At 51.9% G+C, this 57,671-nt stretch carries 52 protein-coding genes, 1 tRNA gene, 1 pseudogene and 1 riboswitch (1 of these 55 running past the window's edge); of the genes and pseudogenes, 8 read left to right on the top strand and 46 right to left on the bottom strand.

Annotated elements, in window-relative coordinates:
- Positions 1-78: 78 nt before the first annotated feature.
- Positions 79-288: pseudogene (locus tag ACTHRY_RS07185) on the bottom strand (OPT/YSL family transporter); the annotation flags it as partial.
- 248 nt (positions 289-536) lie between these two features.
- Between ACTHRY_RS07185 and ACTHRY_RS07190 the strand changes: the two are divergent.
- Entirely contained in the window at positions 537-1,541 is a 1,005-nt protein-coding gene (locus ACTHRY_RS07190) for a quinone-dependent dihydroorotate dehydrogenase (protein WP_049323641.1), read from the top strand.
- Between the two features lie 56 nt (positions 1,542-1,597).
- Here the strand turns inward: ACTHRY_RS07190 and rnhB are convergent, their stop codons facing one another.
- Positions 1,598-2,191, bottom strand: coding sequence for a ribonuclease HII (rnhB, locus tag ACTHRY_RS07195; protein ID WP_036493965.1), 594 nt, complete (start codon positions 2,189-2,191; stop codon positions 1,598-1,600).
- Between the two features lie 154 nt (positions 2,192-2,345).
- On the opposite strand from rnhB, the gene ACTHRY_RS07200 reads away from it, so the two are divergent.
- Positions 2,346-3,491 carry an FUSC family protein gene (locus tag ACTHRY_RS07200; protein ID WP_440374152.1) on the top strand — a complete coding sequence of 382 codons (1,146 nt, stop codon included), beginning with the start codon at positions 2,346-2,348 and terminating at the stop codon, positions 3,489-3,491.
- Between the two features lie 151 nt (positions 3,492-3,642).
- Here ACTHRY_RS07200 and ACTHRY_RS07205 read toward each other — a convergent pair.
- Positions 3,643-3,719: transfer RNA gene (locus tag ACTHRY_RS07205), tRNA-Met, on the bottom strand.
- 110 nt (positions 3,720-3,829) lie between these two features.
- Positions 3,830-3,929, top strand: a riboswitch (TPP riboswitch).
- A 93-nt stretch (positions 3,930-4,022) separates the two neighbouring features.
- On the opposite strand from ACTHRY_RS07205, the gene thiC reads away from it, so the two are divergent.
- A complete protein-coding gene (gene thiC, locus ACTHRY_RS07210; protein ID WP_101755721.1) occupies positions 4,023-5,912 on the top strand; it encodes a phosphomethylpyrimidine synthase ThiC in 1,890 nt (629 codons plus the stop codon).
- Positions 5,913-5,976: 64 nt separating this feature from the next.
- On the opposite strand, the gene ACTHRY_RS07215 is transcribed toward thiC, so the two are convergent.
- Genes ACTHRY_RS07215 through ACTHRY_RS07225 form a run of 3 tightly spaced genes read right to left on the bottom strand, consistent with a single transcriptional unit; the run spans position 5,977 to position 7,878 of the window.
- Positions 5,977-6,699, bottom strand: coding sequence for a hypothetical protein (locus tag ACTHRY_RS07215; protein WP_101755720.1), 723 nt, complete (start codon positions 6,697-6,699; stop codon positions 5,977-5,979).
- Entirely contained in the window at positions 6,699-7,076 is a 378-nt protein-coding gene (locus tag ACTHRY_RS07220; RefSeq protein WP_101755719.1) for a hypothetical protein, read from the bottom strand. The genes ACTHRY_RS07215 and ACTHRY_RS07220 overlap by 1 nt, the downstream gene beginning before the upstream one ends.
- Before the next feature lie 10 nt (positions 7,077-7,086).
- Complete coding sequence (locus ACTHRY_RS07225) at positions 7,087-7,878, bottom strand: M15 family metallopeptidase (protein ID WP_224783380.1); 792 nt, start codon at positions 7,876-7,878, stop codon at positions 7,087-7,089.
- 121 nt (positions 7,879-7,999) lie between these two features.
- On the opposite strand from ACTHRY_RS07225, the gene ACTHRY_RS07230 reads away from it, so the two are divergent.
- Complete coding sequence (locus ACTHRY_RS07230) at positions 8,000-8,413, top strand: helix-turn-helix domain-containing protein (protein WP_101755717.1); 414 nt, start codon at positions 8,000-8,002, stop codon at positions 8,411-8,413.
- 80 nt (positions 8,414-8,493) lie between these two features.
- Here ACTHRY_RS07230 and murJ read toward each other — a convergent pair whose 3' ends face one another.
- The 13 genes from murJ to frr all read right to left on the bottom strand — a co-directional run bounded on the left by murJ (position 8,494) and on the right by frr (position 22,637).
- Positions 8,494-10,032, bottom strand: a complete 1,539-nt coding sequence (murJ, locus tag ACTHRY_RS07235; RefSeq protein ID WP_101755716.1) for a murein biosynthesis integral membrane protein MurJ — start codon at positions 10,030-10,032, stop codon at positions 8,494-8,496.
- A 9-nt stretch (positions 10,033-10,041) separates the two neighbouring features.
- Entirely contained in the window at positions 10,042-11,217 is a 1,176-nt protein-coding gene (gene lpxB / locus ACTHRY_RS07240) for a lipid-A-disaccharide synthase (RefSeq protein WP_101755715.1), read from the bottom strand.
- A gap of 160 nt (positions 11,218-11,377) precedes the next feature.
- Positions 11,378-12,154 carry an acyl-ACP--UDP-N-acetylglucosamine O-acyltransferase gene (gene lpxA / locus ACTHRY_RS07245; RefSeq protein WP_070765542.1) on the bottom strand — a complete coding sequence of 259 codons (777 nt, stop codon included), beginning with the start codon at positions 12,152-12,154 and terminating at the stop codon, positions 11,378-11,380.
- Between the two features lie 75 nt (positions 12,155-12,229).
- On the bottom strand, positions 12,230-12,679 hold the full coding sequence (gene fabZ, locus ACTHRY_RS07250; protein ID WP_003681704.1) for a 3-hydroxyacyl-ACP dehydratase FabZ: 450 nt from the start codon (positions 12,677-12,679) through the stop codon (positions 12,230-12,232).
- Positions 12,680-12,752: 73 nt separating this feature from the next.
- Complete coding sequence (gene lpxD / locus ACTHRY_RS07255) at positions 12,753-13,793, bottom strand: UDP-3-O-(3-hydroxymyristoyl)glucosamine N-acyltransferase (RefSeq protein ID WP_440374153.1); 1,041 nt, start codon at positions 13,791-13,793, stop codon at positions 12,753-12,755.
- Between the two features lie 101 nt (positions 13,794-13,894).
- Positions 13,895-14,404 carry an OmpH family outer membrane protein gene (locus tag ACTHRY_RS07260; RefSeq protein ID WP_440374154.1) on the bottom strand — a complete coding sequence of 170 codons (510 nt, stop codon included), beginning with the start codon at positions 14,402-14,404 and terminating at the stop codon, positions 13,895-13,897.
- A 111-nt stretch (positions 14,405-14,515) separates the two neighbouring features.
- The gene (gene bamA / locus ACTHRY_RS07265) at positions 14,516-16,918 is read right to left on the bottom strand and encodes an outer membrane protein assembly factor BamA (protein ID WP_049323650.1); all 2,403 of its coding nucleotides are present in this window, start codon (positions 16,916-16,918) and stop codon (positions 14,516-14,518) included.
- A 3-nt stretch (positions 16,919-16,921) separates the two neighbouring features.
- Positions 16,922-18,262: an RIP metalloprotease RseP gene (rseP, locus tag ACTHRY_RS07270; protein ID WP_049323651.1), complete on the bottom strand. Its 1,341-nt coding sequence runs from the start codon at positions 18,260-18,262 to the stop codon at positions 16,922-16,924.
- A 131-nt stretch (positions 18,263-18,393) separates the two neighbouring features.
- Positions 18,394-19,575, bottom strand: a complete 1,182-nt coding sequence (ispC, locus tag ACTHRY_RS07275; RefSeq protein WP_440374155.1) for a 1-deoxy-D-xylulose-5-phosphate reductoisomerase — start codon at positions 19,573-19,575, stop codon at positions 18,394-18,396.
- 117 nt (positions 19,576-19,692) lie between these two features.
- The gene (locus ACTHRY_RS07280; RefSeq protein WP_049323652.1) at positions 19,693-20,442 is read right to left on the bottom strand and encodes an SIMPL domain-containing protein; all 750 of its coding nucleotides are present in this window, start codon (positions 20,440-20,442) and stop codon (positions 19,693-19,695) included.
- A gap of 33 nt (positions 20,443-20,475) precedes the next feature.
- Complete coding sequence (locus ACTHRY_RS07285; RefSeq protein ID WP_049323653.1) at positions 20,476-21,270, bottom strand: phosphatidate cytidylyltransferase; 795 nt, start codon at positions 21,268-21,270, stop codon at positions 20,476-20,478.
- A gap of 5 nt (positions 21,271-21,275) precedes the next feature.
- Positions 21,276-22,022 (bottom strand): isoprenyl transferase, encoded by a 747-nt coding sequence (locus tag ACTHRY_RS07290; RefSeq protein WP_049323655.1) that lies wholly within the window; start codon positions 22,020-22,022, stop codon positions 21,276-21,278.
- Positions 22,023-22,079: 57 nt separating this feature from the next.
- Positions 22,080-22,637 (bottom strand): ribosome recycling factor, encoded by a 558-nt coding sequence (gene frr / locus ACTHRY_RS07295; RefSeq protein WP_003747893.1) that lies wholly within the window; start codon positions 22,635-22,637, stop codon positions 22,080-22,082.
- 535 nt (positions 22,638-23,172) lie between these two features.
- Between frr and ACTHRY_RS07300 the strand changes: the two genes are divergently transcribed.
- Positions 23,173-23,778: a hypothetical protein gene (locus tag ACTHRY_RS07300; RefSeq protein ID WP_234398657.1), complete on the top strand. Its 606-nt coding sequence runs from the start codon at positions 23,173-23,175 to the stop codon at positions 23,776-23,778.
- Positions 23,779-23,934: 156 nt separating this feature from the next.
- Here ACTHRY_RS07300 and ACTHRY_RS07305 read toward each other — a convergent pair whose 3' ends face one another.
- The 21 genes from ACTHRY_RS07305 to truC all read right to left on the bottom strand — a co-directional run bounded on the left by ACTHRY_RS07305 (position 23,935) and on the right by truC (position 44,283).
- Positions 23,935-24,234, bottom strand: a complete 300-nt coding sequence (locus ACTHRY_RS07305; protein ID WP_049323657.1) for a DUF2818 family protein — start codon at positions 24,232-24,234, stop codon at positions 23,935-23,937.
- 220 nt (positions 24,235-24,454) lie between these two features.
- The gene (gene nuoN / locus ACTHRY_RS07310; RefSeq protein WP_049323658.1) at positions 24,455-25,897 is read right to left on the bottom strand and encodes an NADH-quinone oxidoreductase subunit NuoN; all 1,443 of its coding nucleotides are present in this window, start codon (positions 25,895-25,897) and stop codon (positions 24,455-24,457) included.
- 9 nt (positions 25,898-25,906) lie between these two features.
- Positions 25,907-27,403 (bottom strand): NADH-quinone oxidoreductase subunit M, encoded by a 1,497-nt coding sequence (locus ACTHRY_RS07315; RefSeq protein ID WP_049323659.1) that lies wholly within the window; start codon positions 27,401-27,403, stop codon positions 25,907-25,909.
- Between the two features lie 178 nt (positions 27,404-27,581).
- On the bottom strand, positions 27,582-27,902 hold the full coding sequence (locus ACTHRY_RS07320) for a cupin (RefSeq protein ID WP_049323660.1): 321 nt from the start codon (positions 27,900-27,902) through the stop codon (positions 27,582-27,584).
- Positions 27,903-27,978: 76 nt separating this feature from the next.
- Positions 27,979-28,284 (bottom strand): chorismate mutase, encoded by a 306-nt coding sequence (locus ACTHRY_RS07325; protein WP_003747884.1) that lies wholly within the window; start codon positions 28,282-28,284, stop codon positions 27,979-27,981.
- A 70-nt stretch (positions 28,285-28,354) separates the two neighbouring features.
- Positions 28,355-30,379, bottom strand: coding sequence for an NADH-quinone oxidoreductase subunit L (nuoL, locus tag ACTHRY_RS07330; protein WP_049323661.1), 2,025 nt, complete (start codon positions 30,377-30,379; stop codon positions 28,355-28,357).
- Positions 30,380-30,381: 2 nt separating this feature from the next.
- Positions 30,382-30,687, bottom strand: a complete 306-nt coding sequence (nuoK, locus tag ACTHRY_RS07335) for an NADH-quinone oxidoreductase subunit NuoK (RefSeq protein WP_003747881.1) — start codon at positions 30,685-30,687, stop codon at positions 30,382-30,384.
- Complete coding sequence (locus ACTHRY_RS07340) at positions 30,684-31,355, bottom strand: NADH-quinone oxidoreductase subunit J (RefSeq protein ID WP_049323662.1); 672 nt, start codon at positions 31,353-31,355, stop codon at positions 30,684-30,686. The genes nuoK and ACTHRY_RS07340 overlap by 4 nt, the downstream gene beginning before the upstream one ends.
- 11 nt (positions 31,356-31,366) lie before the next feature.
- Positions 31,367-31,846 (bottom strand): NADH-quinone oxidoreductase subunit NuoI, encoded by a 480-nt coding sequence (gene nuoI, locus ACTHRY_RS07345; protein WP_049323663.1) that lies wholly within the window; start codon positions 31,844-31,846, stop codon positions 31,367-31,369.
- 81 nt (positions 31,847-31,927) lie between these two features.
- Positions 31,928-33,004: an NADH-quinone oxidoreductase subunit NuoH gene (gene nuoH / locus ACTHRY_RS07350; RefSeq protein WP_002216340.1), complete on the bottom strand. Its 1,077-nt coding sequence runs from the start codon at positions 33,002-33,004 to the stop codon at positions 31,928-31,930.
- Positions 33,005-33,006: 2 nt separating this feature from the next.
- Positions 33,007-35,268 carry an NADH-quinone oxidoreductase subunit NuoG gene (nuoG, locus tag ACTHRY_RS07355; protein WP_049323664.1) on the bottom strand — a complete coding sequence of 754 codons (2,262 nt, stop codon included), beginning with the start codon at positions 35,266-35,268 and terminating at the stop codon, positions 33,007-33,009.
- Between the two features lie 65 nt (positions 35,269-35,333).
- Positions 35,334-35,753, bottom strand: coding sequence for an ACT domain-containing protein (locus ACTHRY_RS07360; protein ID WP_049323665.1), 420 nt, complete (start codon positions 35,751-35,753; stop codon positions 35,334-35,336).
- A gap of 121 nt (positions 35,754-35,874) precedes the next feature.
- Entirely contained in the window at positions 35,875-37,170 is a 1,296-nt protein-coding gene (nuoF, locus tag ACTHRY_RS07365; RefSeq protein ID WP_049323666.1) for an NADH-quinone oxidoreductase subunit NuoF, read from the bottom strand.
- A gap of 57 nt (positions 37,171-37,227) precedes the next feature.
- The gene (nuoE, locus tag ACTHRY_RS07370) at positions 37,228-37,701 is read right to left on the bottom strand and encodes an NADH-quinone oxidoreductase subunit NuoE (RefSeq protein ID WP_049323667.1); all 474 of its coding nucleotides are present in this window, start codon (positions 37,699-37,701) and stop codon (positions 37,228-37,230) included.
- A complete protein-coding gene (gene nuoD / locus ACTHRY_RS07375; protein WP_049323668.1) occupies positions 37,701-38,957 on the bottom strand; it encodes an NADH dehydrogenase (quinone) subunit D in 1,257 nt (418 codons plus the stop codon). The genes nuoE and nuoD overlap by 1 nt, the downstream gene beginning before the upstream one ends.
- A complete protein-coding gene (locus ACTHRY_RS07380) occupies positions 38,947-39,540 on the bottom strand; it encodes an NADH-quinone oxidoreductase subunit C (protein ID WP_049323669.1) in 594 nt (197 codons plus the stop codon). The genes nuoD and ACTHRY_RS07380 overlap by 11 nt, the downstream gene beginning before the upstream one ends.
- A gap of 12 nt (positions 39,541-39,552) precedes the next feature.
- Positions 39,553-40,035: a NuoB/complex I 20 kDa subunit family protein gene (locus tag ACTHRY_RS07385; RefSeq protein ID WP_002215610.1), complete on the bottom strand. Its 483-nt coding sequence runs from the start codon at positions 40,033-40,035 to the stop codon at positions 39,553-39,555.
- A complete protein-coding gene (locus ACTHRY_RS07390; protein WP_003747867.1) occupies positions 40,026-40,382 on the bottom strand; it encodes an NADH-quinone oxidoreductase subunit A in 357 nt (118 codons plus the stop codon). The genes ACTHRY_RS07385 and ACTHRY_RS07390 overlap by 10 nt, the downstream gene beginning before the upstream one ends.
- Positions 40,383-40,707: 325 nt before the next feature.
- Positions 40,708-42,165 carry an oligopeptide:H+ symporter gene (locus ACTHRY_RS07395; RefSeq protein WP_049323670.1) on the bottom strand — a complete coding sequence of 486 codons (1,458 nt, stop codon included), beginning with the start codon at positions 42,163-42,165 and terminating at the stop codon, positions 40,708-40,710.
- A 200-nt stretch (positions 42,166-42,365) separates the two neighbouring features.
- Complete coding sequence (gene prfB / locus ACTHRY_RS07400) at positions 42,366-43,469, bottom strand: peptide chain release factor 2 (RefSeq protein ID WP_049323671.1); 1,104 nt, start codon at positions 43,467-43,469, stop codon at positions 42,366-42,368.
- A gap of 97 nt (positions 43,470-43,566) precedes the next feature.
- Positions 43,567-44,283, bottom strand: a complete 717-nt coding sequence (gene truC / locus ACTHRY_RS07405) for a tRNA pseudouridine(65) synthase TruC (protein ID WP_049323673.1) — start codon at positions 44,281-44,283, stop codon at positions 43,567-43,569.
- A 140-nt stretch (positions 44,284-44,423) separates the two neighbouring features.
- Between truC and ACTHRY_RS07410 the strand changes: the two genes are divergently transcribed.
- Positions 44,424-45,152, top strand: coding sequence for a TIGR00730 family Rossman fold protein (locus ACTHRY_RS07410; protein ID WP_003747857.1), 729 nt, complete (start codon positions 44,424-44,426; stop codon positions 45,150-45,152).
- Between the two features lie 109 nt (positions 45,153-45,261).
- Here ACTHRY_RS07410 and ACTHRY_RS07415 read toward each other — a convergent pair whose 3' ends face one another.
- Positions 45,262-47,118 carry an ABC transporter ATP-binding protein gene (locus ACTHRY_RS07415; protein ID WP_049323675.1) on the bottom strand — a complete coding sequence of 619 codons (1,857 nt, stop codon included), beginning with the start codon at positions 47,116-47,118 and terminating at the stop codon, positions 45,262-45,264.
- Positions 47,119-47,345: 227 nt separating this feature from the next.
- A complete protein-coding gene (gene sstT / locus ACTHRY_RS07420; protein WP_049323676.1) occupies positions 47,346-48,569 on the bottom strand; it encodes a serine/threonine transporter SstT in 1,224 nt (407 codons plus the stop codon).
- Positions 48,570-49,018: 449 nt separating this feature from the next.
- Here sstT and ACTHRY_RS07425 point away from each other — a divergent pair, with 449 nt between their 5' ends.
- Complete coding sequence (locus ACTHRY_RS07425) at positions 49,019-50,860, top strand: autotransporter assembly complex protein TamA (protein ID WP_440374156.1); 1,842 nt, start codon at positions 49,019-49,021, stop codon at positions 50,858-50,860.
- A 79-nt stretch (positions 50,861-50,939) separates the two neighbouring features.
- Positions 50,940-55,088, top strand: a complete 4,149-nt coding sequence (locus ACTHRY_RS07430; RefSeq protein ID WP_440374157.1) for a translocation/assembly module TamB domain-containing protein — start codon at positions 50,940-50,942, stop codon at positions 55,086-55,088.
- 238 nt (positions 55,089-55,326) lie between these two features.
- Here the strand turns inward: ACTHRY_RS07430 and ACTHRY_RS07435 are convergent, their stop codons facing one another.
- From ACTHRY_RS07435 to ACTHRY_RS07450, 4 genes are all read right to left on the bottom strand, one after another.
- Positions 55,327-55,500 carry a hypothetical protein gene (locus ACTHRY_RS07435; RefSeq protein ID WP_049323681.1) on the bottom strand — a complete coding sequence of 58 codons (174 nt, stop codon included), beginning with the start codon at positions 55,498-55,500 and terminating at the stop codon, positions 55,327-55,329.
- Positions 55,501-55,512: 12 nt separating this feature from the next.
- Positions 55,513-56,091 carry a sigma-70 family RNA polymerase sigma factor gene (locus tag ACTHRY_RS07440; RefSeq protein WP_049349246.1) on the bottom strand — a complete coding sequence of 193 codons (579 nt, stop codon included), beginning with the start codon at positions 56,089-56,091 and terminating at the stop codon, positions 55,513-55,515.
- 142 nt (positions 56,092-56,233) lie between these two features.
- On the bottom strand, positions 56,234-56,920 hold the full coding sequence (locus tag ACTHRY_RS07445; RefSeq protein WP_440374158.1) for an HvfC family RiPP maturation protein: 687 nt from the start codon (positions 56,918-56,920) through the stop codon (positions 56,234-56,236).
- Positions 56,910-57,671: the 3' portion of an HvfB family MNIO-type RiPP peptide maturase gene (locus ACTHRY_RS07450; protein ID WP_049323685.1), read on the bottom strand. 81 nt of this gene lie beyond the right edge of the window; 762 of the gene's 843 nt are visible here — the last part of the coding sequence; its start codon lies beyond the right edge, outside the window; the stop codon is at positions 56,910-56,912. Before ACTHRY_RS07450 ends, ACTHRY_RS07445 begins: the two co-directional genes overlap by 11 nt.

The raw sequence follows: 57,671 nt of genomic DNA on the forward strand, positions 1-57,671 counted from the left end.
AACTTCGGCACACCGTCCCGGCAACTAAAAATTCTGCGGGATTGGTGTGGAATTTAGGGCTAATCTACGTCAGCCCCTATTATTTTCCAGAATATTACTGCCTTTAAAAAACTTCAAAACCGCCATCGAAATCACCGCAGCCGGAATCGAAGACGCAAAAGTCAAGCCCACCTTCAAGCCCAAATACACATTGGATGCCGTAAAAATCACCGTAATCAATGCGCCGAGAATTATCCCCCGCAGCGTCAGCTCACGGAAACTCGCATAAGGATCAACCGCCTGTTTCATAAAAATCTTCCTGTATCAGGTAAACAATCAAATCAAAACTTTTCAGACGGCCTTTTGATACATCCATCAGGCCGTCTGAAAAGCCTCTCTCTTACCATTTTAATGAACTATCCGACTACACGCAAAAACCCTATTTATTTTCATTTGACGCCAAACCATAAAATCATATCGATGCAGACGTTTGGGGCAGTTTGACGGTTTCAGGTAAAATAACGCCAAATTCATCAACCGTTCAGAAAGCCGCCGCCATGTATTCACTCGTCCGTCCTATCCTGTTCCGTTTCGATGCTGAAAAGGCCCATCATTTCACGCTCAACAGTTTGCGTACCGCCGAAAAACTCGGCCTGCTGCCCAAGGTGGACAGCCACACCCGGCCAACCGAGCTGATGGGTTTGCAGCTGCCCAATCCAGTCGGCTTGGCGGCAGGTTTGGACAAAAACGGCGAGTGCATCGATGCGTTTGCCGCTTTGGGTTTCGGCTTTGTCGAAATCGGCACGGTAACGCCCAAGCCGCAGCCGGGCAATCCGCAGCCGCGCCTTTTCCGCGTTCCCGAACACCAAGGCATCATCAACCGCATGGGTTTCAACAACCACGGCATCGATGCGATGATCCGCAACATTGAAAACAGCCGCTTTAAAGGCATTTTGGGCATCAACATCGGTAAAAATGCCGTTACACCGATTGAAAACGCGGCCGACGATTATCTGATTTGCCTGGAAAAAGCCTACGCCCACGCGAGCTACATCACGGTCAATATTTCCTCCCCCAATACGAAAAACCTGCGCGCCTTGCAAGGCGGCGACGAGTTGAGCGCATTGTTGGAAGCCTTGAAAAACAAACAGGCGCAACTGGCGGCCGCGCATGGCAAATATGTGCCGCTGGCGGTTAAAATCGCGCCGGATTTGGACGAAGCGCAAATCGACGACATCGCCCATGTGGTTAAATCCGTGGAAATGGACGGCATCATCGCCACCAACACGACCATCGACAAATCCAGCTTGGGCAGCCATCCGCTCGCAGGCGAACAAGGCGGTTTGAGCGGTTTGCCCGTGCGTGAGAAAAGCAATCAGGTGTTGAAACTTTTAGCAGAACGCATTGACGGCAAGCTGCCGATTATCGGCGTCGGCGGCATTATGAACGGCGAGGACGCGGCAGAAAAAATCCGCTTGGGCGCCAGTGCGGTTCAGGTGTACAGCGGTTTGATTTATCGCGGCCCTGAGTTGATTAAAGAGTGTTTGGCTGCGTTGAAATAATACTTTTCCAAAAACAAGGCCGTCTGAAATCTTTCAGACGGCCTTTTAATGTGCTTTCATTCTTCAAACAGATTGCCTTGTGCCAATAAGGTTTTGACCGGTGCGAAATCGCGGCGGTGTTCCGGCAAGACGCCGTATTGTTTCAATGCGGCCAAATGTTGCGCCGTGCCGTAACCTTTGTGGCGGTCAAACCCGTATTGCGGATAGCGTTTTGCCAATTCATACATTTCTGCGTCGCGCGCGGTTTTGGCCAAAACCGAAGCGGCGGAGATTTCGATGATTTTGCTGTCGCCTTTGACCACGGCTTCGGCAGGGACATTCAAATCTTTCGGCACGCGGTTGCCGTCTATCCACACTTTGTCGGGTACGACCGACAGCCCCTCGATGGCGCGCTTCATCGCGGCCATGGTTGCGTGCAAGATGTTCAGTTGCAGGATTTCGTCGGGGTCGGCAAAGGCAATGCTCCACGCAACCGCCTGTTCCTTAATCATCTGCGCCAACATATCGCGCTTTTTTTCGCTCAGTTTTTTTGAGTCGGTCAAACCCGGCAGGTCAAAATGTTCCGGCAAAATCACTGCCGCCGCAAATACGCTGCCGACCAAAGGGCCGCGCCCCGCTTCATCCACGCCTGCGCTTAAAACCGTCGCCATTTCTTCACCGCCTGTCTGATTCAAAGCCGCCATTATATCCGCTTGCGGCAGAGAAATTCTGCAATAGTTCAAACCGTTGGGGAACAGTTCAAATTTCATCTGCTTTACCAATCAGTTATAATTTACATCCCCACATACCCATACGTCTTACAACATGCCTACCCAATCCGAACGCCTCCATTTTTCCGAACGCTGGCTCAACGCCTACGAACGCTACCGCTATCGCCGCCATATCCACGCCTTCCGCCTCGGCTTGGCGATCGTGTTTTCCACCCTCTTGGCCAAAGTCTTCCACCTGCAACACGGCGAGTGGATCGGCATGACCGTCTTTGTCGTCCTCGGCATGCTGCAATTCCAAGGCGCGATTTACTCCAAAGCAGTCGAACGCATGCTCGGCACGGCCATCGGTTTGGGCGTCGGTTTGGCCGTTTTATGGTTGAACCAGCATTACTTGCAAGACGGCGTTTTCTTCTATCTGATTATCGGTGCCGCCAGCGCAGTGGCCGGTTGGTCTGCGGTCGGCAAAAACGGCTATGTCGCCATGCTTGCCGGCTTGACCATGTGCATGCTCATCGGCGACAGCAGCCACCACTGGCTCGACAGCGGCCTGATGCGTGCCATGAACGTTTTGATTGGTGCCGCCATCGCCATTGCCGCCGCCAAACTCCTGCCCCTGCGCTCCACACTCATGTGGCGCTTCATGCTTGCCGACAACCTCACCGACTGCGCCAAAATGATTGCCGAAATCAGCAACGGCAAGCGCATGACGCGCGAGCGTTTGGAACAAAACATGATTAAAATGCGCCAAATCAACGCCCGCATGGTCAAAAGCCGCAGCCATCTGGCCGCCACATCCGGCGAAAGCCACATCAGCAACAATATGATGGAAGCCATGCAGCATGCCCACCGCAAAATCGTCAACACCACCGAGCTGCTCCTGACCACCGCCGCCAAACTGCGCGCGCCCACGCTCAACGAAAGCGAAATCCGCCTGCTCGACCGCCATTTCAACCAACTCCAACGCGAACTGCGCCTGACCGTCCGCCTCATCAAAGGCCACTACGCCCGCCGCATCCGCATCGATACTTCGCTCAATGCCGAACTAAGCAAACCGGCCGCCCGCCTGCATTACGACTGGCAAGGCTTCCTCTGGCTCAGCACCAATATGCGTAACGAAATCGCCGCATTGGTGATCCTGTTGCAACGTTCGCGCAATAAATGGTTGGACAAAAAAGAATTGCAACGCCTGAAAGAACACCTGCGCAACGACAACAAGCCCAAATCGGAAGAGGCCGTCTGAAAAAAGCCTGTCGTATTTTTACCCAAACCCCGCCGCAAGACAGCAAAAGGCCGTCTGAAACCCAATGGTTCAGACGGCCTTTCCATCAATTCATCCGCAATAAATGCTGCATAAAGCAAAATCCCCTGCGATTGCAGGGGATTTTTATATTTGGTTGCGGGAGCAGGATTCGAACCTACGACCTTCGGGTTATGAGCCCGACGAGCTACCATGCTGCTCCATCCCGCGTCAGAAGTTGTAACTATACGGAAAGACGGAATCGCTGTCAAGCGTTTTTGACAGAAAATGCGAAAAACGCCGCTTTACAAAAAACCGTCCGCATGGTTTAATTTTCGTTAATAAAGAAACAGGGGTGCTGCTTTCAAACCGAGCGGCTGAGAAATACCCTTTACACCCGAACAGGATAATACCTGCGTGGGGAGTTTCGGCAAATGTGATTTTAAACGGTTGATTGAAGATATCCACAAGGCCGTCTGAAAAAAGCAATGCTCCTGTTTCCATTTCATAACCGAGAAACAGGAGCAATTTTTTATGACTACTGCTAAAAAAACCGGCGATGAGGCGCGCCGTCTTTCCGACTTGAGCGAAGACATCGGCATCCGCTTCCAATATCCCAATTCCGACCGCGTCTATATCCCAGGCAGCCGCGCCGACATCCGCGTGCCTTTGCGTGAAATCCGTCAAGACGACACCTACACGGCGCAAGGTACGGAAGCCAATCCGCCGATTCCGGTGTACGACACCAGCGGCGCATACGGCGATCCGGCAGCACACATCGATCTGAAACAAGGCCTGTCGCACGTCCGCACCGCATGGCTGGACGAACGCGGCGATACCGAAATCCTGCCTACCCTGTCGAGCGAATACGGCACCGAACGCGCGCACGATCCGAAAACCGCCCATCTGCGTTTCAACCAAATTACCCGCCCGCGCCGCGCGAAAAGCGGCAGCAACGTAACCCAGCTTCACTATGCGCGCCGCGGCATCATCACGCCCGAAATGGAGTTTGTCGCCATACGCGAACGCATGAAGCTGGACGAGCTTTTCAGACGGCCCGAATACGCCAAGCTCTTGAAGCAGCACGCAGGGCAAAGTTTCGGTGCGAACATCCCGACTCATCCCGACCAAATCACGCCCGAATTCGTGCGCCGAGAAATCGCCGCCGGACGCGCGATTATCCCTGCCAACATCAACCACCCCGAACTCGAACCGATGATTATCGGCCGCAACTTCCGCGTCAAAATCAACGGCAACTTGGGCAACTCCGCCGTTACCTCCAGCCTGACCGAAGAAGTCGAAAAAATGGTATGGTCGCTGCGTTGGGGCGCGGACACGATTATGGATTTGTCCACCGGCGCGCACATCCACGAAACGCGCGAATGGATTATCCGCAACGCACCCGTCCCCATCGGTACGGTGCCCATCTATCAGGCTTTGGAAAAAACCGGCGGCATCGCCGAAGACCTGACTTGGGATTTGGTACGCGATACCTTAATCGAGCAGGCGGAACAAGGCGTGGACTATTTCACCCTGCACGCAGGCGTGTTGCTGCGCTATGTGCCGATGACCGCCAACCGCCTCACCGGCATCGTATCGCGCGGCGGCTCCATCATGGCGAAATGGTGTCTCGCCCACCATCGGGAAAACTTCCTCTACACGCATTTCGACGAAATCTGCGAAATCATGAAAGCCTACGACGTATCGTTCAGCCTCGGCGACGGCCTGCGCCCCGGCTGCATTGCCGATGCCAACGACGAATCCCAATTCGCCGAATTGCACACCTTGGGCGAATTGACCGCCAAAGCGTGGGAACACGACGTCCAAGTCATGATCGAAGGCCCCGGCCATGTGCCGTTGCAACGCGTCAAAGAAAACATGACCGAAGAGCTGCAACACTGCTTTGAAGCACCTTTCTACACACTCGGCCCGCTCGTTACCGATATCGCCCCCGGCTACGACCACATCACCTCGGGCATAGGCGCAACCAATATCGGCTGGTACGGCACAGCCATGCTCTGCTACGTTACCCCGAAAGAGCATCTCGGCCTGCCCGATAAAGAAGACGTGCGCACCGGCATCATCACCTACAAACTCGCCGCCCATGCCGCCGACCTCGCCAAAGGCTGGCCGGGTGCACAATTACGCGACAACGCCCTGAGCAAGGCGCGTTTTGAGTTCCGCTGGCGCGACCAATTCCGCTTAAGCCTCGACCCCGAACGCGCCGAGAGCTTCCACGACGAAACCCTGCCTGCCGAAGGCGCGAAAATCGCCCACTTCTGCTCAATGTGCGGTCCCAAATTCTGCTCGATGAAAATCACACAGGAAGTGCGCGACTACGCCGACAAGCAAAAAGCCCAACGGCAGGGCATGGAGGAAAAATCGATTGAGTTCGTCAAAAAAGGAGCGAAGCTTTATAGTTAAAACATAAAACAAAAAAAGGCCGTCTGAAAATGTTTCAGACGGCCTTTTTTGGGGAGTTGTTTTCTTATTGCACTACACTCATTTCATCTGTAGGCCTTATTTCATCAGGACTGGATACGTTAGTCTCAGGTAATTGTACAGGATTCATCTCATCGAAGGACTGTTGTTGCCATTCTGACCTATGGTAAGCTGCCTCCTGATTCTCAATTTCTTCCTTAGCACGTTTTTCTTCTAAATTCTGGTTGATAATTATGTTTTTTGACAAAGCATAATTCAACATTGAACTAATACCAGCAACAGCATTGATACTATCTTCTATTTCAGAATAAATCTGTTTCCCATCATCGGTCGGCTGAAGATTATAAACAAGATCAATTTGATATTTATTGGCAGCGGTTGCTGATTTCTTATAATTAAAGCTCGTCAGAAATTTTTCTATGTTATCGTTCTGTCCACTTTCCTCTAATGCAACCTGTATATCGCTAAGAAGGTCAGTAGGTATGCTAAGCGTGAGCTTACTTTCACAAAAAACTTTATTACTGTTAGGATCATTTTTAGATGTGCGGATATCTTCAAAAGACATTCCGATTTTTGCAATTGTTGCACGGATTGAAGACAAAGTTAAGTTACTATTCTCTGAACGTAACTGCTTTTCTGTAGCTTCGGTAACTACATTTTTCAAGACAAGTAGTCCATTCTCATCACTACAAGCAATTTTATTTTTAGAGCCACAGCCTGATAGCAAGAACAGACCTACTGCACTGATATATAACAAACCTTTAATCATCAACGGGTGCTCACACTGACACGGTTGCGGTAAATATCAACGTAAATTACGGGATTGCCATCAACAATGCGACGGATAGTAGCCTGTCCAATACTACCCGAAGCTAACCAACGTTCTAAGCGCGAACGATTTTCGGCTGACGCAAATACGCAATCGCCTTCATCTTCGTTATCTCGCACACCAAATTTGTGGAAATTGGCACGTTCTTGGCGGATGATAGCAGCAACAACATCTTTACTGTATTGCGTAGCGATATAATTACCGCTGCTGTTAAATTTATCGTTCTGAGATATCCTCGCACGATAAGAACATAGATAATCTGATGAGAAAGCTTGTGTTGATAATAAAATACTTCCTAAAATTAACCATTTTTTCATAAGTTTTCCTTTAAAGTGAACGACATTGTTTGATTAATAATTCCGGCCTATATTCAAAATGCACAGAATCATAGTGATACCATTTCCCTCCCCAAATGAAGCCATGCTTTTCAAAGACTGCAACCATTCTCTTTAAGATAGCATCTTGGCGCAGAGCTTGTGGATAGGTACAGGCTTTACCCTCTTTACAGCCTGACCACTGCCAATATGTACCTAGGCCTTTAGGCAATGAGAAGTCAATGGCAATACCGAAAGCATGGGCACTACGCCGCTTAGTTCCACTAATGAAGCGATAGTTAAATGTCCCTGCAGTTTTGGCAGCATAACTTTTTAAGTTAAAATCAGCCGCCAACTCTCTACCAACTGTCTCCAGTTTTTCAGCTGCTCCATTTACTTTGTTAAACATAACTGTTCTTCCTGACGGAGCCCAATAGATAGGGACCAAATTTTTTCTTACCTCTGCCTCATTTTCGCCATACATTTCAGCAAAGAAAGCATCATCACGCAAACGCCCTGCATCTTCATTAGCTTTAGGAGTTGAAAAATCCAAAGGATAAATCTGTTCCAGTTGATCTAATAAACCTGCGCTATTCAATTTTTTAAAATAATCTGAATATTTCGATTTTGCCAATGCAAATGTTTGTCCGTTAACCGAAACGGTTGCGCCGATAGCTTTAACAGTTTGCGGATAGGCAGCCTGAAAACATTGAGCAGCAGCTTGTTGCACAATTTCCCGAGCATGGCTTTGCATGGTAATAGTTAAGAAAAACACAAAGGAAATAAAAGTTCTCCAACCCATCATTATGCTTAAGGTATCTATTTATAATGGCATAATTTTATGTAACCAACTGCTGGTAAGCCAGCAACCAAAAGTGATAAAATCCTACTGAAGTTTGGGTTGAAATTAATAAAAAGTGGTAACTATGAAGACATATGAAAAAATCCGGTTAATGCGAGAAATGAACCAATGGTCACAGGAAGAGGTTGCGGATAAATTAAATCTTTCCACCAACGGTTATGCAAAAATTGAACGCGGTGAAACTAGATTGAACTTACCACGCCTGGAGCAAATTGCTGAAATTTTTCATATTGACTTACTCGATTTGCTTCAATCCGAAAATAAAGGTTTTGTATGCCAAATTAATGAAGGCGACAACAACAGTGATATTTCTTTCTATGCAACACCTTCACAAGAGTTAACTGCAGAAATTGAAAAATTAAAGCTGACTATTAAACATCAACAAGAATTAATGTTGCACAAAGATCAACTGCTACAGCAAAAAATAGATGAAAATCTATTACTGAAAGAATTGATTGAAAATCTGCGTTCGAAATAAAATAAAAGGCCGTCTGAAAATGTTTCAGACGGCCTTTTTAGTGAATAGCCTTTAAGCCAAAGCAATAGCACTACGGCTGCCTATTTTTCCACCCTGCGGAAATGGTGCGGACGGAAACCGAGCGCGGCGAGGGAAACAAAGTAGAGGCCACCTCCCAAGGCAATCAGGACGCAGAGTTGGCCTGCTTTTTTAAAGCCACCGACGTGCACCCATTCAAACGGCAGATAATATTGCGCCAGCCACAAACCGCCGCCCATGACGACCAAAGAAATGACCATTTTAACCAAAAACGCTGCCCAACCTTTACCGGGGCGGTAGATGCCGTGTTTGCGCAAAAGGAAAAACAGCAAACCTGCATTCAGACACGCGCCCAAACCGATAGCAAGGGACAAGCCGACGTGTTTAAGCGGCGAAATGAAAGCGAGGTTCATCAACTGCGTGCAAATCAGCGTGAAAATAGCGACTTTAACGGGGGTTTTGATGTTTTGGCGGGCGTAGAAACCGGGAGCCAACACTTTAATCATAATCAGACCGATCAAGCCGAAGGAATAGGCAATCAGCGCGTGTTGGGTCATTTGCGCGTCGTGCAGCGTAAATTCACGGTACATGAACAAGGTCGTAACCAGAGGGAAAGACAACACGGCAAGGCCGACGGCGGCAGGCAGGGTCAGCAGCATACACAGGCGCAAACCCCAGTCGAGCAGGCCGGAAAACTGCTCGGTATCCTGACTGGCGGCGTGTTTGGACAAGGTGGGCAGCAAAATCGTACCGAGTGCCACGCCCAAAACGCCGGTCGGCAATTCCATCAGTCGGTCGGCGTAATACATCCATGACACGCTGCCGGACTGCAAAAACGAGGCAAAAATGGTGTTGATAACCAAGGAAATCTGCGCCACGCTCACGCCCAAAATAGCCGGCCCCATCTGTTTCATTACGCGGTTGACCGCTGCGTCTTTAAAGCTGAGTTTGGGCATTTTCAAGAAGCCCAGTTTCGCCAACCAAGGCAGTTGGAACACCAGCTGCAACACGCCGCCGACAAATACTGCCCACGCTAACGCCATAACAGGCGGATCGAAATACGGTACGAAGAACAGGGAAAAGACGATAAAGGAAATATTCAAAAAAGTCGGCGTAAAGGCGGGAATGCCGAATTTATGATAGGAGTTGAGTATTGAGCCGACAAAAGACGACAAGGAAATCAAAAAGATATAAGGAAACGTTACCCGAAGCAGGTCGATGGAGAGCTGAAACTTATCGGCATCTTTGGCAAAACCGGGCGCAGAAACATAAATCACCCACGGCGCGGCAAGTATGCCCAGTGCGGTAACAATGACCAACACAAACGACAACATACCGGCCACATGACGCACAAATGCCTGCGTGGCTTCGGGTGAGCGGGTTTCTTTGTATTCCGCCAAAATCGGTACGAAGGCTTGGGCAAATGCGCCCTCTGCAAACACGCGCCGTAGCAGGTTGGGCAGTTTGAACGCGACAAAAAACGCATCCGTCGCCATGCCTGCACCAAACGCACGGGCGATAATCGTATCGCGCACAAAACCTAAAATGCGCGACACCATCGTCAGGCTGCCAACCTTGGCCAATGCTCCCAATAAATTCATGTATTTTCCTTACTTGTCTTTCAGGCCGTCTGAAAATCCGGCTTCTTCCAATACTGCCGCCGCCGCCAATGCTGCCGTATCTTTTTTCAACAGCAGATGCAAGGCGTGGAAATCCTGTTCCAACACGGCCACGGCTTCAGGGTGGTCATACCAGTCTGCCACGGCCTGTGCCAGTTTTTCAGGGACGGCATCGTGTTGCAGCAGCTCGGGAACAGCGGTTTTACCCAACAAAATATTGGGCAAACCAACATGCGGCACTTTGATTTTGTTTTTCACATACGCATAAGTCAGCGGCGAAATTTTGTAGCTGATGACCATAGGCCGCTTGCACAAGGCCACTTCCAAAGTCGCCGTACCGCTGGTGACCAATACCACGTCGGCAGCGGTGCAAACCGTATCCGACTGCTTGTCGGTCAACGTAATGGGAAGGGCGGCAAATTCAGGTTGCGCCAAAATTTCACTAATGCGTTTGCGCGTTGCGACCGTCGCCACAGGCAGCAAAAACTGTGCCTTCGGATAACGTTTCAGCAGCAATAAGGCCGTCTGAAAAAACACCACCGCCATGTAATCAATTTCGCTCACGCGGCTGCCGGGCAAGATGGCAAACACGGGCACGTCCGCAGGTACGTCCAGCTTCTGCCGCGCCGCCGCCCTATCCGCTTCCACCGGTATGGTTTGCGCCATCGGATGGCCGACAAACTCGGCTCTGCCTCCGGCATCGATATAAAGCTGTGGCTCCATCGGAAACAGGCACAACACGCGGTTGACCTGATGCACGATTTTATTGACCCGTTCGCGCCGCCACGCCCAAACCGACGGGCTGACGTAATGAATGGTATGAATGCCTGCCTGCTTGAGTTTTTCTGCCACGCCGAGATTAAAGTCCGGCGCATCGATGCCGATAAACACATCCGGCTTGAGGCGGATTAAATCGTTCACCAGCCCTTTGCGGATTTTCAAAATCTGCGGTAGGCGTTTGATAACCTCAACAAAACCGCGCACCGCCAGCTTTTCCTGATCGTACAAACTCTCAAAACCCTCCGCCTTCATGCGCTCGCCGCCGATGCCGGTAAACCGCGCGTTCGGGCAACGCGCCTTAATGGCACGGATTAAGTGTGCGCCGAGCAAGTCGCCGGAAGCTTCGCCGACGCTGATGGCGATAAGGGGGGAAGAATTGGAATTCATATTGTTAAGGTTCGGAAGCTAAAAGATTTTGGGGCGGTCATTTGCCCACCCGTTTTCAGACGGCATCGGCAGCAAACGGACAAAAAACCTGCCCTACTGCACGGATTTTTGCAATCCAAAGGCCGTCTGAAAAAGTTTCAGACGGCCTTCAATCCATCCATCAACGGATAATACCGCGTGTGGATTGTGCAAAAAAGTCTTTAAATACCGCCAATTCGCTTTGGGTTTCGGCGCGTTTCAGAATCTCTGCCTTGGCTTCTTCAAACGGAATGCCGCGATGGTAAATGGTTTTATACACATCTTTGACAGAGGCAATCTGTTCGGCCGTGAAACCGTTGCGGCGCATACCTTCGCTGTTGAGGCCGGCAGGTTCGGCGCGGTAGCCTGCAGCCATAAAGTATGGCGGTACGTCTTTGTGTACGCCGGCGGCAAACGCGGTCATGGCGTAGTCACCGATTTGGCAGAATTGGAACACCAGCGTGTAGCCGCCCAAGACGACGTAGTCGCCGATGGTAACGTGACCTGCGAGTGAGGCGTTGTTAGCGAAGATAGTATGGTTGCCGACCACGCAGTCATGGGCAAGGTGGCAGTAGGCCATAATCCAGTTGTCGTCGCCGATACGGGTTTCGCCGATGCCGGTAACCGTACCGAGGTTGAACGTCGTAAATTCGCGGATGGTGTTGCCGTTGCCGATAATCAGCTTGGTCGGCTCGTCGCGGTATTTTTTGTCCTGCGGAATTTCGCCGAGGCTGGCAAATTGGAAAATGCGGTTGTTTTCACCGATGGTCGTATGGCCGTTGATGACGACGTGCGGACCGATTTCGGTATTCGCACCGATTTGGACATTGGGACCGATGATGCTGTACGGGCCGACTTTGACGCTGGAGTCGAGTTCGGCTTTGGGGTCGATGACGGCGGTCGGATGGATAAGGGTCATGCTGTTTCCTTGCTGTCTGATACAGGTATTGCCTGCAAGATGCCGTCTGAAGCTTTCAGACGGCCTGTCCCATTCTTACACCACGCGTTTGGCGCACATAATCACGGCTTCAACGGCAACTTGACCGTCGACTTTGGCAACGGCGTTGAATTTGCCGATACCGCGTTTGTTGGTCAACAGCTCGACTTCAAAAACCAGTTGGTCGCCGGGGATGACTTGGCGTTTGAAACGGGCGTCGTCGATACCGGCGAAGAAGAAGAATTCGTTTTCTTTGCGGCCGCCCTCGCTGAGGATGGCGAGTGTGCCGCACGCTTGCGCCATGGCTTCGATGATCAGCACGCCGGGCATCACGGGCAGGTCGGGAAAGTGGCCTTGGAACTGCGGCTCGTTCATGGTGACATTTTTAATCGCAGTCAGGGTTTTCATCGGTTCGAACGCAGTAATGCGGTCGAGTTGCAAAAACGGATAACGGTGTGGGATAAGTTTTTGAATGTCTTTGGCTTCGATCGGGAGTTGTACGTCCATGATGTTCGTCTTTCCTTGTTTGTATTGGGTTTAAACGTATTCGGATGCGGGGTGCGGACTGTTTGCGCCGCATTTAGGCTTCGTCGCTGTCGGCAAGCTGTTTTTCCAGCGTTTTGAGGCGTTTGTTCATTTCGCTCAAACGGTGGATATAAACGGCATTGCGCGCCCAGTCTTTGTAGCCCGACATCGGGAAAATACCGGCCAAATGCTGGCCGCTTTCGGTAATACTGTGGGTAACGGATGTACCGCCGCCGATGGTGGTTTTATCGGCGATTTCGATGTGTCCGACCGTGCCGACGCCGCCGCCGATAATGCAATAATTGCCGATGGTGACGCTGCCGGAAATACCGGTTTTGGCGGCGATAACGGTGTGCGCACCGATTTTGCAGTTGTGGCCGATTTGGACTTGGTTGTCGATTTTGGTGCCGTTGCCGACGGTCGTATCGCTCATTGCGCCGCGGTCGATATTGGTGTTCGAACCGATTTCCACATCATCGCCCAGCGTGACTGCGCCGGTTTGCGGAATTTTAAACCATGAATCGCCGGCAAAGGCCAAGCCAAAACCGTCTGCGCCGATGACGGCGCCGCTGTGGATTTCGACACGGTTGCCCAACGTGCAGCCGTAATAGATGACGGAATTGGGATGCAACACGACTTCATCGCCCAACGTGCAATCGTGTTGGACAACGGCATTGGCCAAAATACGGCAGCCTTCGCCCAATACGGCATTCGCGCCGATATAGGCATTTGCGCCGATTTCGCAGCTTGCCGGCACTTTGGCGCTTGCCTCGACAACGGCGGTCGGATGTACGCCGCCTTGAGCTTTGACAATCGGCGAGAACAATCGTGCCACTTTGGCAAAATAAAGATAAGGGTCGGCAGCCACAATCAGGTTGCGGCCTGCAAATTCGTCTGCGGCTTTCGGCGACACAATCACTGCGCCTGCCCGGCTGTCGTGCACTTCGGCTTTGTATTTCGGGTTGGCCAAAAAGCTGATGTGTTCCGCCTGCGCCTGATCCAACGGACGGACGGCGGTAATGGCGATGTCTTCGCCTTTCCATTCGCCGCCGAGTTGGGAAACGATTTGGGACAGGGTGTATGCTTGTGAAGTCATGATAATCTGCCGTCAAGATGTCAGGCCGTCTGAAAGCTGCCGGTTTGGGTTTCAGACGGCCTTAGGTTTGTCTGTATGGTTGCATTCGCTGCCGAGCAGGGTCAGTGTGCGTTTAGGGCTTTGATAACGCTGTTGGTAATGTCGTAGCGGCCGTTGACGTAAATCACGTCCTGCAAGATGAAGTCGTAACCTTCGCGTTTGGCCAAATCGACGATGACGCGGTTGGCATTTTGCTGGAGCGCGGCGAATTCTTCATTGCGGCGCAGGTTGTAGTCTTCTGCCAACTCGGCCTGCTGCTTGCGGAATTTTTGTACCAGATTGCGCCATTTTTGGGTTTCCGCTTCCCTTTGGCTGTCGCTGAGCTTGTCGCTGCTCAGTTTTCGCTCCAAAACCTCGCCTTCCTGCTGCAGCTTTTGCAAGGCGGTTTGACGGCTTTTGAACTCTTTTTCCAAAGTCGTCTGAATGCTTTGCGCCTGCTTGGATTCCTGATAAACGCGCTCGGTATTGATAAAACCGATTTTCTGTACGCCATCCGCCGCCGCTTGCGGCAACAGCACGAAACCCGGCAGGGCTACGGCGAGGACACGGAGGGTGCCGGCTATTTTACTCATGATAAAAATCCTTGCTTGAAAACAGACGGGCGGTTTGCAATAAGCCTGCCGCCAATCTGCCATGAGGCCGTCTGAAACGGACAAACCCGGTTTCAGACGGCCTAAACATCATCAGAATGTTGTACCGAGTTGGAATTGGAAGCGTTGGATTTCGTCGCCTTCTTTTTTCTTAATCGGATAAGCATAACTGAACTTCATCGGACCCAGCGGAGAGAGCCAAGTCACGGCAGCACCGGCAGAGTAACGCAATTCGTTTTTGAATGTCGATTTGTGCGTTTTGCCTACGCCGTACACGTTTTGGAGCGCGCCATTAGTGTAATAAGTATTGCTGCTACTGTCGTTGTAAGTTTTGTCGTCCCACACGCTGCCCGCATCGGCAAACAAGCTCAGACGGACGGTACGCGAGTCTTTAATGCCCGGCATCGGGAAGAGCAACTCTGCGGAAACGTTGGCTTTTTTGTTACCGCCGTAGCTGATTTTCTCGCCGTATTCGTCATAGACTTTCGGACCCAGCGTACCGCTTTCAAAGCCGCGAACAGAGCCTAAGCCGCCGCCGTAGAAGTTTTCAAAGAACGGCATGGTTTTGGTTTTACCGTAGCCGTTGCCATAACCGACTTCGCCACCCAGCATCAATGTGAAATCTTTGCTTAACGGGAAGAACCAAGTTTGGTTGTGGGTCAGGGTGTAGTATTGCAGGTCGCTGCCCGGCAGTGCGATTTCGCCGTTTACGCCGGTCAGGTAACCGCGGGTCGGCCACAAGGCATTGTCGGTTTTGTTACGGCCCCAGCCGATGGTGCCTTTGTACAACCAGCCTTTGAAGTTACCCACGCCGTTGCCGTTGCCTTTACCGTATTGGTTGATAAAGTCGGCATAGCGTTTAGGCGCACCTTTGTAGGTGTTCACGGTCAGACGCTCTGCGGCCAGGCCGAAGTTCACACGGTCATATTCGGTAACCGGAATACCGATACGCAAACCGCCGCCGAAAGTCGTGGTTTTATACTGTTTCGCGCTGGAAGAAGCTTTACGCGGGTCGTAAGTCTTGCCGTAAATGTCGTAACCCAAACTTACGCCGTCCGGTGTGAAGTATGGGTCGGTAAACGACAACGAGCCGTTTACTGTGGTTTTACTGCGGGACGCACGCAGAGCAACGGATTTACCCGTACCAAACAGGTTGTCTTGAGCCACGCCGGCAGACATTACCAAACCGGTATCCTGAACCCAACCTGCGCTCAAGTCGAGCGAGCCGGTTGAACGTTCGGTCAGGCTCATGTTCAGATCAACTTGGTCAGGGGTATTGGCCACAGGAACCGCATCAAATTGAACGTTGTCGAAGTAGCCCAACAACTCAACGCGCTCTTTGGAACGTTGCAGTTTGGCAGAATCGTAAGGCGCCGATTCCATTTGGCGCAACTCGCGGCGGATGACTTCGTCACGGGTTTTGTTGTTGCCGGTAATGTTGATTTCGTTCACATAGATTTTGCGGCCCGGTTGAACGGTCAGCACGAAATCAACAGTATGCGTTTCGGCATTTGGAATCGGTTGGACATTGATTTCGCTGAATGCGTAACCTGCCTGACCCATGCGGTTTTGGATGGCTTCGAGCGAATTGGACATTTGCGCGCGCTCGTACCATTTGCCCGGCTTCATGGTCAGCAGTTTTTCCAAATCTTCTTTCGGCACTTCCAGCGTATCGCCTTCGATGCGTACATTGCCCCAGCGGAAGCGGTCGCCTTCGCTGACGGTTACTTTAATGGTCTGCTTGGTTTTGTCTTCGTTGGTTTGGATGTCGGTATCCAAAATGCGGAAGTTGAAGTAGCCGTTGTTTTGGTAGTAATTGGTGATTTTTTCCATGTCCTGAGCAAATTTTTGCTCATTGAACTGGTTGCTCTTGGTGATCCAAGTCCACATGCCGCCTTCGCTCAGGGACATTTGTTTCAGCAGGCGGCGGTCGGAATAAACTTCGTTGCCTTCAAAGGAAATATCGGTAATCTTGGTAGATTTTCCCTCTTCGATGGCAATATCGATAGACACGCGGTTGCGGGCGAGTTTGGTGACGGTCGGCGTGATTTTGACCGACTGTTTGCCGCGGCTCAAATACTCTTCTTTCAAACCGGCGACGGCTTGGTTCAGCGTTGCTTGGTTGAAGTATTGGGATTGCGCCAAACCGAAGGCTTCAAGGTTTTTCTTGATGGCATCGTTTTGCAACATTTTTGCGCCGGTAATATTGAGCGAGCTGATGGTCGGACGCTCAATCACGGTCAGCAGGACTTGATTGTCCATGGTTTCGACGCGTACGTCGTCAAAGAAACCGGTTGCGTAGAGTTTTTTAATGATTTCTTCACTGCGCGCATCATTGAAATTATCACCGACTTTAACGGGCAGGTAGTTGAAGACGGTACTCGGCTCGGTGCGTTGCAGGCCTTCGACGCGGATGTCCTGAATGGTAAAGTCAGCCAATGCCAGGGGAGACAGGCTCAATACCATTAAAGCGGAAGCAATCTGGTTCAGTTTCATAAATTATCCAAACAAACGGTTGATGTCATTAAAGAAAGCCACAGCCATCATCAAAAGCATGGCTGCCAGTCCGAAGCGCAGGCCGACTGCCTGTATGCGCTCGCTCAAAGGCTTTCCGCGTATCCATTCGGCGGTATAGAAAACCAGATGTCCGCCGTCTAAAACGGGTACGGGCAAAAGGTTCAACACGCCTAAGCTGATGCTGACCAAGGCCAGAAATTCGAGGTAGCTCTGCAATCCGAGTTTGGCGGACTGTCCGGCGACATCGGCAATGGTCAGGGGGCCGGAAATATGGTTCAAAGAGGCATTGCCTGTAACCAGTTTTCCGAAAAATTTGAGGGTCGTCCACGAATAGTTGACGGTTTTGTTCCAACCCAATTCAAAGGCTTGGGCAACGGAAGGCGTATAACGGTAGCGGATGGTTTTATCCCACTCTTTATCCGCTTGGGCGGCAAGCCCGGCCCTACCCACCAGCACGCCTGCCGACTGCTCGACGCTGTCCGGCCGGATAGCGGTCGCCAGTATTTTGCCGTCGCGCTCGTAAGTCAGTTCGATTCGTTGGCCGGGACTGGCGCGGAAGAGTTCCGTCCATGCCTGCCAGCTCTCGATGGGCTTCCCATCGGCGGTCAGCAGCTTGTCGTTTTCCTTCAAGCCTGCTTTTTCGGCCGGACTATCAGCCAAGACTTTGCCGATGTGGTTAGTAATTCTAAAAGGCAAAAGGCCGATGTTGCCTTGGTTTTTCGCAACTTTACCTGCTTCAGGCGTGCCGGCGGCATCAATTATGCGGACGGCTTGGGCATTTGAGGCCGTCTGAACAGCGACTTTTACAGGACCGGCTTCAAGGTTCAACACCATCTCGGTTTGCGCATCGCTCCAGTCTTTTACGGCGATTCCGTTGACCGATACAATCTTGTCGCCTGCCTGAAAACCTGCTTTGGCGGCAATACTGCTAGGCTCGACCATGCCGACATAGGGGCGCAACTCGGTTACGCCGAAGGAAAAGCTCAAACCGTAAAGCAAAACGGCCAAAATCAAATTGGTCAAAGGGCCGGCGGCGACAATGGCGATGCGCTTGGCCGGATGCTGCTTGTCAAAGGCGTAGGGCACATCTGCCTCTGCCACCTCGCCTTCGCGCGTATCGACCATTTTAACGTAACCGCCCAACGGAATCGGGGCGAGACACCACTCGGTATCGCCGCGTTTTCGGGTGAAAAAGGGCTTACCGAAGCCGACGGAAAAGCGCACGACTTTAACGCCGCACCAGCGGGCAACAATATAGTGTCCGAACTCATGCAGGCTGACCAAAATCAGAATGGCGACGATAAAGGCTAAAAAGGTTTGCAAAAAAATCCCCTGAGTGGAATGTGATAATCAACGGATAAGGCCGTCTGAAAACCGATTATAAAGGCAGTTGTTCCATTTTGTCTGCCTAAATGCCAAGCGGTTGGCGTTTCAGACGGCCTGTCATTGAAACTTTAATATTTACCGATAAAGGCTTCTGCCTGTCTGCGTGTTTGCGCGTCTTGCGCCAGCAGGCTTTCAATATCATGATGGCCGTCTGAAAAATCTTGGGCAAGGCAGTGGGCAACAACTTGGGCAATATCGGTAAACTTGATGCGTTTATCTAAAAAAGCGGCCACGGCAACTTCGTTTGCAGCGTTCAACACGCAAGGCGCGACGCCGCCTGCATTCATGGCCTGATAGGCAAGTTTCAGACATGGGAAACGGTCAAAGTCAGGCTTCTGGAAGGTCAACGCGGACAATTCGCCGAAATCCAACTCGCCCACGCCGGAATCGATGCGTTCGGGCAGGCCCAAACAATAAGCAATCGGCGTACGCATATCGGGATTACCCAACTGCGCCAATACCGAACCATCGCGATAACGCACCATGCTGTGTATCACGGATTGCGGATGGATGACGACTTCCAGTTTTTCCGGCGGACAGTTAAACAGCCAATGCGCCTCAATCAACTCCAAGCCCTTATTCATCATTGACGCGGAATCGACGGAAATTTTGCGCCCCATGCTCCAATTCGGATGCTTGACCGCCTGCTCGGGCGTAATGCTGTCAAATGTACTTAAATCGGTGTTAAGGAACGGGCCGCCCGATGCGGTCAGGATAATCGAATTGATACCGTGCTCATTCAGACGGCCTGTGTAATCCCTTGGCAATACTTGGAAGATGGCGTTGTGTTCGCTGTCAATCGGCAAGACGGCGGCGCCGTTTTGACGGGCGGTTTCCATGAACAATGCGCCGGCAACCACCAGCGTTTCTTTGTTGGCCAGATAAATGGTTTTGCCCTTTTGAGCGGCGGTCAAAGCCGAGGGCAAACCGGCCGCGCCGACAATGGCACACATCACGCCGCTGACTTCATCGGCCGAAGCCACATCAATCAGGGCTTGAGCACCATATAAAACCTGCGTATTGATGCCTTCTTGTTTGAGTTTCTTTTCCAGCTCGGCCGCATGGCCGGCATCGCCGACAACGGCATATTCCGGACGGAACTGTTTGCATTGCGCCGCCAGCTTGTCCACCTGCCTATGCCCTGCCAGCGCGAACACGCGGAATTTTTCGGGATGGCGGGAAACAACGTCCAAAGTGCTTTCGCCTATGCTGCCGGTACTGCCTAATATGGTCAGAACTTGTTGTGTCATGGTGTGTTCTTTGTGTGCTGTGCAAACGGTATTCATTGTGTTTGAAATAGATTTCTTTGCCGTTTCCAATTTTCAGACGGCCTTTTGCCTCCCGGCTAAACAGGCCGTCTGAAAGAATTACTCAATGCCGTATTCGATGGTAACAACCAGTCGGACTTGTTTGCCGACGGTGCTTTTATCGTAAGAACCGCCGTACTCGTCGTCCTCGCTGCTGCCGGTGTCGGCATAGATGTTGAACGAGCCTTGCGAAGCAGAACGCATGGCGCCCACTTTGCCGCCGCCGGTTTTAGCAAATTCGGCCGCGCGTTTCTGCGCATCCTCAGTCGCCTGCGTAATCAAATCGCGTTTGATGGTTTCCAAATTGCCCAGTAAATATTGCGGATTGTCGAAGCGGATGAATTCGTTTTGCGCACGGAAGTTCAAAATGGCGCGCTGGGCGGCTTGAATTTTGTCAAGTTTTTTGGTGTTGACCACAATATTGAGGTCGCCATCGTAGCCGTTGGGCGTGCGGGTTACGTTGCCCAGTTCGTCGCGGGTTTCATTGAAAACGCGCGACACTTCGGGCAGGCCCACTTTCATTTCAGCCGCCGCAAAGCCTTGCTCGCCCAAAAATTTAGACAGCTTCTTGCGTCTTGCCATCAGCAAATCCAAAACTTCCTGGTAGCTCTCGCCGTGTGCGTTCACGCCCGTATTCCACGTCGCGCTGTCGGATTGGAAGTTTTTCTCCGCCAAACCTTTTACGGTGATTGTCCCCGGCTGGCGCAGATTCTTAAACTGCACGCCCAAAATAAACGCCGCAGCCATCAATCCCAGTGCCAACAATACGCCCAAGATCGATAAAGATGAAATCTGTTTTTGTTCGGACATAATCAGCTCCCCCAACCATGTGAGACAGGCGGTTTAAAACAAATATACAAAGGCGGCATAAATGCTGATAACGGCAATCAGGCTGTCCACACGGTCGAACACGCCGCCGTGTCCCGGCAGCAGATTGCTGCTGTCTTTGATACCGGCCGCACGTTTGAGCCAGCTTTCCAACAAATCGCCGCACACGCTGACAACGGTCAGAATCAAGCCGATCAAAATAGTTTTTAGCCAACCGGCTTCAAAAGCCAGCCAACCGGCTTTCCATACGATGGTCATGTACACGGCAACGCATAATGCACCGCCGATCGCACCTTCCCAGCTTTTACCCGGGCTGATGGTCGGCGCAATTTTGCGCTTGCCAAACGACTTGCCGCAGAAATACGCGCCAATATCGGCCACCCATACCAAGCCCATAATCGCCAATAAAGACAGCGCGTCTTCAGGCTGAGGGCGCAGGTAAACCAGTGCGAACCAAAACGGCATCACCAACAACCAACCGACCGTGTAAGCCTGCCAGCCGCCGTTTAGCTTCCATTTCGCTTTCAGCCACCAAGGCATGACAATCAGCCAAAACGCCAATACGACACACCAAACCAAATTGGGCAGCTGCCAACCGCCGGCATAGGCAATCACACCGAACACCAGCGTTGACGCCAAATAATGATTGATTTTCAGCTTGTCCAAGCCGCTCATGCGGGCATATTCCCACAAAACCAACATAGCAATCAGGCCGCAAAACGCCGCCCACAGCCACATAGGTGCATAAAACAGCATGACCAGCATCAGTGGCAAGAGCCACAGCGCCGTTAAAATCCGTTGTTTCAACATAATTCTCAACCCCGTTGCTGCTCAACCGGCAGCTGTTCGGAAGTCCGCCCGAAGCGGCGCTCCCGTTTTTGGAACGAAGCAATCGCCTCGTTCAGCGATTTCTCATTAAAATCAGGCCACAGCGTATCCGTAAAATACAATTCCGCATACGCCATCTGCCACAGCAGGAAATTACTGATGCGCGTCTCGCCGCCGGTGCGGATAAACAAATCCGGCTCGGGTGCATCGCCCAACATCAAATAGCGCGACAACGCCTCTTCCGTAATCTCTGTTGCACCCTCGGCAATCAACTGATTTGCCGCCTGCAAAATATCCCAGCGGCCGCCATAATCGGCGGCAATGCTCAAAGTCAAACCGGTATTGTTTGCCGTCAACGCCTCGGCCGCCTCAATCCCCTTCAGGATTTCAGCATTAAACCGCTCACGGCTGCCGATGACTTTCAAGCGCATATTGTTATCGTGCAAACGGCGCACCTGCTTTTGCAAAGCCTGCAAAAACAGCCCCATCAGAAAAGAAACCTCTTCCTCGGGGCGTCGCCAGTTTTCAGTCGAAAAAGCAAACACGGTCAAATACCGCACACCCAGCTCAGCACAATGCTTCACCATGTTCTCCAGCGCATCCAAGCCGCGCTTATGCCCCATCACACGGGGAAGAAAACGCTTCTTTGCCCAACGTCCGTTGCCGTCCATAATCACGGCAATATGTCGGGGGATGGCAGAGTGTTCCAAAATCGTCTGCGTACTGCTTTTCATGTCTGCCTTTCAGGGAGCAAACCGTCCAAAGGCCGTCTGAACGGTTTGCACACAGGATTAAATCGCCATCAAATCTTCTTCTTTGGCCGCCAAGAGCTTGTCCGCCTCAGCAATGTATTTGTCGGTCAATTTCTGAACCGCTTCCTCGCCACGGCGGGCTTCATCTTCAGAAATTTCTTTGTCTTTCAACAATTTTTTGATGTGGTCGTTTGCATCACGGCGCACATTGCGGATAGACACACGGCCCTCTTCCGCCTCGCCGCGTACCACTTTGATCAAATCTTTACGGCGTTCCTCAGTCAGCATAGGCATAGGGACACGGATCAAATCGCCGACAGAAGCAGGGTTCAGGCCCAAGTTGGAGTCACGGATCGCTTTCTCGACTTTTGAAGCCATATTGCTCTCGAAAGGTTTCACACCAATCGTACGCGCATCCAAAAGCGTTACGTTCGCTACTTGACTCACAGGCACCATGCTGCCCCAGTATTCCACTTCCACTTGGTCAAGCAGGCCGGTATGCGCACGGCCGGTACGCACCTTAGCCAAGTTTTCTTTCAATACTTCCAGAGAACGCTGCATTTTGCCTTCAGCTGTCTTTTGAATATCATTAATCATCTTATACTTTCAATTTCATAGGAATAAAACAGGATTAACCGAGAATAGTACCGTTAAACCGCCCTCACGACAAGGCTTTACGCCCCAACAGCCTTGTTTTCTAACCGATATTTAACATCAAACAAAATAAAGGCCGTCTGAAAATCTTTCAGACGGCCTTTATTGTTTCAAGCAACTACATCAACTCAGCCTTTTGGCTTGATTTATTTGCCGACTGACCCAAGCTGAAATCTCCCTATCATTTTCAATCGGCATCTAATCTTAATAACTCAAAAGCTAACAGCTTGTACTCTTGGTAATTAAAGTTAACTCTCCCTCAATATCTATCTACCATCACTATCGGAAACCTTCTCTCTAAAGTAATGAAGTTCACAAGGTAGATCCAATATAATAACCTGTTTTCCTATGCAAATTTTCACATTGATTTGCAAAATTTGTATAAAAACTGTATTACGTTATAATTGGTTTTATTCGAATCCGTTATTTAATTCACCTGAAAACGAACAGATAAATGCAAATTAACTGGAGAATATCTATGAACAAACTACTCATTCTATGCTCAACATTAGCGCTTTCTGCCTGTGTTGTACCACATCCTTATACCTCAACCGAATATCAAAAATATAAACAAAGTGATTTGAAAGTACCAAACCAACCTTATCCTATACGTTTAGAGGGAGAGTTCGAGCGTAATGGTAAGCCTTTCCCTAAAGTAAATCCGGCTCTAACAAAAGCTGCCAAAATTGCACTAAACGGAACAAAGATTGTAACAGTAGACCCGCAAGCCCAAAACAGCCTGAAAATCCATGCCAACAATATCGCCGATATTGGTGGTGCAGTAGGTAACGGTATAAAAACAGGTCTGACTTTCGGATTAGCAGGCAGTACAGTTCAGGATTACTATCAATTCTACTGTAGCTACTCAGATGGCAAAAAAGAATTAAACCGTTCCGAATTTAATCACGCTATTGTGACTACTATTGGTTTAACCTCCACACCAAAAGAGCTGACTCCCCATAGCAATCTGGATCAGGCATTTATCTCTGTAACTAAAGATATTGTTGTTAATTGCTTAGGCGACTTGCAAAACAAAGGTTTCTTGTTACCTGAAGCGGCCAATACCAATGCCGGCAGCAACTGAAATTTCTGAAGATGTTGCCAAAGCTGCCATTATGAAACTGAATATGGCAACTCCAGGTCAATGTTCCAAAGCTCATCCCTAAAACAATCCTTACTTGATATAAAAAGGCCGTCTGAAAATCTTTCAGACGGCCTTTTCCCTATTCAAATCCGATTCCTACTCTCTATTTCGCTCATTCCAAAAGTAACGCCATACAAAGCATGGGAAGGCAAAAATCAGGTAGAGGCAGACAACGGTCGCGTAAAACTCCCAATCTTGGGCATGCACGGCACCGGCGCGTGATTCGAGGATATAGGCGAGGATCGCGGTAAGAAGGAAGCCCGCCAGCAATTCGATCAAGTGATGGCCGATGTGTTTGCGTTTCAGGGCGATGATGCCGAAAAATTTGGTGGTAATAAAGGGGGTGTTGGCAAAGATAAGTGCCAACAGCAAAAGAATGTACATGGATGCGGTCATGGTGGTCTTTCTGTTTTCAGACGGCCTGTGTGTGATTTTAACATGTTGAACGGGCATTCTTGCCCATCATTATCCGTGGAATATTCAATCTCTTGATGACATCCGCCTAATATTTGTCCGAAGGCTTGAGGCCGTCTGAACTTTGGGTATATTTCACCCGGATGCGAATCCTAACAAAAACGGCGGCTTTGGAACGGCCGCCGTCGGTTTTGTTTAAAGCTTACAGGGTATTTTCCAATGCTTTGGCACACCAGTCGATAACGGTTTGCGGCATGATACCCCACAGGAGCAGCAGGAAGGCATTGACCGTCAGGACAAATTTGGCGGCATAGTTGCTGCCGACCGGCTGGTCATGGTCAGGCGCATCGAAGTAGATGACTTTGACCACGCGCAGGTAGTAGAACGCACCAATCAGCGACATGATGACGGCAAATACGGACAACCAAACATGGCCTTGTTTCAAGAGCGCCATAATCACGCCGAATTTAGCGTAGAAGCCCATCAGCGGCGGAATACCCGCCATGGAGAACATGGACAGCAGCATCAAGAAGGCAAACCATGCATGGCGTTGGTTAAGGCCTGCGAGGTCTTTGATGTTTTCACATTCAATGTCTTTGGTGGACAATACCATCAAAACGCCGAAGCTGACAGCCGCCATCAAAGCATAGGTAATGGCGTAATACAGGCCTGCGGTAAAGCCGACTGCGCCTGCCATAAACGCCAACAGGATAAAGCCCATGTGCGATACGGTGGAGTAGGCAAGCATACGTTTGATATTGGTTTGCATGATGGCGGCAAGGTTACCGACCACCAAAGAAGCAACGGCAAGAATGGCCAACATCGGCGCCCAGTCTGAATGTATGGTACCCATACCGGTAACAAGGATACGGAATGCAAAGACAACAGCGGCAATTTTCGGAGCCGTACCCACAAAGGCGGTAACAGAGGTCGGCGCGCCATCGTACACATCGGGTACCCACATATGGAATGGAACCGCACCCAATTTAAATGCAATGGCAACTACAATAAACACCATACCCAATTTCAACAACCATTCATTGGCCTGCTCATTGAAAGCAGAAGCCAAGACGGAAGCAAAATCGAGGGAACCGGTGGCGCCGTAAACCATGGAAATACCATAGAGCAGCAAGCCGGAAGCCAACGCGCCCAATACGAAATATTTTAGCGCAGCCTCGGCAGAGCGGCCGGAATCGCGGCGCAGGGCAATCATGGCGTACAGCGACAAAGACAACAATTCCAAACCGATATACGCAGTCAGGAAATGTGCCGCGCTGACCATGACGCTCATGCCCAACAGGGCAAACAGCGACAGGGTGTAAAACTCGCCTTTAAAAATTTGGCGGTCTTGGTTGTACGGTTTACTGTAAATAAACAGACCGAAAGTCAGCGCATACAGCACCAGTTTTGCCAAACGGGACATGCCGTCTGCAATATACATACCGTGAAAGGCATCGACACTGCCCTGTTCCCATACCGCCAATTGGGTAACGGCCACGATGATGACTGTTCCCAAACTCATCAGATGGGTCAGATAGCGGTTTTTATCGCAAATCCACAAGTCTGCCAGCAATACGACACCCAATAGCGCAAGCAGCACGATTTCGGGCATGGCGGGCATTAAATTCAAATCAGACCAGTTCATTTACACACCTCAAATCTTGCTTTGTGCCACATGGGCAATCAAATCGTTTGCCGCTTGATGCACCACTTCGATAAACGCTTGCGGATACAGACCCATGCCCAAAACAGCAACCGCCAAAATCGCCAAAATCGCAAATTCGCGGCAATTGATGTCTTTCATTTCGGCAACGTGCGGATTGTGGATCGCACCAAAAATAACGCGTTTGTACATCCACAGGGTATAAGACGCACCGTAAATCAAGGTCATGGCAGCCAACGCGCCTACCCAAAAATTCACTTTAACCGCGCCCATAATCACCATAAACTCGCCCACGAAGCCGGAAGTTGCAGGCAGACCGGCATTGGCCATACCGAACAACATCATAAACGCCGCAAACTTAGGCATCACATTGACCACGCCGCCATAGTCGGCAATATTGCGGGTATGCAGGCGGTCGTACATCACGCCGATACACATAAACATCGCGGCAGACACAAAACCGTGGGAAATCATTTGAACGATTGCGCCTTTCAATGCCCAGTCATTCAGTTGGCCGTTTACAAACAGGAACATGCCCAAAGTGACAAAACCCATGTGGCTGATGGAAGAGTATGCCACCAGTTTTTTCATATCGGTTTGCACCAAAGCCACCATACCGATGTAAATCACGGCAATCAGGCTCAATACGATGATCACGGGGGCAAAATAGCGTGCCGCATCCGGCATAATCGGCAGGATAAAGCGCAAGAAACCATACGCACCCAGCTTCAGCGTAATGGCCGCCAACACCATCGAACCGCCAGTTGGCGCTTCAACGTGGGCATCCGGCAACCAAGTGTGCACAGGGAACATCGGCACTTTTACGGCGAATGACAGGAAGAATGCTACAAACAAAAGCTGTTGCACGCCCAACGGAATCTGTTTGATGTTTTGGAAATCGACAATAGAGAAGCTGCCTGTTTGATAGTACAGGTAAACCATGGCAACCAGCATCAAAAGCGAACCCATCAGCGTATAGAGGAACAGCTTGACCGACGCATAGACGCGACGCGGGCCGCCCCATACACCGATAATCAGGTACAGCGGAATCAGCATACCCTCGAAGAACACATAAAACAGAATCGCATCCTGCGCGGCAAACGCGCCGTTAATCAAACCCGACATAATCAGGAAAGCGGCCATATACTGCGCCGGACGTTTCTGAATGACTTCCCAACCGGCCAATACCACCAACAGCGTAATAAACGCATTCAAGATGATAAAGAGCACTGAAATACCGTCCACGCCCAATGCGTAGTTGATTTTCAGCAGCGGAATCCACTCGTGGAACTCGGTAAACTGATAGCCGCCGCTCAAACGGTCGAAACCGGTAAACAGGGGCAGCGTTACCAAGAAACCGGCAAGCGCACCCATGAAGGCAAGCACACGCGCCAGCGGCGCACGGCTGTCCTTACCGGTCGCCAAAACCAGCACACCTGCGGCGATGGGTATCCATATTGCCAAGCTGAGTAGGTAGTTGGAAAACATAGTGGTTAACCTGTGGTTAAAATAAAAAATATAGTTGTATGGGTTGGTTTCCAGACGACATTTCAGGAGGCCGTCTGAAAAAGATTGTGTATTTTGTGTACGGCAAAATCAAGAAAAATGTATATCTGCCGTCATTCTCTTATTCTGTTGCTGTCTCAAACCTTCTTTTCAGACGGCCTCAAACACTGTCCTCTTTCTCAATCACCAGAATCCGCGCCTCGCCGCACGGATGGGCGACGTGTTCCGTGCCGATTCCTGCGTAAAAGATATCCCCGCTTTTCAAACGAACGATGTGTTCTTCGCCGTTTTCTCGGTAGTGCATCTCAACTTCGCCATCCATCACGGCAAACACTTCCTCGCCGTCGTTGATGTGCCATGTGTAGGGCTGGTTCGTCCAGTGCAGGCGCACGGTGGTGCCGTTCATATTGGCGATGTCGAGTGCACCCCATGCGCGGAAAGCGGTAAATTCGGCGGAGCGGATGGTTTGTGTGTCCGACATGTCTTTTTCTCGCCTCTATATTTCAGACGGCCTCTTCCCTATTTTTCTTGTCAAAACCGTTATCCGAAGATTTTGACTACGCCCCGTCGGTACGGTTGGTGTCCATCTCAAGTTTAATGAACGCATCAATCATGCTGCGCCAAACTGCTTCTGCTACTTCGGGCGACAAACCGGCCTTTTCGGCATAAGCGCGGCGAGAGGCAATCACTTGAGCCACCCGTTCGGGCGCGGAAACCGCCTGCACATCGTTTTTAGGTTTCAGACGACCAGCCTGCCGTACCAATTTCTGCCGACGGGCGAGTAATTCGATTAATCCCTTATCCAAACCGTCGATGGCTTCGCGGACTTCGTCCAGGGTTTGCGGTAATTTATCTTCAATCATTGTTGCTCAAATTTTCTTTTTCAGACGGCCCTATACACAAACTATAGACAGGCCGTCTGAAATCCCTCTTTTATCGGAACAATCCCCAGAAGGTCATGCCGAGCAGTACCAATACGCCGAATACCATAGCGGCGGCATAGGTATAGATGAAGCCGGTTTGGACTTTGCGTACCTGCGCGGCAATCGCGCCGACCAGTTTGGCGGAGCCGTTGACGATACCATTGTCGATAATGGCGGTATCACCGACTTTCCAGAAGAAAGTACCCAATGCACGCGTGCCTTTGGCGAAAACATTGAAATACAGGGCGTCGAGGTAGTATTTGTTTTCAAACAAAACGTAAACCGGACGGAACGCCTGTGCAATTTTCGCAGGCAGGTGCGGCAGTTTGACGTACAAGAGCCATGCGCTCAACACGCCTGCGATAGCAAGGTAGAGTACAGGCGAATGCAGGCTGTGTGACACCATTGCCAATGCGCCGTGGAACTCTTCCTTCATGATGTGCATGGTTGGATGCGCGTCGGTATTGACGAAAATCACGTCTTTGAAGAAATCGCCGTAAAGCATAGGCTCGATGGCAACATAGCCGATGATGACGGACGGAATGGCCAGCAAAATCAAAGGCAGAGTAACAACCAGCGGGCTTTCGTGCGGATTGTCGTTTTTACCCAAACCGTGATGCTCTTCGCCATGATGATCTTCATGATGTTCAGGCAGGCTGCGCCATTTTTCTTCGCCGTGGAATACCATAAAGTATTGGCGGAATGCGTAAAACGCGGTAACAAACACACTGGCGAGGACGGCAAAATAAGCAAAGCCGCTGCCCGGCAGGGTGCTGTATTTCGCTGCTTCGATAATCGAATCTTTGGAATAGAAGCCGGAGAAGAACGGCGTACCGATCAGCGACAAGTTACCGATCAGCATGGTCAGCCAAGTAATCGGCATGTATTTTTTCAGATTGCCCATGTGGCGCATATCTTGGTCATGGTGCATACCGATAATCGCGCTACCTGCGGCCAAGAACAACAAGGCTTTAAAGAAAGCGTGGGTCATCACATGGAACATCGCCACGGAATAGGCAGACGCACCCAGAGCCACGGTCATATAGCCCAGTTGCGACAAGGTGGAATACGCAACCACACGTTTGATGTCGTTTTGAATCACGCCCAAGAAACCCATAAACAGGGCAGTAATCGCACCGATTACCATGATGACTGACAGCGCAGTGCTGCTCATCTCATAAATCGGCGACATACGCGATACCATGAACAGACCGGCGGTAACCATGGTTGCGGCGTGAATCAATGCAGAAATCGGGGTCGGGCCTTCCATCGAATCAGGCAGCCAAACGTGCAGCGGGAATTGCGCCGATTTACCCATCGCACCCACAAACAATAGCAAACAGGTTACGGTAATCAAAGACCATTCCACACCGGGGAACAGTTGGATAGTGGCCGTCTGAACATTAGGCAGATAAGCGAATACATCTTGATAGCGCAGGCTGCCGCCGAAATAGGCAAGCACCAAGCCGATACCGAGCAAAAAGCCGAAGTCGCCGACACGGTTGATCAAAAAGGCTTTCAGGTTGGCAAATATTGCGCTCGGACGTTTGAAATAGAAACCAATCAAAAGGTACGACACCAAACCCACAGCCTCCCAGCCGAAGAAGAGCTGGATGAAGTTATTGCTCATAATCAGCATCAACATGCTGAAAGTAAACAAAGAAATATAGCTGAAGAAGCGTTGGTAGCCGACTTTTTCATCGTGCATATAGCCGATGGTGTAGATATGTACCATCAACGACACACCGGTAACCACGACCATCATCATCGCCGTCATCGTATCGACCAAGAAGCCGACGGAGAAATCCAAACCGCCCATTGTCAGCCAGGTATAAACGTTCTCGTCAAACTTGGTACGGCTGCCATTGAGGAATCCCCACAGCACATAAGCCGACAGCACGGCAGACACCGCCACACCGAGTATTGTTACGGTATGCGCACCGGCACGTCCGATTTTATTGCCGAACAAACCCGCAATCAGCGAGCCTGCCAAAGGCACAAGGGCAATTACCAAATATAAAGTCATGTCGTTCATGATTACCCTTTCAACTCATCCAAATCGGCAACGTTGATTGTTTTTCTGTTACGGTACACCAGCACCATAATCGCTAAACCGATGGCGGATTCAGCAGCGGCAACGGTCAGTACGAAGAATACGAAAATCTGTCCGGCAGTATCGCCCAAATATTGGGAGAAGGCGATAAAGTTGAAGTTCACCGCTAAGAGCATCAGCTCGATGGACATCAGCAATACCAGCACGTTTTTGCGGTTCATAAAGATACCCATTGCGCTGATACCGAACAGGAGCGCACCCAATACCAGATAATGCGTCAAGGTAATCATGCTTTGCCCTCCCCTTCCGGCTTGAGGCCGTCTGAAACTTCGCTCTCTTCAACAAATTCTTTTTGCGGTTTCACAGCTTCCATTTTTACCAAGCGCATACGGCCTTGATCAGCGCGTACTTTGACTTGGTCGGCAGGATCCATACGTTTCGGATTGAAAGTTTTGCGGTGAACCAGCGCAATCGCCGCCACCATACCCAACAGCAGCAATACCGCCGCCAACTCAAACGGCAGCAGATAATCGGTATAAATACGGCTGCCCAAATCGCGGATATTGTTGTAATCGGCCGGAATGTCTTTCATCAGACCAAATGCGGCCAGGTCGGTTTTCGGGTTGACCAAAATCAGGATCAGGGCAACCGCCAACAATGTGCCGACCACACCGGCAACAGGCGCATGACGCCAGAAACCGGCGCGCATGGCTTCGATGTCGATGTTCAACATCATCACGACGAACAGGAACAACACCATCACGGCGCCGACGTAAACCACCACCAGCGTTACGCCCAAGAATTCGGCCTGCATCAGCATCCAAATCATCGCGCTCACGCAGAAGGTCAGCACCAAATGCAAAGCGGCGTGCACAGGGTTTTTAGCGGTAACGGTACGAACCGCACCGTACAAAACGATGGCGGCAAGGATATAGAACAGAATCGCGGAAAAAGTCATTCGTCTGCTCCTTAACGATACGGCGCGTCAGCGGCTTTGCGTTTGGCGATTTCGGGTTCGTATTTGTCGCCAATGGCCAAAAGAATCGGCTTGGTCATGTGCAAGTCGCCTTTTTTCTCGCCGTGGTATTCAAAAATATGGGTTTCCACAATCGCATCGGTCGGGCAGGCCTCTTCGCAGAAACCGCAGAAGATGCACTTGGTCAGGTCGATGTCGTAACGCTTGGTGCGGCGGGTGCCGTCTTCGCGTTCTTCCGATTCGATGTTAATCGCCATTGCCGGACAAACTGCCTCACACAATTTACACGCAATACAGCGCTCTTCGCCGTTCGGATAACGGCGTTGCGCGTGCAGGCCGCGGAAACGCACGGATTGCGGCGTTTTCTCTTCGGGGAAATAAATTGTGTCTTTGCGGGCAAAAAAGTTTTTGAACGTTACGCCCAAGCCTTTTACCAATTCGCCAAGCAGAAAGGTTTTTACTAAGTTAGCCATATTTATGTTCCCTCAAATCAGGGATTTCGTTAGGTATTCAAAATCGCTTTGTTCAGACGGTCTCAAGATGCCGTCTGAAACTTATTTCCACAAATTCAGCGGTGAAATCATCCACACGCCCAAAATCACGATGTAGGCGAAGCCGATGGGAATCAGCACTTTCCAGCCCAAACGCATGATTTGGTCGTAACGGTAGCGTGGGAAAGTTGCACGGATCCACAGGTACCAGTACAACACTGCCGCCATTTTCACGAACATCCAGAATGCGGAAGGCGTACCGATAAAGCCCCAGCTTTGCGGGAACGGAGACAACCAGCCGCCGAGGAACATCAGCGATGTCAGCGCGGCAATCAGGATCATGAAAATGTATTCAGCAAGGAAGAACAGCGCGAATGCGAAGCCGGAGTATTCAACGTGGTGGCCGGCAACGATTTCAGACTCACCCTCTGCCACGTCAAACGGCGCGCGGTTGGTTTCGGCAACGGCGGAAATCAGATAGACGATGAAGATGGGGAAGAGCGGCAGCCAGTTCCAAGAGAATACCGAACCGCCGGCAATACCTTTGGCTTGCGCGGCAACGATGTCGGAGAAGTTCATGCTGCCCGATACCATCACAACGCACACCAGCGCGGCACTCATGGCAATCTCGTAGGAAATGCTTTGCGCGGAAGCACGCATTGCACCCAAGAACGAATATTTGGAGTTGGAAGCCCAGCCCGCGATAATCACGCCGTAAACCGACAGCGAGGTAATCATCAGGATGTACAAAAGGCCGATATTGATATTGGTCAGCACCCATTCTTCATTGAACGGAATCACTGCCCACGCCGCAAAAGACGGGGCGAGCGACATAATCGGGCCGATGTAGAACAGGGCTTTATTTGACAGCTTCGGACGAGTTACCTCTTTAAACAAGAGTTTGAACACGTCGGCAAACGGCTGAATCAGACCCCACGGGCCGGTTACGTTCGGGCCGACGCGAAGCTGCATAAAGCCGATGACTTTACGTTCGAAATACGTCAGGTAGGCAACGGTCAGAATCAGCGGAATCAGGATAATCACGATTTTGACGATGACGGATACCACCAAGCCTACGGTGATGCCCAAATCGCCCAGACCGAGCGTTGCGGCAAAGAGGTTTTGGAACCATTCTTGCATGATCAAGCTCCCGCCAGTTCAATAGTGTCCATCAACGCACCCAGCGCGGCATTTTCGGTATGCAGCGGCAGATGCACCACGTTTTCAGGCAAACCGGCATCGGCTTTGACAGCAACCGATACGCTTGCGCCGTTTTGTTTGGCGACAGCGGTTTGTCCGTCTTGCAGGCCCAAGCGTGCCAATGTGTTTGGATTTACACGCGCGGCAGGCACGGCGGCATGACTGGTTTCTTGCAACGGTGCGGAACGGCGCACGATAGAATCAGTGTGATAAATACCGACGCCGCCGACACGAACGAGGCGGTCTGAGGCCGTCTGAACGCCCTCCCCTGCCCATGTGCTGCGGTTGTCCAGTTTGGACGGCAGGCTTTCCGCATCCAGCGCATCTTTCAGAATCGAAGCGGTATCGTGGTATTCAAAACCTTTCAGGTCAAACAGGTTGCCCAATACGCGCAACACTTTCCACAACGGACGCGAATCGCCGAAGCCTTGTACCACGCCGTGGAAGGATTGCAGACGGCCTTCCATATTGATGAAGCTGCCTGAGGTTTCGGTAAACGGTGCAATCGGCAACAACACGTCGCACACGTCCAGCAGCGTTTCGCTGACAAACGGTGTAAACGCCATCACGCTTTTCGCCTGTTTCAACGCGGCTACGGCTTTTGCGCCGTCAACCGTATCGATTTCAGGCTCGACATTGAGCAGCAAGATTGCCTGTTTCGGCGCGTTTGCCATTTCGACAACGCTCTCGCCGGAGTTTACATTCAAGACATCCGCACCAACGCTGTTGGCGGCTTGCGGCAAAATGCCCAGCACTGCACCGGTCGCGTCTGCCAGCTCTTGCGCGGCGGCATAAATAGCGGCGTAATCAGGATGGTTTTGCACTTCCGCGCCCAAAATCACCGCTGCTTTTTCAGCGTTTTTCAGGCTGGCGGTAACGGCATGTTCCGCATTGGCAGACAGGTTTTTCAGACGGCCTGCCCACTCATCGGGATGTGCGGCTTCTTGGGACAGAAGCGGCATAAACAACTCTTCTTTACTGCTGGCCAATACGCTCAAGGCCATACGGTCTTTGGCAGCACGGCGCAAGCGGGCGGTCAGGAGCGGCTGTTCTTTGCGCAAGTTCGCACCGACTACCAATACGGCATTGTTGTCAGCCAAAGATTCAATGCTTTGTCCCAACCATTGCGCACCTTTAAGGCCGTCTGAAAGACGTTTGTCTTGTTGGCGCAAACGGGTTGCAAAGTTTTTAACACCCAAGCCGTCGGCAAGTTTCTTAGCCAGATACAGCTCTTCAACCGTATTCATCGGATTGGCCCAAACACCGACTTGGTTTTGATTGCCGTCTTTGGCGATACATTCAATCGCGCTGCGGACATATCCCAACGCGGTTTTCCAATCCACGTCCATCCACTCGCCGCCCTGTTTGATTTTCGGGTTTTTCAGACGGCTTTCGTGATACAGGCCTTCGTAGGCGAAACGGTCGCGGTCGGACAGCCAGCATTCGTTGATGGCTTCGTTTTCCAACGGCAACACGCGGCGGACAGTATGATCTTTGGTTTGTACAATCAGGTTGCTACCCAAAGCATCATGGGCGGAAACGGATTTGCGGCGGTTCAATTCCCAAGTACGCGCGTTAAAACGGAACGGTTTGCTGGTCAATGCTCCGACAGGACACAAATCGATGACGTTGCCCGACAATTCGGTTTCCACTGCTTTGCCGATAAAAGGCATGATTTCGGAATGTTCGCCGCGGTTGGCCATGGCGATTTCTTGCACGCCGGCGATTTCTTCAGTGAAACGAACGCAACGGGTACAGTGGATACAACGGCTCATTTCCTCGGCGGAAACCAAAGGACCCATGTCCTTGCCGACGACAGAACGTTTTTCTTCGGTATAACGGCTGGTGGTTTTGCCGTAGCCCATCGCCAAATCCTGCAACTGACATTCGCCGCCTTGGTCGCAGGTCGGACAATCAAGCGGATGGTTGATGAGCAGGAACTCCATCACGCCTTCTTGCGCCTCTCGGGCTTTTGCCGAATGCGTACGCACGATCATGCCGTCTGTAACCGGTGTGGCACAGGCGGGCAGAGGTTTGGGGGCTTTTTCCACGTCCACCAGACACATACGGCAGTTGGCGGCGATAGAAAGTTTTTTGTGGTAACAGAAATGCGGGATATAAGTACCGAGCTTGTGCGCGGCTTCAATCACCGTCGCGCCCTGCTCCACAGATACCTGTTTGCCGTCGATTTCAATTTGTAACATGGTTCGTTCCTAGTTACGGGTATTTAATAAATAATCTTTTTTGGAGGTCGTCTGAAAAATGGGTTTCAGACGGCCTCAGCCGCTTTTTGCTGCAAACCGCGCAATACGTTCATCGCTTGCTCCGCTTTATCGTGTGGTACGAAAATATGGTCGTGGCAGTTGCCCGCTACGACATTGCAACTGATGCCCGCCTGACCCAATGCGGTGGCGAAGGCGGCAGTCAAGCCGACGGCAGCGAGGTCGGAATGTACGGTCAGGGTAATCCACGCGGCGCGGAAATCGGCAGGCAGGCCGTGTTTCAACGCAACGTCTTCGCCTACCACCACCGACAGACCTTCGGCTTCGACGATGGAAGCGAGAATATCGGCGGCGCCGATTCGGGCGGCACTATCGGCGTTCAAGGTAGCGAAACAATACACACCATCGTGCAGCTCTGGCTGCATGGTGCTGATGAGGATGTCGAGGTCACGGATGGGGCGGGTCATGGTTTAGTCTTTTTTCTTTTGGGGATTGAGGCCGTCTGAAAAATTCAGGCTTTCAGACGGCCTTTGCGCTTTGCAGCCTATGTAGGTTGGGTTGCAAACCCAACACCATCAGTTTGCCGTATCAGCACCACTTATTCGGTTTCATCGGTCCGCCGTGTTCGATGTAATGCACAAACTCATCACGGAAATGCTTGGTAAAGCTGCGGACGGGGAAGACGGCGGCATCGGCGAGGGCGCAGATGGTGCGGCCTGCCATTTGGTTGCCGACGGAATCCAGCAAATCCAAGTCTTCCATGCGGCCTTTGCCTTCTACGATGCGGTGGACGATGCGGTAGAGCCAGCCCGTACCTTCTCGGCAAGGCGTACATTGACCGCAAGACTCGTCGTAGTAGAAGTAGCTCAGACGCTCAAGCGCTTTCACCATGCACACGTCTTCGTCCATCACGATAATCGCGCCGGAACCGAGCATCGAGCCTGCCTTGGAAATGGAGTCATAGTCCATATTGGTCTGCATCATGATATCGGCAGGCAATACGGGCGCGGACGAACCGCCGGGAATAACGGCTTTGAGTTTTTTACCGCCGCGCATACCGCCCGCCATTTTCAGGACTTCGGCAAACGGCGTACCCAATGGCACTTCATAGTTGCCCGGACGCTCGACATGGCCGGAAATACAGAACAATTTGGTACCGCCTGCATTCGGAATACCTTTATCGGCAAATGCCTGTCCGCCGTCACGGATAATGAAGGGGACGGAGGAGAACGTTTCGGTATTATTAATGGTGGTCGGTTTGCCGTACAGGCCGAACGAAGCAGGGAATGGCGGTTTAAAGCGCGGCTGGCCTTTTTTGCCTTCCAACGATTCGAGCAATGCGGTTTCTTCGCCGCAAATATATGCGCCGTAGCCGTGGTGGGCAAAGAGTTCAAATTCAAAATCCGAACCCAAAATATTTTTACCCAAAAAACCTGCGGCACGCGCCTGCTCCAAAGCGGCTTCAAAGCGTTGGTAGCCTTCGAAAATTTCGCCGTGGATGTAGTTGTAGCCGGCTTTCGCACCCATCGCATAACCGGCAATAATCATGCCTTCAATCAGGGCATGAGGATTGAACATGATGATGTCACGGTCTTTAAATGTACCCGGCTCGCCTTCGTCGGTGTTGCAAACCACATATTTTTCGCCCGGGAAGGAACGGGGCATAAAGCTCCATTTCAAACCGGTCGGGAAGCCCGCACCGCCACGACCGCGCAAGCCGGAGGCTTTGACTTCGTCAATCACATCGCTTTGCGAGATGTTTTCGGACAGGATTTTACGCAGGGCGGTATAACCGCCACGTTTGACGTATTCGTCCAATGTCCAGCAATCGGGATTGGCGGTATCCACTTGGTCAAAAATCACGCCTGATTGGTAAATAGCCATTTTTGGTGTGCCTGTTCGTTTTCGTATCGGTTGCAGCCGTTGTTTTCAGACGGCCTTTTATTTCAGTTCGGCAAGTTTCTTGTCAATCGCTTCTTCGGTCATAAAGCTGCACATGCTGTGGTTGTTGACCAGCATGACCGGTGCGTCGCCACATGCGCCCATGCATTCGCCTTCGACAAGGGTAAATTTGCCGTCGGGCGTGGTTTCGCCGTAGCCGATACCGAGTTTTTTCTTCAGGTATTCGCCGGTATCCATACCGCCGCGCAGGGCGCAGGGCAGGTTGGTACAAACGGTCAGTTTGTATTTGCCGATAGGCTCAAGGTCGTACATATTGTAGAAAGTAGCGACTTCGTAGGCTTGCGCAGGCGAGATGCCGATATAGTCTGCGACAAAAGCGATGGTCTCGGGAGCAAGCCAGCCTTTTTCGGTTTGGGCAATACGCAATGCGCCCATAATGGCGGAGCGGCGTTGGTCGGCAGGATATTTTGCCAACTCAATATCAATTTGTTTTAAGGATTCTGCGGATAACATTATCGGTCAACCTCCCCGAATACGATGTCCTGCGTACCGATGATGGCAACGACGTCGGCCAGCATGTGACCTTTTGCCATTTCGTCCATGCCTTGCAGGTGGGCGAAGCCGGGTGCGCGGATTTTCAGGCGGTAGGGTTTGTTTGCGCCGTCTGAAATGATGTAAACGCCGAACTCACCTTTTGGATGTTCGACAGCGGTGTAAGTCTCGCCCTCAGGAACGTGCATACCCTCGGTGAAGAGTTTGAAATGGTGAATCAGGTCTTCCATACCTGTTTTCATTTCGGTACGTTTAGGCGGGGCGAATTTGTGGTTTGTGGTGATGACCGGGCCGGGATTCACGCGAAGCCAGTCAACGCATTGTTTGATGATGCGAACGGATTGACGCATTTCTTCCATGCGACAGAGGTAGCGGTCGTAGCAGTCGCCGTTGACACCGACGGGGATGTCGAAATCCATTTTGTCGTACACTTCGTAAGGCTGTGTCTTACGCACGTCCCATTCCACGCCGGAACCGCGCAACATCACGCCGGTAAAGCCTTTTTGCATGGCGCGCTCAGGAGTGACAACGCCGATGCCGACGGTACGCTGTTTCCAAATACGGTTGTCGGTCAGGAGGGTTTCGAGTGTGTCGATGTTTTTCGGGAAACGTTCGCAGAAGGCGTCGATAAAGTCGAGCATGGTGCCTTCGCGGGATTCGTTGAGCTGCTTCAATACTTTGGCGTTGCGGAATTTGCTGCTCTCGTATTTAGGCATGAAATCGGGCAGGTCGCGGTAAACGCCGCCGGGACGGAAGTAGGCTGCGTGCATACGCGCGCCGGACACGGCTTCGTACAAGTCCATCAGCTCTTCGCGATCGCGGAAGGCGTAAAGGATGGCGGTCATCGCGCCGATGTCGAATGCGTGCGAACCGATGCCCATCAAGTGATTGAGGATGCGCGTTACTTCGGCAAACATGACGCGGATGTATTGGGCGCGGATAGGCACATCAATTCCGGCAAGTTTTTCTACCGCCAAGCAATACGCCTGCTCGTTGACCATCATGGAAACGTAGTCCAATCGGTCCATATAAGGCAGGGCTTGCAGGTAGGTTTTGGTTTCCGCCAGTTTTTCGGTGCCTCGGTGCAAGAGGCCGATATGCGGGTCAGCACGGACGATTTGTTCGCCGTCCAACTCCAAAATCATACGCAATACGCCGTGCGCCGCAGGGTGTTGCGGACCGAAGTTGATGGTGTAGTTTCTTAATTTATTGGCCACCGTAATTCTCCTCACGGACGATACGCGGCGTGATCTCGCGCGGCTCAATGGTAACAGGTTGATAAATCACGCGTTTTTGCTCTTCGTCGTAACGCATTTCGACATAGCCGGAAATCGGGAAGTCTTTGCGGAACGGATGTCCGACAAAGCCGTAATCAGTCAGGATGCGGCGCAGGTCGGGATGGTTGTTGAACATGATGCCGTACATATCGAAGGCTTCGCGCTCATACCAATCCGCGCTGTTGTAAATATTGACTACGGATTCGACCACGGGGAAGTCGTCGTCTGAAACCCAGACGCGTACGCGGATGCGTTGATTATTTTTAACGGAAAGCAACTGGCTGACGACAGCAAAGCGTTTGCCCTGCCATGCTTCGTTTTTGTAAGTGCTGTAATCGACGCCGCACAAGTCAACCAGAAGCTCGAAATGCAAATCTTCATGGTCGCGCAATGCGGTCATGACTGAAATATAGTGTTCGGGCAGACACTCGACGGTAATCTCGCCCAAAGCTGAAATGACTTTGCTTGCCTGCTCGCCGAGCACGCCGACGACGGTCTCGTATAAGTTTTGAATGCTTGCCATATCGTCCTCTCCTTACTCGTCACGCGCGATGGTGGAAGTGCGCTTGATTTTTTGCTGGAGCTGAATCAGGCCGTAAATCAGGGCTTCCGCAGTCGGCGGACAACCCGGCACATAAACGTCTACCGGCACGACACGGTCGGCACCGCGCACAACGGAATAAGAATAGTGATAATAGCCGCCGCCGTTGGCACACGAGCCCATAGACAATACCCAGCGCGGCTCGGCGAGCTGGTCGTACACGCGGCGCAGTGCGGGCGCCATTTTGTTGGTGAGCGTACCCGCCACAATCATCAGGTCGGCCTGACGGGGGGACGGACGGAAAATGATACCGAAACGGTCCAGGTCATAACGCGCCATACCTGCGTGCATCATTTCCACGGCGCAACAGGCCAAACCGAAAGTAACCGGCCAAAGCGAACCGGTACGCATATAGTTCAGCACCGTATCCGCGCTGGTGGTGATGAAACCTTTTTTCAAAACGCCTTCTATTCCCATTCCAGCGCACCTTTTTTCCATTCGTAAACAAAGCCTACCGTCAAAACGACGATAAACACCAGCATAGACCAGAAGCCGTATGTACCCAATTCTTTAAATACCACTGCCCACGGCAGCATAAACGCAACCTCCAAATCGAATAGGATAAAGAGGATGGCGACGAGGTAATAACGTACGTCGAACTTCATCCTTGCGTTTTCAAAGGCTTCGAAACCGCATTCGTAAGGCGCATCTTTTTCGGCGTAGTGGTGTTTCGGACCCAAAATAGTGCCGAGCAGGATAAACAGCACACCGGCCGCAAGGCCGACGAGGATGAATACGAGGACGGGAAAATAACTAGCCAACATGGTCGTACCTAACTGGTTGACAGACAAATCTTAAAAATAGATTACCATTTTATCGAATTTCAAAAGCCATTTAAAGGTAAATATCAGCAAATCAGCAAAAAAACCTCAATAAATTCAATAAAGTTATGAGAACAATTCTTATTTGTATTTAATATTTCCAAATTTTAATTTCGGTTTAATCATGTATCATTTCATTCGGATTCTCCACCTATCCGATTTATGCCCCGAATCCGCCCTCTTTCCAATTCCCAATAAAACATGAGGCCGTCTGAAATAGATTATTTTCAGACGGCCTGCGTACATCACATCCATTTAAATGGAAAAATTAATCGACACCTTTGAGCATGCGGTTCAATACCGGGGCGAGTACCAACAGGATACCGCAGGTTACCGCGCCGATGGTGGCCAGCATCCAGTAGAAATCCAATGGCGACTGAGCATTGTAGTAGTCTTTAAACAACACTCCGCCCAAGGTAAAGCCGATGGACAATGCCAAGAAATTCAAAGCAACCATTTGTGTTTTAAACATGCTCGGTGCGATTTTGGTAGAAAACGACAGCGAAATCGGCGACAGCATCAGCTCGCCTATCGTAATCGCCAGCAACACCAGCATAAACACGATAATCGGCATCGGGGTTCCGGATGAAATATACGGAATAAAACTCAAATAAGAGACGCCGGTTACCAACATGGCCAGTGCAAACTTCAACGGCGTTTTAGGTTGGCGTTTGCCCATTTTCGTCCACACCGCCGCCATCACGCCGGAAAAGAGGACCACCCACATGGCCTGTATCGAATCTTTCCATGAAACAGGCACGGTAAAGCCGAAGAAAGTACGGTCCACCGTTTCGTCAAAATAGACCGTCGCAACGGTGTACACCTGAAACCAAACCGCCCAGAACATACAAATGGTCAAAAACAGCGGAATATAGGCCACAATATAGCGTTTATTAGCCGCTTCAACGTGGCTGCTGCCCAACAGTCGCGCGAAATAAGCGACGACGGTAACGATAACCACGCCCAAGAGCCAGCGGGAGAAGTTTTCAAGGGTGAGTGCGCCGGAAGCAATCACGCTGCCCAACACCAAAATCAGCAACACACCGACAGCCATGGCGGTATGCACCTTTTCAGGGCGCAACGGATTGGGAACCGGCGTATGCGGCAGGTTTTTACGGCCGCGCGAATACCACAGCAGGCCGAATGCCATACCGACGGCCGCCGCGCCGAAACCGTAATGGAAACCCATCCTGTCTTGCAAAATACCGGTCAACAACGGGCCTAAGAAGCCGCCGATATTGATAGAAATATAGAAAATAGAGAAACCGGCATCACGCAATTCGCGCAGGTCTTCCCGTTCATACAAAGAACCGACCATCGAACCGGCAGACGATTTCACGCCGCCGCTGCCCAGCGCGATAAACACCAAGCCCAGCAGCAATCCCATCAAACCCGGCACAATCGCCAATAAAATATGGCCGGTCATCACGACGATGCCGGCGATAAACAGGGTACGCTCCGCACCCCAAATGCGGTCGGCCAACCACGCACCGAGAATGGTGGACAGGTAAACGCTGCCACCGTACGCGCCGACAATGCCGCCGGCCAAGGCTTTATCCATACCCAAACCGCCTTGATTCGCGGTGTAATACAGATAAATCAGCAGGATGCCCTGCATACCGTAGAAGGAAAAACGCTCCCACAGCTCAATATGGAATAGGGTGGATAATTGCAAAGGATGGCCGAAGAAAGTTTTCTCGGCAGAAGACAGCTTTTGACCGGACATTTAATAAGTTCTCCTAATTATATTGGACAGGATCAGACTTCAGACGGCCTATTGCACCTACCAATCATTTTTATAGAAACTATATATTACCGCCAATCTTTGCATTTGCAAAACATGTTTTAATATTTGCAAAATATTGTTTCTTTCAAACTGAAAAATGCCGTCTGAAATCTTTCAGACGGCATTTTATGTTTTATGGTTTATACGCCTTGTTTCAGACTGGCTTCGATGAAGCCGTCCAAGTCGCCGTCCAATACGGCTTTGGTATTGCCGACTTCGTAGCCTGTGCGCAAGTCTTTAATGCGTGAGGAGTCCAAGACGTACGAACGGATTTGGCTGCCCCAACCCACATCGGACTTGCCGTCTTCCAATGCCTGTTTCTCTTCGTTGCGTTTGCGCATTTCCAATTCGTACAGTTTGGATTTCAACATTTCCATCGCGGCGGCTTTGTTGGCGTGTTGCGAGCGGTCGTTTTGACACTGCACCACAATTCCCGTCGGCTCGTGGGTAATACGCACGGCGGAGTCGGTTTTGTTAATGTGCTGACCGCCGGCACCGGATGCGCGGTAAGTGTCGATGCGCAAGTCGGCCGGGTTGATTTCGATTTCGATGGAATCGTCGATTTCGGGGTACACGAACACGGATGAAAAAGACGTGTGTCGTTTGTTGTTGGAGTCAAACGGCGAGTAGCGCACCAAGCGGTGAACGCCGGTTTCGGTACGCAGCAAGCCGTAGGCGTATTCGCCTTCCACGCGGATGGTGGCGCGGTTGATGCCCGCGATTTCGCCGTCGTCTTCTTCGAGGATTTCGATTTTGAAGCCTTTGCGCTCGGCGTAGCGGCTGTACATGCGGAACAGCATGCCCGCCCAGTCTTCGGCTTCGGTACCGCCCGCGCCTGCGGTGATGTCGATAAAGCAGTTGTTCGGGTCGGCAGGATGGTTGAACATTCGTTTGAATTCGAGGTCGGCCATTTGTTTTTCCAAACCGGCCACATCTTCCTGCACGGCGGCGAAACCTTCTTCGTCGTTTTCTTCAACGGCCATTTCGATCAGCATGCGGTTGTCTTCGATGCCTGAGGCGATGTTGTCGAGGGTCAACACGATGCCTTCGAGGATTTTGCGCTCTTTGCCGATTTCTTGGGCGCGTTTGGGGTCGTTCCAGAGTTCCGGGTCTTCGGAGAGGCCGATGACTTCTTCCAATCGGTCTTTCTTGCCCTGATAGTCCATATAGACGCGGATGTCTTCGCTGCGCTTCTCCAAGTCGTTTAGGGTGTTGTTAAGCTGGTTGATTACTTCGGCTTCCATGATTCTTGTGTTCTTTCAAAATTTTAGGGGCGTATTGTAAGGGATTTGCCTGTTTTTTTCCATGACCGGGTCGTCTGAAAATGTGCGGTTTGGATTTTCAGACGGCCTCGGTTTTGAATTTTTCCAACCAAATCCGCCAGTCGTTGTCTATCGGCGCTTGTACGGTTATCCGGCTGCCGTCTTCTATGCTTTGAAAACTGAGGCTTCGCGCGTGCAACATCAGGCGTTGCGTGCCGATATGTTCGGCAACGGCATGATTTTGGCGCAAATCGCCGTAGTTGGTGTCGCCGACGATGGGGTGGAAAATGTGTTTCATATGGCGGCGGAGTTGGTGTTTGCGGCCGGTGTGCGGCGTAAGTTTGGCCCACGAATAACGCGAAGTCGGATAACGCAGGGCGGATTGGAACGGCAACTCGGTTTGCGCCAGACAGCGGTAGGCGGTTTGCGCTTCCTGCAATGTGGCTTCGGTCTGCGCTTCGGCGATTTTGTCGGGCATATATTTGAGGGCGTAATCAATCAGGCCGTCTGAAGGCAGATGGCCGCGAACGATCGCCCAATAGGTTTTTTCGATGGTTTTGTTTTCAAACTGCTGCGTCAATAATCGTGCGGCTTCCGTATCGAGTGCAAACAGCAAGACGCCGGAAGTCGGGCGGTCGAGGCGGTGGACGGGATAGACGTGCTGCCCGATTTGGTCGCGCAGGGTCTGCACGGCAAAACGGGTTTCATGTTTGTCTAACCAGCTTCGGTGCACCAGCATTCCGGCAGGTTTGTTGACGGCGATGGTGCGGCTGTCGCGGTGGATAATATCGAGCATGGCGGAGCAGTTGAATAAAAGCAGATATTGTAACGGGCTTTTGAAAATGTGGCAGGTACACTTGCCGCCGAAACCCGACTTTCAGACGGCCCGCCCCTTTCGGGTTACAATACGGCACACAAAAAAACGAAGGAAAAGCCGTGAGCCTACTCAAAAAACTGCCCAAACCCATGCTGCCCGACGAAACACGCCGCGATATTCAGGCGCGTGAGTCGTATCATGTATTGAAGATTATTTCCGAATTTGTCGAAGCCGGCGAAGAATTACGCGCCATTCAGCCGGCCGTCAGCATTTACGGCAGCGCGCGCACGCCCGAAAACCATCCCGACTACGCGTTCACATTGCGCTTGGCACGCAAACTGTCGGATGCCGGATTTTCCGTGATTTCCGGCGGCGGACCGGGCATTATGGAAGCAGCCAACAAAGGCGCGTTTGCAGGCGCAAGTCCGGCAGTGGGGCTGAATATCGTGTTGCCGCACGAGCAAAAAGCCAATCCGTATCAAGATTTGTCGATTAAATTCCAACACTTCTTCCCACGCAAAGTCATGTTCGTCAAACACGCCGTGGCGTATGTCGTCATGCCCGGCGGTTTCGGCACATTGGACGAATTGTTTGAAAGCCTGACTTTGGTGCAAACCGGCAAAACGCCCGACCGCCCGATTATCTTAGTAGGCAAAGCATTTTGGGCGGGACTGTTGGACTGGATACGCGAGCAGTTGCTGGGCAGAAACCTGATTTTGGAAGAGGACTTGAACCTGATCCGCGTCATCGACGACGAAGACGAAATCATCGAAGAAATCTTCGCCCATTACGAAAACCGCTTGGAAGACTTGTCCGAACACCAAAATGCTTGGTCGCTGGGGCTGTAAAAAACTAAGGTTTCAACTGAAAAAGCAGTTATCCCGCCTGCCCTTTGCTTCATGAATAAAGGCCGTCTGAAAATGTTTTCAGACGGCCTTTTATCTTCTTTCAAAGCGTTTAATTGTTTTCCCACTCGACATGCTCACTCAAGAAACCGCCGCTTTGGTGCGCCCAAAGTTTGGCGTACAGGCCTTGTTTCGCGAGCAACTCGGTGTGGCTGCCTTCTTCGATGATGCGGCCTTTGTCCAAGACGATGAGGCGGTCCATCGCGGCGATGGTGGAGAGGCGGTGGGCGATGGCAATCACGGTTTTGCCTTCCATCATTTTGTCGAGGCTTTCTTGGATGGCGGCTTCGACTTCGGAGTCGAGCGCGCTGGTGGCTTCGTCAAGCAACAGAATCGGCGCGTCTTTAAGCATGACGCGGGCGATGGCGATGCGTTGGCGCTGGCCGCCGGAAAGTTTCACGCCGCGTTCGCCGACGTGTGCGTCATAACCGCGCCGGCCTTTGGCGTCGGAAAGGTTGGGGATGAAGTCGGCGGCTTCGGCGCGTTCGGCGGCGGAAATCATTTCGGCGTCTGTGGCATCGGGGCGGCCGTAGATAATGTTGTCGCGCACGGAGCGGTGCAGCAGGGAAGTGTCTTGCGTCACCAGACCGATTTGGGCGCGCAAGCTTTCTTGGGTCACGCTGTCCACGTTTTGTCCGTCGATCGAAATCGTGCCGCTTTGCGGTTCATAAAAGCGCAGGAGTAGGTTGACGATGGTGGATTTGCCTGCGCCGCTGCGGCCGATCAAGCCGACTTTTTCGCCGGGTTTGATGTTCAGGTTAAAGCCGTTGAGGAGCGGTTTGCCTGCTTCGTAGGAGAAATCGACGTGTTCAAACTTGATTTCGCCCCGGGTAACTTTCAGCGGCAGGGCTTGCGGCTTATCGAGGATGGTGTGGGGTTTGGACAGGGTGACCATGCCGTCGTTGACGGTACCGATGTTTTCAAACAATCGGGCGGATTCCCACATGATGTATTGCGACAAACCGTTCACGCGCAATGCCATGGCCGTGGCGGTGGCGACCGCGCCCACGCCGACTTGGCCGTGATACCAAAGCCAAATACCCAAGGCAGTCGTACCGACGGTCAGCGAGCTGTTGACGATAAAACTGCAGGTGTGAAGCAGCGTTGCCAAACGCATTTGGGCATGGACGGTTACCATAAATTCTTCCATCGACTGCTTGGCATAAGCGGCCTCGCGTGCGCCGTGGGAGAAGAGTTTGACGGTGGCGATATTAGAGTAGGCGTCGGTAATGCGGCCGGTCATCAGCGAGCGCGCATCGGCCTGACGCGCAGCGGTTCTGCCGAGCTTGGGAATCAGGAAACGCATAATCATGGCAAATCCAATCATCCAGCAAATAAACGGCACGATAAGCCAAGCATCGAATGAGGACAGAATCACGCCGGAAGTGATGAAGTACACCAACACATACACAACCATATCGGCAACGGTCATCACGACATCGCGCAGCGCCAGCGCGGTTTGCATGACTTTGGCGGACACGCGGCCGGCAAACTCGTCCTGATAAAAGCCCAGGCTTTGACCCAGCATCAGGCGGTGGAAATTCCAGCGCAGGCGCATGGGGAACACGCCTTGCAGGGTTTGCAGGCGCACATTGGAAGCGAAAAAGGTCCAAACGGCAAAAAATGCCACCATGGCCATCATGCCGATTAATGCATGGCCTTTTTCAACAAAAAGCGTTTGCGGCGTATACGTGCCGAGCCAATCAACCACCTTGCCCATAAATTGGAACATCAAGGCTTCCATGATGCCGACGCCGACCGTAAACACGGCCAACACGGCAATCCATTTGCGCACGCCTTCGATGTTGCTCCAAATAAACCGCCACAACCCTTTTTCAGGCGTTTTCGGGGCGGCTTCGGGATAAGGGTCGATGCGGGACTCGAACCATGAGAATATTTTTTTAATCATTGTTTTTGCAAATTTGATAAGACGGCCAGGCCGTCTGAAAAGGATAACTCAAATACATTCAAGACTGTATTTTACGGTAAAAATCCGACTGATGACAGCAGATACCGTCAGTCCGACCAAACCAATCTATCGATTTGGCCATCTAAAAATCCCTTTTCTTTGCCCAAAACAAAGGCCGTCTGAAACTTTTCAGACGGCCTTTGCCGGATTGGGCTTAACCCTAAAAACTACTCTTTACGTTGGCGGCCCAAATCGGCAGCGGCAGTAAACAAAACGTCGGTGGAAGAGTTCAACGCCGTTTCAGCAGAGTCTTGAATCACGCCGATAATCATGCCGACGCCGACGACGCGCATGGCGAAGTCGTTGTCGATGCCCAAGAGGCTGCAGGCGACGGGGATCAGCAGCAGCGAGCCGCCGGCAACGCCGGATGCGCCGCATGCGCCGACGGTGGCGACGAGGCTCAGGAGCAGGGCGGTTGGGTAATCGACGACGATGCCTTTGGTATAGGCGGCCGCCATGGCTAAGACGGTGATGGTAATCGCTGCGCCTGCCATGTTGATGGTTGCGCCCAGAGGGATGGAGACGGAGTAGGTGTCTTCATGTAAGCCGAGTTTCTTCGCCAATGCCATGTTGACGGGGATGTTGGCGGCGGAGGAGCGAGTGAAGAAGGCGTAGAGTCCGCTTTCGCGCAGGCAGGTGAAGACGAGTCCGTAAGGGTTTTTGCGGGTTTGCGACCAGACGATGAGCGGGTTCACGACAAGGGCGATGAATGCCATGCTGCCGAGCAGGACTGCCAGCAGGCGTCCGTAGCTGAGGAAGGCGGCAAAGCCGGTTTCGGCGACGGTTTGGGAGACCAATCCGAAAATGCCCAAGGGGGCGAAGCGGATAACCCATTGCACGACGGTGGTAACGGCTTCGGAGAGGTCGGAGACGACTTGGCGGGTGGTGTCGGAGCCGTGGTGGCGCAATGCGGAGCCTAAAACCAATGCCCATGCAAGAATGCCGATGTAGTTGGCTTGCACGATGGCGTTAATCGGGTTGGACACGAGCTTCATCAAAAGCTCTTTGAGGACTTGGACGATGCCGGAGGGCGGTGCGAGGGTGGAGGCAGCTACGTCTTTAAACACCAGTGCGGTCGGGAATGCCATACTGGCGGCAACGGCGACTGCGGCGGCGGCAAATGTGCCGACGAGATACAGAATAATGATGGGTTTGATTTTGGCTTCGCCGCCTTTGCGGTATTGCACCAGCGCGGCGGTTACCAAGACAAACACCAATACGGGGGCGACGGCTTTCAATGCGCCGACGAACAATTCGCCGAGCAGCCCGACGTTCATGCCTGCTTTCGGGGAGATGGTACCGACCAATACGCCCAACATTAAACCGATGATAATTTGCGGTACGAGTCCGATACGGTTGACTGCGTTCAGCAGTGGATTGCCACTTGCCATATCTGTTCCTTCACAATTTAAAGATATGTTAAAAAAGTCTTACATTCTAAAATAAAAAATCATTTGTCGGCGAGGTTTTCATGCACACCTCACAAAAACAGCATTAAATTTTAGCATTTATAACACATTTGGTTCTTTATACCAAAAATACAGCCAAACTTATGCAAGACCTGCTTAAAAGCATACCCATACCGTTGCCTTATCCCTCTGTATCTTGATTTCAGACGGCCTGAAACCTGCACCATAAGGCCGAACACAAAGGCAACTTCATCAGTCAAAATACAAAAACATAAATATTACAATCAGATAGAAACAAACCAAAATCTTCCCTTAAGTCGCATTTGGCAACATTATCGCGCTAAATTTCCGTTTATAACCATAGTCTGAAAGCTTGCAGAAATAATGTTAAAATCCCCAAACTGAAGAATTGTCGCTGTCGAACACACATCATGACCAAACTGACCTACCCTGTTTTATTTGCATCATTGGCGCTTGCCTACGGACACGCGTTGGCAGTAGATACTTCCGTTCCCAAAGCGGAAGACTACGAGGCCGTCCCCGAATCCGAAATGCCCAAGCAGCCCAAAGACGACCAAACAGGCAAACTCAAGCCCAAATTCCCCGTCAAAATCGACACTCAAGACAGCGAAGTCAAAGAAATGCTTGAAGAATACCTGCCGCTGATTACCCAACAGCAGGACGAAGAGCTGGACAAAGAGCAAGTCGGCTTCCTCGCCGAAGAGGCGCCCGACAACGTCAAAACCATGCTCCGGACCAAAGGCTACTTCAACAGCAACGTCAATATTCAAGACCACGGCGACAGCTACACCGTCAACGTTACCCCCGGTCCGCGCACCAAAATCGACAACGTCAGCGTGGCCATCCTCGGCGACGTATTGAATGACGAAAACCTGGCCGAGTACTACCAAAATGCGATGGAAAACTGGCAGCAGCCCATTGGCGAAAACTTCGACCAAGACGGCTGGAATGCGAGTAAAACCTCCGTCCTCAGCGCGGTAACGCGCAAAAAATACCCCTTGGCGAAACTCACCACCACCCAGGCCACCATCAATCCCAATACGCAAAAGGCCGACTTAAACGTCATCGTGGAGAGCAACCGCCCGATTTACTTCGGCGAGTTCCAAATCACCGGCACGCGCCGCTACCCTGAGAGCGTGGTTTCCGGCATGGCACGTTTCCAACCCGGTTCGCCTTACGACTTAGACAAAATCCTCGACCTGCAACAGGCGCTCGAACAAAACGGCCACTATTCCGGCGCGTCCGTACAAGCCGACTTCGACCAACTGCAAGGCGACCGCGTTCCCGTCAAAATCAACGTGACTGAAGTCAAACGCCACAAACTGGAAACCGGTATCCGCTACGACTCCAAATATGGAATCGGTGGCCGCATCGCCTATGACTATTACAACCTCTTCAACAAAGGCTACATCGGCTCGGTCGTTTGGGACATGGACAAATACGAAACCACGCTGGCCGCCGGTATCAGCCAGCCGCGCAACAACCGCGGCAACTACTGGACAAGCAACGTTTCCTACAACCGCTCGACCACGCAAAACCTTGAAAAACGCGCCCTGTCCAGCGGCATTTGGTATGTCCGCGACCGTAACAATATCGATGCCCGCTTCGGCCTCGAATTCATTACCGAAAACCGCAAAGTCCCCGACACCAGCTACGATTTGGGCCGAAGCCATGCCACCATGCTGACCGCCTCATGGAAACGGCAAAGCATCGAAACCGAGCTGCATCCTCAAAACGGCTACTACCTCGACGGCAAAATCGGCTCGACCTTGGGCAAATTCCTCTCCTCCACCCAAATGGCGCGCGCTACGGCACGGGCAGGCTATTTCTTCACGCCTGAAAACAAAAAAATCGGTACATTCATCGTACGCGGACAGGCCGGCTACGTTTATGCCCGCGAAGGCGAAGAAGTGCCTTCCAGCCTGATGTTCCGCACCGGCGGCGCGACTTCCGTACGCGGTTACGAACTCGATAGCATCGGCTTGGCAGGTCCAAACGGCTCCGTCCTGCCGCAACGCGCTTTGGTGGTCGGCAGCCTCGAATATCAATTTCCGGTTACCAAAAGCTTCTCCGGCGCCATCTTCCACGATGTCGGCGATGCGGCAAGCAACTTCAAACACATGACCTTAAAACACGGTACCGGCTTGGGTGTGCGCTGGTTCAGCCCGGTTGCGCCGTTCTCCTTCGACATTGCCTATGGCCATCACGACAAGAAAATCCGCTGGCACATCAGTTTGGGCACAAGGTTTTAAAAACATACTCACCATCCATTCTTTCAGACGGCCTCAGCCATTCCAGGCCGTCTGGACAACAGACAAACAGAAAAATATCATGACCGATACTGCAAACACTTCCACGCCGTCTGAACAACAGCCCGCCCCGCCAAAGCGCAAAAAACGCCTGTTGCGCGGCTTTGTCCTGTCCACCTTGGGCGTATTGACCGTTTCCGCCGGCGCAATCGGCTGGCTGGTCGGCACGGAATCGGGTTTGCGTTTCGGTTTGTACAAAATTCCGTCATGGTTCGGCGTCAAAATCTCTTCGGACACACTGAAAGGCACGCTGATTGAAGGTTTTGAAGGCGACAAATGGTTGATTGAAACAGAAGGTGCGGACATCAAAATCAGCAGCTTCCGCTTTGATTGGAAACCGTCCGAGCTGTTCTGTCCGTCTTTGCATATTACCGAAGTCGTGGCCGGCGACATCGCCATCGTGACCAAGCGCACGCCGCCCAAAGAAGAAGAGCCGTCAAAAGGCCTGCCCGACAGCATAGACTTGCCCGTTACCGCCTATCTCGATCGTTTGGAAACCGGCAAAATCAGCGTGGGCAAGCATTTTGACAAGCAGACCGTCTATCTCGACCATCTGCACGCGGCCTACCATTACGACAAAAAAGAACACCGCCTCCACATCAAAACCGCCGATACGCCCTGGAGCAGCTCGACAGGCGCGGTGGTGCTCGGTTTGAACAAACCTTACGTCCTCAATACCGCCATCTACACCAAAGGCCAGCTTGAGGGCGAAACCATACACGGCACGGTGCGCCTGTGGGGCAGCCTGCAAGACGTATCCACCGACCTGCTGCTCGACGGCGACAACGTTCATTTGTCTGCCAAATCCACCATCCACCCATTCGCCGACAGCCTCAACGAAACCGTCGGTGAAATCCTGGTTAAAGGTTCCAACATCAATCCGCAGGCCTTCCTGCCCAGCCTGCCCAAAGCGCGTCTGAATTTCGACGCCACCACCATTCCGTCCTTTACAGACGGCGTTGCACTGGAAGGCTCGATTGACTTGGAAAACGACCAAGCCGGTTTTGCCGATGAAAACCATATCCCCGTCAAACGCATCCTCGGCGAATTCATCGTCGACGACAAAGGCACGGTCAAAATCGAAGACATCGGCGTCGGCCTGCTCAAAGACGGCAGCATTGATGTATCCGGCTCTATCGACACCGCCCAAGACCAGCTCAAACTCGCACTGGGCATCAACAATACCGGCGCGGACGACTTTGTCCGTCAAAACATCGCAGGCCGTCTGAACGGCAGTATCGACGTCAAAGGCGAAACCTCCTCCCCCGTCGTCAACTGGAATCTCGACAGCGGATTCGCGCGCACAGACGGCATGCTGTTTTTCCAAACCGACAAACAGCTCGGCCAGCGCACGCTCAAGCTCGACAAAGTCCGCCTGATTCCGCAAAACGGCGGCGAACTCAATGCCAAAGGCTCGCTCGAACTCTTCAAAGACCGCAAACTGCAACTGGACATCGTCAGCAAAGCCTTCAACCCTGCGCGCATCGATCCGCAGCTTCCGCAAGGCAGCGTCAACGGCAACATCAACTTGACCGGCATACTGGCGCAAGAAAAATTCGCCGGCAAAATGCAGTTTGCACCGAGTACGCTCAACGGCGTTCCGCTCAGCGGCAAAGCCGACGTCGCCTATGAAAACAAACACCTCTCGCGCGCCCTGACCGACCTTACCCTCGGCAACAACATCGTCAAAACCAACGGCAGCTTCGGCAAAAAAGGCGACCGCCTCAACCTCAACATTACCGCCCCCGATTTGTCGCGTTTCGGCTTCGGCTTGGGCGGCCTGCTCAACGCGCGCGGCTACATCTCCGGCAGCTTTTCAGACGGCCTCAAAACCCTTGAAGCCGATTTGAACGGCGAAGCGCGCAACTTCAAAGTCGCCGATGCCGTCAACATCCGCACCCTCGACTTCAAGCTCAAAGGTTCGCCCGACACCAACCGTCCGCTGAGTGCCGACATCAAAGGTGAACACATCGCCGTCTCCGGCGGTGCGGCCATGATCGACAACGTCAACCTGCTCATCAGCGGCACAGGCTCGCACCACCACATCCGCGGCAACAGCAACATGGCGGTGGACAACAAACGCTACAAGCTCGACCTCGACGCCGCCGGCGGCCTCAACAAAGACCAAACCCAATGGAAAGGCACGGTCGACACGCTCGACATCAGCGGCGCGTTCAACCTCAAACTGCAAAACCGCCTCAACCTCGAAGCCGGCAGCGAACACGTCTCCCTCAGCAGCGCGCGCTGGGCGGCCATGGGCGGCAACCTCAACCTGCAAAATTTCGTTTGGGACAAGAAAGCCGGCATTACCAGTAAAGGCAGCGCACAAAATCTGCACATTACCGAATTGCACAATTTCTACACTCCGCCTATCGAACACAACCTCGTCTTGGGCGGCGACTGGGATTTGGCGTACAGTCAAAACGCGCGCGGCTTCCTCAACATCAACCGTCAAAGCGGCGACATCATTCTGCCGGGCAAAGATCCGAAAAACAAACAGCCTTTGGGACTTTCCGCGCTCGCCCTGCGCACCCGTTTCCAAAACGGCCGCATCGACAGCACGCTGGAAGGCAACACCCGCTTCGGCAAAGTTGACGGCACGCTCGGCATCGCCCAACAGTTCGGCAACAACATCAACAACGCTCCCGTCAGCGGCAAAGTCAATATCAGCGTTCCCGATTTAGGCTCGCTCAAATCCTTTATGCCGGCGACAGCCCAAGGCATTGCAGGCCGTCTGAACGCGACCGCCACCATCGGCGGCCGACTCGGTTCGCCTACCATCAACAGCAACCTCGACCTCCAAACCAATTACGGCCGGGCCGACGGTACCGTCAACATCGGTCAGGGCAGCAGCTTCGACACCGCCCCTCTGAGTGGCAAGCTCAACCTGAATGTTGCCAACCTCGAAGTCTTCCGCAACTTCCTGCCCGTCGGCCAAACCCTCAAAGGCCGTCTGAACGCCGCCGTCAACTTGGCAGGCCGTCTGAACGATCCGCAACTGAGCGGCCTGATTAACGGCGACAACCTCTATTACCGCCATCAAACCCAAGGCCTGATTCTCGATAACGGCGTCTTGCGTTCACGCCTGCAGGGTCAAAAATGGGTGATCGACAGCCTCAAATTCCACCGTGGCGGCACGATTGAGCTCAAAGGTGCGGTCAACCTTGCCAACGCCAACCCCGATGTCGACGTAGACATCGTCTTCGACAAATACCGCACCCTCTCGCGTCCAAACCGCCGACTGCAGCTCTCCGGCGCGGCCAAAGTCCTCTACAATCCGGAAAAAGGCGTCTCGCTCAACGGCACGCTCAACACCGACTACGGCATGTTCGGTTCGCAGAAATCCTCCATGCCGACCCTCGACGATGACGTGGTTGTACTGGGCGAAACCAAAAAAGAAGCAACGGCCACCACGCCGATTAATCTGAACCTTGTCTTGAACATCAACGACAATGTCCGTTTTGTCGGCTACGGCGCAGACGTTACCATCGGCGGCAAACTGACCATCACGTCCCGTCCGGGCGAAGCCGTCCAAGGCGTCGGTACCGTGCGCGTTGTCAAAGGCCGCTACAAAGCCTACGGCCAAGACCTCGACATCACCAAAGGCTCGGTTTCCTTTGTCGGCCCGCTGACCGATCCGAACCTCAACATCCGTGCCGAACGCCGTCTCTCCCCGGTCGGCGCAGGTGTCGAAGTCCTCGGCAGCCTCAGCAATCCGCGCGTGACCTTGGTTGCCAAAGAAGCCATGAGCGAAAAAGACAAACTCTCCTGGCTCATCCTCAACCGTGCCAGCAGTGGCAGCGACGGCGACAACGCCACACTCTCCGCCGCCGCCAGCGCATTGCTTGCCGGCCAAGTCAACGACCGCATCGGCCTCGTGGATGATTTGGGCTTTACCAGCAAACGCAGCCGCAACGCCCAAACCGGCGAGCTCAACCCTGCCGAACAAGTCCTGACCGTCGGCAAACAGCTTACCAACAATCTCTACGCAGGTTACGAATACGGTATCTCCAGCGCCGAACAATCCGTCAAACTCGTGTACCAACTGACCCGCGCCATCCAAGCCATTGCCCGCATCGGCACGCGCTCCTCTGGCGGCGAATTGAAATACACCATCCGCTTTGACAACCTGTTCGGCAAAGACAAACCGGAACCGGAAGAGCAACACTAAAAGCCGTGATAAAGGCCGTCTGAAATTCATCTTTCAGACGGCCTTTATCTTGTTCTACCGTATCAAAATCCGCAGCCATACCTCAAAAAACAAAGGCCAACGGCACAAGTTTGAAAACAAATGCAGCTAAAAAAGTGAGCGGCAAGCCACGGCTTATTCAAGGTTAGCGATAAATCAAGCGGACACAAAAAGGCCGTCTGAAACGGACAGGGGTAGGTTTCAGACGGCCTTTTTTGAATCATCGAAACATCTTGTGCATGGCGTTGCTGATTAATTCGAGCTGTTTCTTATATTCGCGGCAACGGGGACAGAGCGACAGGTGCACGGCAAGGGCAATGCGGTTAAAAAGACTGAGACGCACTTGGTCTTGCTGTTTGGAAATCAGATCAGTTATTTTGCGGCATTTTTTCATGGCGTTTTCCTGTCAGACATGGGAGAACCATTTGATTTGCAGACACTGGCGCAAGGTTTCGCGCGCGCGGTGCATGATGGTGTGATAGTTGGCATGGCTGATGCCGCATTGTTCGCGGATTTCATCGCTTGAAAAACCGAGAATTTCTTTCATGGTAAACACGCGGGCGGTGTTTTCCGGCAGATGGTAGAGGCAAGTCTGCAAAACTTGGTAGAACTCTTTATTGTTCAAACTGGCTTCGGGCGAGTCCCAACCCTGAGGCTGTCCTTCATCCGTCCAATGCCCGTCGGCGGCAAAATGTCCTTCAAAAGCTTCATCCAAGGCTTCCTCGTCGCGCGTGACGAAAACTTGGCGTTGCCGCCCGATTTGGCGCAGGCAGTCGGTAATTTTGTTTTTTAAGATTGCAAACAACCAGCTACTCACTTGTGCATCTCCTTTGAAACCTTCGGCCGCACGGTAGGCGGAAAGCATGGTTTCCTGCACAAGGTCTTCCGCCAAATCGGGGCGGTCGGGCAGCTGGATATGGGCAAAGCGCAGCAGCAGTTTACGGGATTCGGCAAGCTCGGCATCGGTCAGTTCGGGTAGGGCCATAATGTATCAGTATGAAATGAATGATCAATATGCTTCTGATTTTACGCTGATACGGCAAGAGCATGCGATTGAATCTATAAACGATTTCAGTAGTATTTTTGTTTTACCGGAACCGACTGCGCCCGTTTCAGACGGCCTTGATTTATGCTGCAACCAAAATGCCCTGCTCCAACCATTCCGTCCATTTCTGCCTTAATGCGTCCTGCCAAACGTTTTCAGAAGGCATGAACTCTGCCAGCATGGTTTGCAGGCCGTTTAGGGAAGTGGGCGTCTCTGCCAGCGTTTCCAGCAATAAGGCGTCGAAATCGTCGAGCGTTTGATACATCACGTCGTCTTCCTTATCGCGCCACACCAAAACAGCAGTTTCCGCCTCCTGCAATTCGTCGGTCACGTCATACTGATAACGGCGCACAAAGGCGGCGGGAGAAAGGGTATAAGCCAAATCGTCTGAATCGGCAGGCGAGGCTTCGCTGTCGGTTTGAGCGGTTTCGGCGAGCAGCTGGGTGTGTTCAAAGTCCATCAATGCCAAGAGGTCGTCTGAAAGCGGCAGGCTTTGGCAATATCGGAGAAACTCGCCGGGAATTTCTTGAAAATAGGGCGTTTGGGCGCGCGCGTCGCGGACGAAACCTTCTTTCAGACGGCCCCATTCTTCGCTGTCAAAGTATTGCAGCGTTTCGGTATAGCAGCGGTCGATAAAGCTGTGAATATTGTTGCGTATCAGGCGGATATAGACATTCAACCGCTCTTGCGGCAATCCGTCGGCGGCTTTGCCTTCGCGTATGGCTTGGGCAAAGCGGTGTTGATATTGAGCGGAGGTTTCAGGCTGCACGGCGGTATTCCTTTCCGGCACGCGTTTGATAGTCGGCGATTTTGGCGACTTCGGCTTCGAGTTCGGCAAAAGGCGGAAAATTGAAATCGCGTTCCAACAGGGTGGGCGGAATCGTCGGCAGTTTGGCATAGGCCAGTTCGAGCAAATCCCAAACGGTCGGCAATACCGCCGCGCCGTGGGTATCAATCAACAATTCCGGTGTTTCCACATCATGTCCGGCAATATGGATATAGCACACGCGCCCTGCATCCACATTTTCTAAAAAGGCTTCGGGCGACAACAGGCCGTGGTTGACGGCGTTGACGTAAATATTGTTCACGTCCAAATGAATACCGCAGTCGGCTTCACGGGCAACGGCGTTGAGGAACTCGACCTCGTTCATCTCGGCAAGCGGAGAATGCAGGTAGTAGGAGGTGTTTTCTACGGCAATACGGCAGCCCAACCGATCCTGCACTTCGCGGATACGCCGCGCGGTATGTTGCACCATTTCTTCAGTGAAAGGCAGCGGCAACAAATCGTAAAGATGACCGCCATCGTGGCAGTAGCTCAAATGGTCGGAGAAAAACGTGCAATCATAACGGCGCATCATTTCTTTGATTCCGTCTATCAAGGCGGTATCCAACGGGGCTTGTCCGCCCAGCGACATGGATAATCCGTGCAATGCCAGCGGCAGCCGTTCCGCCACGCGGTCAAACTGTTTGCGCGCCCTGCCGCCCATTTTCAGCCAGTTTTCGGGGGCGGCTTCGATAAA

Source organism: Neisseria sp. P0004.S004 (genome assembly GCF_051963335.1).
In the GTDB taxonomy this organism is placed as follows: domain Bacteria; phylum Pseudomonadota; class Gammaproteobacteria; order Burkholderiales; family Neisseriaceae; genus Neisseria.

What these genes read in the sequence shown, in the direction of transcription:
- ACTHRY_RS07305 (WP_049323657.1), bottom strand. Translation starts at nt 24,234, where the DNA reads ATGACCGCATCCATGTACATTCTTTTGCTGTTGGCACTTATCTTTGCC.
- truC (WP_049323673.1), bottom strand. Translation starts at nt 44,283, where the DNA reads ATGCTCGATATTATCCACCGCGACAGCCGCACCATCGCCGTCAACAAA.
- ACTHRY_RS07290 (WP_049323655.1), bottom strand. Translation starts at nt 22,022, where the DNA reads ATGAAAAGCAGTACGCAGACGATTTTGGAACACTCTGCCATCCCCCGA.
- ACTHRY_RS07385 (WP_002215610.1), bottom strand. Translation starts at nt 40,035, where the DNA reads ATGGGAATAGAAGGCGTTTTGAAAAAAGGTTTCATCACCACCAGCGCG.
- ACTHRY_RS07415 (WP_049323675.1), bottom strand. Translation starts at nt 47,118, where the DNA reads ATGATTAAAAAAATATTCTCATGGTTCGAGTCCCGCATCGACCCTTAT.
- ACTHRY_RS07215 (WP_101755720.1), bottom strand. Translation starts at nt 6,699, where the DNA reads ATGATTAAAGGTTTGTTATATATCAGTGCAGTAGGTCTGTTCTTGCTA.
- ACTHRY_RS07340 (WP_049323662.1), bottom strand. Translation starts at nt 31,355, where the DNA reads ATGACTTTTTCCGCGATTCTGTTCTATATCCTTGCCGCCATCGTTTTG.
- ACTHRY_RS07315 (WP_049323659.1), bottom strand. Translation starts at nt 27,403, where the DNA reads ATGTTTTCCAACTACCTACTCAGCTTGGCAATATGGATACCCATCGCC.
- ACTHRY_RS07440 (WP_049349246.1), bottom strand. Translation starts at nt 56,091, where the DNA reads ATGGCCCTACCCGAACTGACCGATGCCGAGCTTGCCGAATCCCGTAAA.
- nuoE (WP_049323667.1), bottom strand. Translation starts at nt 37,701, where the DNA reads ATGTTATCCGCAGAATCCTTAAAACAAATTGATATTGAGTTGGCAAAA.
- nuoI (WP_049323663.1), bottom strand. Translation starts at nt 31,846, where the DNA reads ATGGCTAACTTAGTAAAAACCTTTCTGCTTGGCGAATTGGTAAAAGGC.
- prfB (WP_049323671.1), bottom strand. Translation starts at nt 43,469, where the DNA reads ATGGAAGCCGAAGTAATCAACCAGCTTAACAACACCCTAAACGACTTG.
- frr (WP_003747893.1), bottom strand. Translation starts at nt 22,637, where the DNA reads ATGATTAATGATATTCAAAAGACAGCTGAAGGCAAAATGCAGCGTTCT.
- bamA (WP_049323650.1), bottom strand. Translation starts at nt 16,918, where the DNA reads ATGAAACTGAACCAGATTGCTTCCGCTTTAATGGTATTGAGCCTGTCT.
- ACTHRY_RS07200 (WP_440374152.1), top strand. Translation starts at nt 2,346, where the DNA reads ATGCCTACCCAATCCGAACGCCTCCATTTTTCCGAACGCTGGCTCAAC.
- ACTHRY_RS07425 (WP_440374156.1), top strand. Translation starts at nt 49,019, where the DNA reads ATGACCAAACTGACCTACCCTGTTTTATTTGCATCATTGGCGCTTGCC.
- nuoK (WP_003747881.1), bottom strand. Translation starts at nt 30,687, where the DNA reads ATGATTACCTTGACGCATTATCTGGTATTGGGTGCGCTCCTGTTCGGT.
- lpxD (WP_440374153.1), bottom strand. Translation starts at nt 13,793, where the DNA reads ATGACTTCACAAGCATACACCCTGTCCCAAATCGTTTCCCAACTCGGC.
- ispC (WP_440374155.1), bottom strand. Translation starts at nt 19,575, where the DNA reads ATGACACAACAAGTTCTGACCATATTAGGCAGTACCGGCAGCATAGGC.
- nuoG (WP_049323664.1), bottom strand. Translation starts at nt 35,268, where the DNA reads ATGTTACAAATTGAAATCGACGGCAAACAGGTATCTGTGGAGCAGGGC.
- ACTHRY_RS07285 (WP_049323653.1), bottom strand. Translation starts at nt 21,270, where the DNA reads ATGTTGAAACAACGGATTTTAACGGCGCTGTGGCTCTTGCCACTGATG.
- ACTHRY_RS07390 (WP_003747867.1), bottom strand. Translation starts at nt 40,382, where the DNA reads ATGTTGGCTAGTTATTTTCCCGTCCTCGTATTCATCCTCGTCGGCCTT.
- nuoF (WP_049323666.1), bottom strand. Translation starts at nt 37,170, where the DNA reads ATGGCTATTTACCAATCAGGCGTGATTTTTGACCAAGTGGATACCGCC.
- sstT (WP_049323676.1), bottom strand. Translation starts at nt 48,569, where the DNA reads ATGGCAAGTGGCAATCCACTGCTGAACGCAGTCAACCGTATCGGACTC.
- nuoN (WP_049323658.1), bottom strand. Translation starts at nt 25,897, where the DNA reads ATGAACTGGTCTGATTTGAATTTAATGCCCGCCATGCCCGAAATCGTG.
- ACTHRY_RS07220 (WP_101755719.1), bottom strand. Translation starts at nt 7,076, where the DNA reads ATGAAAAAATGGTTAATTTTAGGAAGTATTTTATTATCAACACAAGCT.
- ACTHRY_RS07380 (WP_049323669.1), bottom strand. Translation starts at nt 39,540, where the DNA reads ATGGCAAGCATTCAAAACTTATACGAGACCGTCGTCGGCGTGCTCGGC.
- ACTHRY_RS07320 (WP_049323660.1), bottom strand. Translation starts at nt 27,902, where the DNA reads ATGTCGGACACACAAACCATCCGCTCCGCCGAATTTACCGCTTTCCGC.
- rnhB (WP_036493965.1), bottom strand. Translation starts at nt 2,191, where the DNA reads ATGGCGACGGTTTTAAGCGCAGGCGTGGATGAAGCGGGGCGCGGCCCT.
- ACTHRY_RS07395 (WP_049323670.1), bottom strand. Translation starts at nt 42,165, where the DNA reads ATGTCCGGTCAAAAGCTGTCTTCTGCCGAGAAAACTTTCTTCGGCCAT.
- ACTHRY_RS07230 (WP_101755717.1), top strand. Translation starts at nt 8,000, where the DNA reads ATGAAGACATATGAAAAAATCCGGTTAATGCGAGAAATGAACCAATGG.
- nuoL (WP_049323661.1), bottom strand. Translation starts at nt 30,379, where the DNA reads ATGAACGACATGACTTTATATTTGGTAATTGCCCTTGTGCCTTTGGCA.
- lpxB (WP_101755715.1), bottom strand. Translation starts at nt 11,217, where the DNA reads ATGAATTCCAATTCTTCCCCCCTTATCGCCATCAGCGTCGGCGAAGCT.
- ACTHRY_RS07300 (WP_234398657.1), top strand. Translation starts at nt 23,173, where the DNA reads ATGAACAAACTACTCATTCTATGCTCAACATTAGCGCTTTCTGCCTGT.
- ACTHRY_RS07280 (WP_049323652.1), bottom strand. Translation starts at nt 20,442, where the DNA reads ATGTCCGAACAAAAACAGATTTCATCTTTATCGATCTTGGGCGTATTG.
- ACTHRY_RS07190 (WP_049323641.1), top strand. Translation starts at nt 537, where the DNA reads ATGTATTCACTCGTCCGTCCTATCCTGTTCCGTTTCGATGCTGAAAAG.
- ACTHRY_RS07360 (WP_049323665.1), bottom strand. Translation starts at nt 35,753, where the DNA reads ATGACCCGCCCCATCCGTGACCTCGACATCCTCATCAGCACCATGCAG.
- ACTHRY_RS07435 (WP_049323681.1), bottom strand. Translation starts at nt 55,500, where the DNA reads ATGAAAAAATGCCGCAAAATAACTGATCTGATTTCCAAACAGCAAGAC.
- ACTHRY_RS07225 (WP_224783380.1), bottom strand. Translation starts at nt 7,878, where the DNA reads ATGATGGGTTGGAGAACTTTTATTTCCTTTGTGTTTTTCTTAACTATT.
- fabZ (WP_003681704.1), bottom strand. Translation starts at nt 12,679, where the DNA reads ATGGACGTACAACTCCCGATCGAAGCCAAAGACATTCAAAAACTTATC.
- lpxA (WP_070765542.1), bottom strand. Translation starts at nt 12,154, where the DNA reads ATGACCCTTATCCATCCGACCGCCGTCATCGACCCCAAAGCCGAACTC.
- murJ (WP_101755716.1), bottom strand. Translation starts at nt 10,032, where the DNA reads ATGAATTTATTGGGAGCATTGGCCAAGGTTGGCAGCCTGACGATGGTG.
- ACTHRY_RS07325 (WP_003747884.1), bottom strand. Translation starts at nt 28,284, where the DNA reads ATGATTGAAGATAAATTACCGCAAACCCTGGACGAAGTCCGCGAAGCC.
- nuoH (WP_002216340.1), bottom strand. Translation starts at nt 33,004, where the DNA reads ATGCAAGAATGGTTCCAAAACCTCTTTGCCGCAACGCTCGGTCTGGGC.
- ACTHRY_RS07260 (WP_440374154.1), bottom strand. Translation starts at nt 14,404, where the DNA reads ATGAGTAAAATAGCCGGCACCCTCCGTGTCCTCGCCGTAGCCCTGCCG.
- thiC (WP_101755721.1), top strand. Translation starts at nt 4,023, where the DNA reads ATGACTACTGCTAAAAAAACCGGCGATGAGGCGCGCCGTCTTTCCGAC.
- ACTHRY_RS07430 (WP_440374157.1), top strand. Translation starts at nt 50,940, where the DNA reads ATGACCGATACTGCAAACACTTCCACGCCGTCTGAACAACAGCCCGCC.